Genomic DNA, 57,671 nt, shown 5'->3' with positions numbered 1-57,671 from the left:
TAAACATAAATGTTACGACTTCAGAAGGAACAGATGCATATATTAGGTATTGGAAATATCTTGACAAAGAAGAAAAAGATTCCATTATATTTTATTCGCCAATATCAAAAGATTCAAATCAACATAAATTAATATTAGTTGATTTAAATTTAAATACTAAATACTTTTTTAATGTTATTGTACAAAAGGAAGAGCAAAAAAAAATCAGTAAAACGTATCACTTTAAAACATCAGTAAAAACACCTTGGGTTCCTTACTTTAAAAATTTAGATAGTATGGCAAATGTTGGTTTTGAAGGATATTTACATTTTCATTCTAGACAAGTACCAGGCTATCTTTTTATTATTAATGGCAACGGAGAATTAGTGTCTTATCAAAGAAATAATCAAAATTTTAAGGTTTCCAAATGGACAAAAAATGAAACAATGTTGGGTATTCTTAGTAATGATACGCTACATTTTACAAATGGAAATAAAATAATTGAATATGATAAATTTGGAAATATCTTATTTGAAGCAGAAACTGGTAAAAATGGAATTGATAAATTATTTCATCATGAAGTTGATTTAGATGAAAATGGAAACATTATTACATTGGTTTATGATGAAAGAATAATTGATTTATCTTCTGTAGGCGGCATAAAAAAAGACACTGTAAAAGGAGATGGAATTATGGTTTTAAATCATAATGGGGAAAAAGTTTGGGAATGGTCAGTCTTTGACGTAATGAACCCATTAGAAGATAAAAAAATATTAAAAAGTAAAAAAGATTGGTTGCATGCCAACTCTTTATCAAAAGACAAACAAGGAAACTATATCATCTCATTTAGAAACATTAGTCAGATATGGAAAATTAATGGACAGACGGGAGAATTAATATGGAAGTTAGGTGGCTTGAATAGTGATTTTGAAATGCCTGAAAATACAGTATTTTCTGGGCAACACAATATTAGGTTTAACGAAAATGGAGAATTAGTTTTGTTAGATAACGGAAATTTGAGATTTAAACCAGGGCATATTCAAAGTTCAGGAAATTTAAAAATTTCAGATATTAATAAAACCACACATTCTAGATTATTAACACTTTCATTGGATACCATAAAAATGAAAGTGCACCCATTAAAAATTGTCAATTTTCCACATAAATATTTTACACATTCGCAAGGAAGTGCAGAATATATTAATGATAGTTTAGTGATTTTCTGTAGCACAAATACGAAAAGATTAGTTTTTACAAATAGTGAAGGGAGTTTGTTAGGTATTATTCCGCTAGAATATTCAACATATAGGACTCAATATATTAAAATGCTATATGATACAAGTTTTGCAAATTAATAGTATTATGAATAAGTTAATTCTATAAATAAATGATAAAAACAAAAGGTAGTAAACAAAATGAAGATATAACATTGTTATTCTTGTTTTTATCATTTCTAAAAATTGGAGCAACTTCTTTTGGTGGATTTATGGCTTTAATTTCTGTAGTTCAAAAAGAATTGATTGAAAAAAGAGGCATACTTAAAGATCAGGTAATTTTAGACGGAATTTCATTAGCTTCTGTTTTACCTGGCCCAATGGCTTTTAATGTAATTATTTATATAGGTTATTATTTAAAAGGAATTAAAGGAGCACTTGTTAGTATGTTAGGTATTTTACTTCCGTCTTTTGTTATTATGTTATTGCTCTCTTTTATATATCTTGAATATGGCCAGCTACCTGCTTTAACTAACTTTTTTAAAGGTGTTTTACCTGCGGTATCAGCTATAATTGTTGCAGTTGCGGCTAATATGGCGAAAAAACATATAAAAGATTTCATACAAGTAATCATTTGTATTTTAGCAATAGGAACAATACTTTTTATTAAATCTGTATTTATAACAATTATTATAATTATTGTAAGTGGATTTTTAGGGTTTGTACTTTTTAAGAATTCTTTCAAAACGGAAGCTATCTCAGTTGTAAAACATTCAAAATATGCAAAACAATTAATTCCAAGTTTATTAGTAGTAGCTATTGTGATGTTTGTAGTATTGATTTTACCTTCATTAACCTCTGGAGAAACTTCTAAAATTACTACTATTCAAAAAGAATTAATGACAACTTTTTCAAGTATTAGTGTTACGCTGTTTGGAGGAGGTTATGTAATTATTCCTACAATGCAAGAAATAATTGTATCAGGACTTCATTGGTTAACAGAAAAAGAATTTGCAGATGCCATAGCTATGGGGCAATTAACTCCTGGACCTATTTTTATCAGTGCAACATTTATAGGTTTTAAGGTTGGTGGTATTATTGGTGCTGTAACAGCTACTCTAGCAATTTTTATTCCACCAGGTTTAGTTATGATTTTATTTTCTGAATTTTTCAATAAAATTAGAAATTCAAAAGTTATCAAAGCTGCTTTTAAGGGTTTGAGACCGGCAGTAATAGGGATGATATTTGCAGCAGCCTACACCATTGGAATTAGCATATCTTTTTCTTGGTTTGCGGTTGTAGTCTTTTTAGGTGTATTAATAGCGTCTCTTAAATTTAAAATAGATGTAGTTTATTTAATTCCATTGTCCGGAATAGCAGGATTAATATTTTTTAATTATTTTTAGATGAAAACAATAAAATCAATACAAATTATTGGTACACAAAGATCTGGGTCAAATTTATTAAGGGTAATTCTTAATCAACTTAGTGAAGTTGATGCACCTCATCCACCTCATATATTAGAAAGATTCTTTCCGTTGTTACCAAAGTATGGTGACTTGAATATTGAGGGAAATTTTGATAATTTAATAGATGATATCTGCAAATTGGTTGAATTAAATCCAGTACCATGGGAAGGATTTCAATTAAATAGAACTAAGATAAAATCATATTGCAAATCCAACTCATTAATTGAGATTTTTAAAGTAATCTATGAGTTAAAGGCAAGTTTTTCTAAGGCTACTTATTGGTGTTGCAAAAGTATGTCGAACATACATTATGCTGATAAAATAGAAGAATCAGGGATAAAACCTCTATACATTTATTTATATCGTGATGGAAGAGATGTTGCACTTTCTTTTAGAAAGGCAATTGTAGGAGAAAAACACATGTACCATTTAGCAAAAAAATGGAAAGAGGAACAAGATTTATGTGTTCAATTGAAAGAAAAATTAGGAAATAGTAGAGTTTTCCTAATTAGTTATGAAGAACTTTTGAATGACTCTGAGGGGGTTTTAAAGCGACTATGTAACTTTTTAAAAGTGCCTTATAATAATTCCATGTTAACCTACTATAGTTCAAATGAATCTAATATTACAGCAGATTCTGGCAAAATGTGGGAAAATTTATCACAACCTATTATAAAAAACAATTTTAATAAGTTTTCAAAAGAATTGAGTGATGACCAAATTAAAATATTTGAACATGTTGCAGGGTCGACTCTTTTAAGATTGAATTACAATAGATATTTAGCAGAAGTAGGAGATAATTTTTATTCAGAAGATGAAATTGAAAAATTCAATGTTGAAAATAAATTATTAAAACAGATAGCCGCTTCAAATTTAAGCGAAAAAGATCGTGAAAAAAGAAAAGGTCAATCCAATTTAGTAAAAGAAATTATTGAAAGATAAAAATATAAGGAAATTTATTAATTCTAATAATATAATATTCAAAAATGATTAAATCTACAATAGAGAATAATAAAAGAAACACTTTAATTCCAATAATTATTATTGCAGGCTTATTTTTTATATTCGGTTTTGTTACTTGGATTAATGGTGCATTAATTCCATTTATGAAAACCATTAATGAATTAACTGATGCTCAATCCTACTTAGTAGCATCAGCGTCATATATTTCTTTTGTAGTAATGGCATTGCCAGCTTCTTACATTTTAAATAAAATAGGCTATAGAAAAGGGATGTCTTTGGGACTATTTATAATGGCTATTGGAGCTTTGGTTTTTATACCAGCAGCAGAAGCAAGAACTTATTGGGTATTTTTAACGGGAATCTTTATACAAGGTGTAGGAATGACGATATTACAAACTGCAGCCAATCCATATATTACTATTTTAGGACCGATTGAAAGCGGTGCAAAGCGTATAGCTATTATGGGAATAGCCAATAAAACTGCAGGTGCTTTGGGATCTTTAATTTTTGGAGCGTTATTACTTTCAGGCATAGATGAAGTCAAAGAAAAGTTAGGAACAGTTTCTCTTGAGGAGAAAGCTGTACTGTTAGATACCATGGCAGATAGTGTTTTTACTCCATATTTAGTGATGGCAATAGTGTTATTTGTATTGGCACTATTAATTAGAAAAGCACCTCTTCCGCACGTAGAAGCAGCCCCAGTAGATGAAAAGAACGTTGGAAAAACAGCAAAGACCAATATCTTTCAGTTTCCACATTTATGGTTGGGCGTTTTAACACTATTTGTTTACGTAGGAGCAGAAGTTATAGCAGGTGATACCATAATTGCTTATGGTATTTCATTAGGTTTTCCAGCTACTGATGCAAAATTCTTTACAACACTTACCCTTTTAGCTATGGTAGCTACTTATGCATTGGGTGTGTTTTTAATTCCAAAGTATTTAAAACAAGGAACAGCACTTAGAATTAGTGCAGCCTTAGGAATTATATTTAGCATATGTATTTTATCAACAACTGGATTTACCTCCATTTTATTTGTAGCTGCCTTGGGTATCGCCAATGCTTTGGTTTGGCCTGCAGTATGGCCTTTAACATTAGAAGGATTAGGTAAATTCACAAAAACAGCTTCAGCCTTATTAATTATGGCAATTTCTGGAGGCGCTATCATACCACCCTTATATGGAAGGTTAGTAGATGCAAATAAGCATGAATTGATTGCAAATGGAATTAATGAATCTGATGCCTTGGCAACTGCTGCAACAAGCAGTTACTGGATTTTAATTCCGTGTTATGCATTCATTCTGTTTTTTGCCATTTGGGGGCATAAATACAAAAGTTGGTTAAGAAAATAAAAAAACTAGAAAAAAGAATTGAAAACTTAAAGAAAAATACAATGTTAAAAAGTAATATTGACAAAGCCACAGGATTTGAAAAGCGATTTGAGAATATAGATACGGTAGTTTTTGAAGACTCAATTTCAGCATCTAAAGCTGTTGCAAAAGAAATAGCAGCGCTAATTAGGGTGAAACAAGCTCAAAAACAGCCTTGTATATTAGGGCTTGCAACAGGGTCTTCACCTAAGAGTTTATATGCAGAGCTTGTGCGTTTGCATAAAGAAGAAGGATTGAGTTTTAAAAATGTAATCACTTTTAATTTAGATGAATACTATCCTATGGATCCTAATTCAGTAAATAGCTATGTGCGTTTTATGAAAGAATTATTGCTGGATAAGGTAGATATACTAAAAGAAAATTATCACATTCCTGATGGAACATTGACCAAAGCGGAAATTGCAGAATATTGTAACGACTATGAAGCCAAAATAGAAGCATTAGGTGGACTTGATTTGCAAATTTTAGGAATTGGAGGTAATGGACATATCGGATTTAATGAATCTGGTTCATTACAAAATTCAAAAACTCGATTGGTTGCTTTAGATCATATCACAAGAGTAGCTGCCAGTAAAGATTTTTTAGGATTGGGAAATACCCCAAGAACAGCAATTACATTAGGAGTTAAAAAAATAATGGAAGCCAAGCGAGTTATTTTAATGGCTTGGGGGGAAGGAAAATCAAATATAGTTAGAACATCAGTTGAAGGAGAAGTTACCAATCAAGTGCCAGCTTCTTTTTTACAAGAACACAATAATGCTGTTTTTATTTTAGACAAAGAAGCCTCTTCAAAATTAACAAGAATCAATACACCTTGGCTGGTAGAGCAAATTGAGTGGACAGATAAAATGATACGAAAAGCTGTTTTAGGTTTAGCACAACATTTAAAGAAACCAATTTTAATGCTTACCGATGCAGATTATATTGAAAACGGTATGAGTGATTTGTTAGCTGATTCTGGTCCGGCATACGATATCAATATTCTAATATTTAACAAATTACAAAATACCATTACAGGTTGGCCAGGGGGTAAACCAAATGCAGACGATAGTAAAAGACCAGAAAGAGCCATTCCAGCAAAAAAGAAGGTACTTATTTTTAGTCCTCATCCTGACGATGATATCATAAGTATGGGAGGTACTTTTATTCGTTTACAACAACAAGGACACGAAGTTCACGTGGCATATCAAACTTCAGGAAATATAGCAGTTGCGGATAGTGAAGCACTAAGGTTTGCAAGTTTTGTTTGTGATTACAATGATAAGTTTGGAATAAAAAGTGTAGAGGCTGAGAATATCTATAAAAAAGCAATTAAGTTTTTAAAGAATAAAAAAGATAGTGAAATTGATATTTCGGAGGTTCGTTATATCAAAGGATTGATTCGTAAAGGTGAGGCTAGGTCAACTTCACATTTTGTAGGACTGCCAGATAGTCAAATCCATTTTATGGAACTACCTTTTTACGAAACAGGAACCATTGAAAAAAAGCCTTTAGGTGAAGAAGATGTTCAATTAACAATGAATCTTATTGAGAAAATAAAACCACATCAAATTTATGCGGCAGGTGATTTAGCCGATCCACATGGCACTCATAAAGTTTGTTTAGACGCTATTTTTGAAGCAGTTAAAATATTAAAACCAAAACCATTTATGAAGGATTGTTGGGTTTGGTTGTACAGAGGTGCATGGCAAGAATGGGAAATTGATGAAATTGAAATGGCAGTCCCATTAAGCCCGGACCAGGTATTAGAAAAACGACATGGTATTTTTATTCACCAATCGCAAAAAGATGGTGTCGTTTTTCAAGGAACCGACAGTCGAGAATTTTGGCAAAGAGCTGAAGTTAGAAACAGCGAAACGGCAGCTTTATATGACCAGTTAGGAATGGCAAGTTATGCAGCTATGGAGGCTTTTGTGAGATGGAAGTTTTAATTAATAAATAAAATTAAGAGCATGTTTTTAATTGCAGATAGTGGTTCAACAAAATGTGATTGGGTGTTGTTCAAAAGTAACGAAAAGGAACCAATCAGATTTAGAACAAAGGGATTAAATCCTTCAATCTTAAAAAGAGAGGCGCTTCAACAAATAATTTCTGAAAATGAAACTCTTTTAAGTTTTTCTAATGAAATTACCTCAATTTATTTTTTTGGCGCTGGTTGCAATACTCAAAACAGTATTCAATTAATTGAAGATATTTTATCTACTTTTTTTACAAATGCAACATTTATTGTAAAAGAAGACACTATGGCTGCTATTTGGGCTACTACAAATAAACCTGCTGTGTTGTGTATTTTAGGAACGGGCTCTAATTGTTGTTTTTATGATGGTAAAAATATACAGTCAAAAACACCTTCAATGGGCTATTTATTAATGGATGAAGCAAGCGGTAATTACTATGGAAAAGAGCTTTTAAAAAGTTACTATTACAATCAAATGCCAAATGAATTAAAAGTTGCGTTTGAAAATGATTTTCTTTTAAATGTAAATGATGTGATTAACAATTTATATCAATCTGAAACACCTAATAAATATTTAGCTGAATTTGCTGTGTTCTTGTTTAAATATAAAGAACATGATTTAATGGACAGGATTATTCGAGAAGGTATTGCTAAATTTATAGATAACCAGCTCTTACAATTTAGAGAAGAATTGAAAACTTTGCCTTTGTATTTTGTAGGTTCTATTGCTTATTACGCACAAGACTATATTAATTCAGCATTAAAGGAAAAAGGAATTAAGGTTTCAGGTTTTATAAAAAGACCTATTGAGAATGTAATTCTCAAAATAAAAGCAGAAAATATTTTAGTCTAAGTTTCATAAATATTTACGCAATTAGATTAGAATAGAAAATAATTAATGTTAAGAAAAAAGGAGTATTGGCCAATATTATTTTTCAAATAGCTATTAGCTATGATGACCTTTTATTAAAAAAAAGACAAATGGGTATTAGTAAACAAAATATCTTATTTGACGCAAAAAAATAATTAAATAAAAAATTAAAATATAATGAGAGTAACAATTTTTATTCTATCCTGTTTGTTAACTGTTTCCTGTTCGAATAAATATAGCGTAGCAGAAAATTCTAGTCAAGATTATTTAATAATCCCGCAACCATTATCAATGGAAATTTTAACTGGAAAATTTTTAATAGATGCTAATACTAAAGTTGCAGGTGACAATTATTTAGAAAAAGAAGGGCAATTTTTAGCCGATATTTTAAGTGCAGATTCAGGACAAAATGTACCATTTTCTTCGGAAGTTAATAATGGAAATATCATTCTTAAATTAGATTCTACAATTGAAAATGAAGAAGGTTATGAATTAACTGTAAAATACAATAAAATTGTAATATCGGGTAAGACCTCTAAAGGTGTTTTTTATGGAATACAAACCTTAAGACAATTGATTCCTATTGCAATGAAGAAGGATGATGTTACATTAAATGGATTAACAATTCCTGCGGTAACTATTAAGGACAATCCAAGATATCAATATAGAGGAATGCATTTAGATGTTGCTCGCCATTTTTTTTCAGTAGACTTTGTTAAAAAGTACATTGATTTAATAGCAATGCACAAAATGAATACCTTTCATTGGCATTTAACAGAAGATCAAGGTTGGAGAATTGAAATAAAAAAATACCCAAAATTAACTGAGGTTGGAGCTTGGAGAAATGGAACAATAATTGGGCACCATCCAGGTACAGGTAATGATGAAAAAGAATATGGGGGTTTTTATACACAAGAAGAAATTAAAGATATTGTAAAATACGCATCAGAAAGGCACGTAAATGTAATTCCTGAAATTGAATTACCTGGGCACGGTGGGGCGGCAATTGCAGCATATCCTTTTTTAAGTTGTTTTCCTGAAGAACCTACAAAAATTTTTAACGACATGGGTTCTAAACAAGGAAAAGAAATTCAAGCCAATGGTACCCCGAAAATTGTTGTGGAAACTTGGGGAGTAATGGATGATGTGTTTTGTGCTGGAAAAGAGGAAACATTTAAATTTTTAGAAGATGTTTTGGCTGAAGTTATTCCATTATTTCCATCACAATATATCCATATTGGAGGGGATGAATGTCCAAAAGGGAATTGGAAAAGATGTGACCAGTGTCAAAAAAGAATGGAAAGCTTGGGCTTAAAGGATGAACTCGAACTACAAAGCTATTTTATTAATCGTATTGAAAAATATGTAAATGCCAATGGTAAAAAAATTATTGGTTGGGATGAGGTTCTAGAAGGAGGGCTAGCACCTAATGCGGCAATAATGTCTTGGAGGGGAACAAAAGGGGGAATAGAGGCAGCAAAGCAACATCACGATGTTGTTATGACGCCTGAACATACTGTTTATTTTGATTATTATCAAAATAAAGACAAAAACAATGAACCATTAGCAATTGGAGGATTGACAACTGTTGAAGATGTTTATAGCTATGAACCAACTCCAATAGAATTAACAAATGAAGAACAAAAGTACATTTTAGGAGCCCAAGCAAATGTTTGGAGCGAATATATGGAAACTACAGATTATGTTGAATATATGATTTTGCCAAGAATGACTGCCTTGTCCGAAGTAGTTTGGTCTTCTAAAGAATCTAGAAATTGGCAAGATTTTAGTAAACGTTTAAAATATTTTACGAAAAGGTATGATGCTATGGGTTTAAATTACGCTAAACACACATTTAAAAATTAATATTTACTAAATGTACTGTATAAATTAATACTTGTCTTAAGCGATTAGCATTCACCTTGAAATTAGTTTTATTGATTTTATTTTTCAATATATAGTTTAGGAAGCAAGGAAACAATCCCCTTGATGAAGAAATAAAATCCTTAACACTTGAAGCTATTGTTAAGTAAATATGAAATATAAAAATAACAAATGACAAAGAAAGTATTAATATCATCGTTACTTATTTTTATTTTAGGTTTAAACTTAAAGGTTGTTTCACAGGAAAAAACTTTAGTCGAAACAATTGTAACATTTAAAGTAAGAGGGTTTCATCTTGATTTACGTATTCAAGTAATGACTCCGGAAGCATTAAAAAGCTTTACCAAAGAACTGGCTGGTTTTGGCATTAACGCATTGGTACTTGAATGGGAAGCTACTTATCCCTTCGAAAAACAAGCAACAATATCAAATGAACTTTCTTATACAAGAGAAGAGGTGAAATCATTTATTGATTATTGTCAACAGATTGGAATTGAAGTAATTCCGCTTCAGCAATGTTTTGGACATGTGGAATATATTCTTAGAAATGAACGGTATAGTCAATTAAAGGAAGACAAGAAGGATATATCGCAACTTTGCCCTCTCAAAATTGAGGAAAATAGAAATCTTTTTACAGATTTATTTACGGATATGGCATTGATGCACAACTCTGATTATATTCACATTGGAGGTGATGAAACTTATTTACTTGGTCATTGTTCAGAATGCTCACTAAAAGCGGCTAATGAAGGCAAATCAAAATTATTTGTTGATTATATGAAAATGATGTGTGAAATTGTGGTTAAATTAGGGAAAAAACCTATTATGTGGGCCGATATCCTTTTGAAGTATCCTGAGGCAGTTGATGAATTGCCTAAGGAAACCATTTTCATCGATTGGAACTATGGATGGAAAACAAACCACTTTGGCGATATAGAAAATCTTCAGCAAAAAGGATTTACCTTTTGGGGAGCACCCGCTATCAGAAGCCATCCAGATAATTGGTACATTACCTATTGGGAGAAGCATTTTAATAATCAACGAGACTTTATACCTTATGCCAGAAAGGCTGAATATGAGGGATTGATAATGACTTCTTGGTCTACTTCTGGCCTGTATGGGTTCACATGGGATGTAGGTAATAAGGTAATAGATATGGAACAAATAAGAAATACATATCCATTGTCTGGTTTTCGCATACTGGTCGCATCTTATTCCGAGGCATTAAAAAATGAAGAACCTATAAACCCGAAAAACTTTGTAATTAATTATGGTATTGAAAGATTTGGTTTTATAAAAAGAGATGGAGAAAAATTATGGCAGGCTCTTTCCTCTTCTCCTGAACTAATATTCAATGGCAAACCTGAAGTCAGTAATTCGATAGCTGAAATGAGGTCAAATTCAAATCTGGCTCGTGAATTATTGTATAGTTTAAAGCCCTTAAAGAATAAAAAAGAATTTGAACACTATAAGTTAATGGCAGATTTTCGGAATCATTATTTAGCCTTTAGGGAACTTGAATCTTTCTATAATTCAGATCAATTTACAGTCAATCATTCAAAAAAATTGATTGAAGAACTGAAAGAGTTGTTGGTCCAATCTAAAGAATTAGATCAGCGTTTTTTTGAATTGAACAAAGGATTTTTGTATGACTCTGAGATAGATGACCAAAACAGGATTAGGAATCTTGGATTAAATATATTGTACAATCGATTAACTAAATTAAAGGGTTGACTTTTAATTTATGTAAATTAATTATAAAAACCATTTTTTATTTGAGGTAAATGAGTAGGATGAAAAATTATAATGTAAAATGTATTGAAAAAGACACATTGACAATAACTGGCAATGGAGTCAATTCCATATGGAATAAAGCGGAGGTTTTAACTGATTTTGTGTCTCCTTGGGATAAAAAAGAGCCAGAAAAAATAGAATTCCGGGCTATATGGGATACTAAAAATCTATTTTTTTGTTTTACCGTTTATGATAAGATGGTTCACATAGATGAAAAAGATGATAGTGTTGACAGCATTGGAAATTCTGACAGGGTAGAACTTTTTTTCAGAACTGATAAATCACTTAATCCTTATTATTGTTTAGAAATTGATCCTGTCCCAAGAATTATGGATTTTATGGCATATCCAAATAAAAATTTTAATTTCAACTGGAGCTGGCCAAAAAATGACCTTATTGTTAAATCTCAAATAAGCTGTAATAATTTCACGGTTGAAATAGCAATTAGTATAGCATCATTAAGAAATTTAAATCTGATAAATGGTAATAAAATTGAAGCTGGGATTTTTCGTGCAAAATATAATGAACAAGAAAATTCAATTTATGAACCTACTTGGATATCCTGGGTCAATCTAAATACTGAAACCCCTAACTTTCACACTCCTAGTTCTTTTGGTGTGTTAAATTTAATGGAACAGTAAAAAGAATTTAAATAACAATTTAACAAAAAATCAACACAAAAATAAATTGAAAAGTTAAGAAATCAAAAATAATATATCCAACTAAACTTTCATAAAATGATAATAGAGCGACTAAAATTTATATTTAATCAGTTTGAGCATTCTTCTGAATTTCTGTCATATGAGGTGTTAGCATCTGGGCATATTAATGATACTTATTTAATAAGAACTACCCAAAAACCATATTTTGTGTTACAACGTGTTAATCATTCCGTATTTAAAGATGTTCCTGGTCTTATTACGAATAAGGTAAATGTCAGCAAGCATTTGCAAAAAAAATTGGCATATTTACCTGAAAGTGAACTAAAACGACGTGTACTTTCATTTGTGAAAATAAAAAAAGGAGAATCATATTATTTCGAGCATGATGGAAATTATTGGAATATGATGGTTTTTATAGCTGATAGCACGACATTTGAAACGGTAAAAAACGAAGAGATTGCTTATGAAGGCGGAAAATTATTCGGGTATTTTTTAAATCTCACAAGCGATTTTGATGCGGCTAAATTAACGGAGGTTATTCCAAAATTTCATGATATGTCTTTTCGCTTTTCGCAATTTGAGGATGCTTTAAAAGTCGCTACAGCTGGAAGATTAAAACAAGGCAAGAAATATATAGCTCAAGTAGGGAGTTTAAGGGAAGAAATGCATATTCTGCAACGATTAAAAGAATCTGGTGAAATAAAATTAAGGGTAACTCATAACGATACCAAAATATCAAACGCATTGTTTGATTTAAACAATAAAGGACTATGTGTAATTGATACAGATACCGTAATGCCGGGAATTGTTCATTATGATTTTGGGGATGCCATACGAACCATTTGTAATACGGCTGCCGAAGATGAAAAAAATCTTGAACTCGTAAATTTTAATCAGGTTTATTATAAAGCTTATGTTAAAGGATTCCTGGAAGAGATGAAATCAGCACTTTCTCCAATAGAAATAAAACACCTTCCTCTTGGCGCAAAAACAATGATATTTATTATGGCAATTCGCTTTTTAACAGATTTTTTAAATGGAGATATTTATTATAAAATAGATTATCCGGAGCACAATTTGGATCGTGCCAAAAATCAATTTAAACTTATAGAAAGCCTTTCCGAAAAATTTGAATAGATGGAAATAAGCAATTCTTCATTTTAAGATTTATCTAATTAAATGCATAAATATTATCAGAAAAAGAATGTTTATGTTTAATCTATTTAATGCAATAAATTTGAAAAATATTTTGCTTGAAGCCAAGCTTTTATGAAGTGCCGGCTTTGACACTTCTGAGGTGACTTTCTTTAAAGAAGCGAACCTTAATCCCTATAAAAAATTAATAAATTTATTAAATAACAAGGAATGAAAAGTAGTAATGAGCAATTAAAATTAATTCGTTGGGGAATTATTGGATGTGGAAGTGTTACGGAAATTAAAAGCGGGCCACCCTATTATAAAGTAGATGGATTTGAGCTTGCTGCAGTAATGAGGCGTGACGAGATTAAAGTTATAGATTATGCGAATAGACATGGGGTAAAAAAATATTATACCAATGCAGTTGACTTAATTGAGGATCCTGAAATTGATGCTATTTATATTGCCACGCCTCCTGATAGTCATAAATATTATGGTCTTAAAGTCGCAGCAGCAGGAAAACCATGTTGTATCGAAAAACCTTTAGCACCTTGCTATAAAGATAGTATGGAAATTCATGAAGCATTTGAAAAGAGCGGGGTGCCTTTGTTTGTTGCCTATTACAGACGATCACTTCCTAGATTTAAGCAAGTTAAAGATTGGATTGATAATGGGAATATTGGTGAGATTAGGCATATAGATTGGCATTTGAGTAAGCCGGCAAATAGTTTGGATGTGTCTAAAAATTATAATTGGAGAACAGACAAATTAATTGCTGATGGAGGTTATTTTGATGATTTGGCAAGTCACGGATTAGATTTATTTGTATTTCTGCTAGGTAATGTAAAAACGGCGCATGGTATAAGTTTAAATCAGCAAGGATTGTATTCTTCAAAAGATGCAATTAGTGCTTGCTGGCTTCATGAGAATGGTGTTACTGGTGCGGGGAGTTGGAATTTCGGAAGCAATATAAGAGAAGACAAGGTCGAAATTTACGGCAGTAAAGGCAAAATAGAATTTTCGGTTTTTGACGAAGCTCCATTAGTCTTAAACAGCAGTATTCAGCAACAAAATGTTTTAATCGAAAATCCTAGAAACATTCAATTTTATCACGTGAAAAACATAAGAGACCAACTTTATGAGAATAAAGCACATCCATCAACCGGACTTTCTGCAACTCATACCAGTTGGGTAATGGATAAAATTTTAAGTAAAATATAGCCTAGTTAACTTGAGTTCGATATAAAAAAGTTAAAAATATTTATAAAATAAGTGATAGTTTTTATATTTAATATTCTGAAAACAAACATATAACTAAAAATTATCTCTATGATTTCTACAACCAAAATTTCAGAAATTTTCTTTATTATTGACGAATTCTGCAAAGAATTTGAAAAAGTGAAGCCTAGAACACATTCTTAAATCCGATAATGGTCTAAAACGAATAAATCGTTCATTTAAATTGTTGGATATTTCAAATCAAATTGTGCCAGGCATATCGGTTAGAATTGTGCTACTTTAGAAAGATCAAGTATAACTACCGTGTCGCTTATTTTAAGCGACATGGCTTTTACTAACAGATTCAATTGGAACTCCGTTCGTTAAAGTTACTCTTGTTGCAAAAGTATGACGTGCTAAATGGAATGTTAGGTTTTTTGTGATTCCACATAAGTCGGCTATTTCTTTTAAATAGGAATTCATTTTTTGATTACTTAAAACTGGGAGTAATTTTTCGCTATTTATTACTTCTTTATGATTTGAATATTTCTCAATTACAGCTGTTACTCTTGGTAAAATGGGAATGTTTCTTATTGTATTGGTTTTAATCCACTGACCTCCATCTATGCCGAGAACAATGCTTGATTTAGAAAGTTTTTTTACGTCTGTGTAAGCTAAACCAGTAAAACAACTAAATATAAATATGTCTCTAACTTGATTTAAACGAGGAATTTCAAATTCCTTCTCAACCATAGTTTGAATTTCTTCTTCTGATAAAAATTCTTTATCTACTGTTTTTAACCTTGACTTCCAATTAAAGAATGGGTCTTTGCTAATCCAATCATTTGCATATGCAATACGAATTACTTTTTTAAAATTAGTGATATATTTAATTGTTGTATTGTGAGCACAGTTTCGTTCTGTTTTTAAATAATATTCTAAACCGTTTATGAATTTATGGTCCACATCTTTAGCAGGAATATCATTTACCTTATACTCAAATTTTATAAATTCTTCTACATGGCTTTTGCAGTTCTATAGCGTAAAGCTATTCCTGCCGCATAATCTTTGCCAATTAGTCTTTCAATTTGATTATTATGGTTTTGAAAAATTGCTAGCAACATTTTATGATTTTCATTTTTTCCTAGATAGGTATCTCGAATATCTAATGAAGTAAATCGCTTATCATTTTCAATAAACTTCTGATGAATCTTATTGATTTTATTTGAAATTAAATCTATGTATTGATTTATTTCTTGGGCTTCTTTAGAAAAACCAAGAACTCTATTTGCGTCCTGATTCCATTTATCTAAACTAATTTTTCGTTGAATACTAAACTCAGCTCTCTTACTATTTACCGTAATTCTTAAATAAATATTCGTTTGATTATTACGGTCTATTTTGGTCTTTTTGATATAAAATAGTAGTGAAATTGAGTTTTTCATAGTTTTTAGCAACTTTAATAGTATAAATATTCAAAAATTATATTAAAAGATATTATAAAAATTTTCTGAACCCTCTTATTTTACTGTGCTACAGAGCTATTCGGTGTCACTTTTTATTTTGTATTTACTGACACCGAATTAGCTCCTTTTTATTTGGTTTTTAATGGTTTTAAATAAACTTTAGGAAAAATAAAAACCCTATAAACATAGTGTTTATAGGGTTTTGTTATTTTTTGGTTGATTTCTCGCAGAGAGGAAGGGATTCGAACCCTCGATACGTTGCCGTATACACACTTTCCAGGCGTGCGCCTTCGACCACTCGGCCACCTCTCTAAAATTAATTATTTAAATACAGATCTATTAATCCGGCAGGAGATTCAACAATAATTCTCATATTATCTCTATCTACTTTTTTAATAAAATCATCTATCATTGGAATCAAAATTTCAGTACCGTTAGAATTTATTTCAAACAAAGGTTGTGCCGAAGAATCATTAATTCCGGTAATTACCCCAACATATCCGTGATTCACATCTTCAATGTCAAAACCGATAATTTCGTGGAAATAAAATTTATTCCCTGTTAATTTTGGAAGAAATTCAATAGGTAAATACAATCCCGAACCCATAATAGCATCAGCATCATCTTCACTAGCAACATCTTCAAACCTAATACGTAATTGGTTCCCTTTTTGAAGCAAACTTTCTTCAATAAAAAATGGAACCAGATCATTGCCTAACGCAACGAATACTGATTCCAAATTTTGATAAATTTCAGGTTCGTCTGTATCTAACTTAGCTACAACTTCACCTCTAAAACTATGTTTTCTAACGATTTTGCCTAAATAAAAACAATCTTCTTTACGCATTATCAGAAAAAATTAACCTTCTTCGCTTGCAGCGTTTTGAGCATCATCAATAGATTCTGGCCCTTTTTCTTCAACTGGCTCTGCATTTGCAGCAGCTACAGCGGCTTTTGCATCGGCTTCAGCCTTAATTGCAGCTTCTTCCACTTCATGTGCAGCAGCAGCTCTTTCTTCATTTACTTTAACTTCAGCTTCAAAAGCTTTCGTTTTAGCATCTTCTTCAACTTTTGCTAAACTATCAACTTTTGCAGAAATTTTACCAGCTTTTTCATCTGACCAAGCTTGGAATTTCTCTTCTGCTTGCTCTTCAGTTAATGCACCTTTTTTAACTCCACCTGCTAAGTGATTTTTAAGCATTACACCTTTGTAAGATAAAATTGCTTTTGCAGTATCTGTAGGTTGTGCTCCGTTTTGTAACCATTTTACAGCTCCATCAATATCTACGTCAATTGCTGCAGGGTTTACGTTAGGATTATAAGTCCCAATTTTTTCTAAGTATTTACCATCTCTTTTTGAGCGTGCATCTGCTGCAACGATCCAATAAAATGGTTTTCCTTTTTTACCGTGTCTTTGTAATCTAATTTTTACTGGCATTCTTTTTTAATTTTTAAGGTTCTCGACCTTGGTTATAAATTTTAAGTTTGCAAATATAGTGAGTAATCTTTAAATAACACACTCTATTACAGTATATTTTATTTTAAAAATTGAAGTTCAAAAGTTCAGATTCTTCACTATCGTTCAGAATGACATTTCAACTTTTGATTTTGAACTTTTCTGCTTCCAACTAAACCAGTCCTGTAAATCCTAAAAAAGCTAATGACAACAAACCTGCTACTAATAAATTAATTGGAACTCCTTTCATTCCTTTAGGTATATTTGCCAATTCTAAAGATTCTCTAATACTTGCAAAAACAATTAATGCCAACCCAAAACCAATTGAGTTTGAAACTGCAAAAAATACAGCTTTCATTAAACTTCCACCTTCTAGTCCTAATGCTAAAATTGCTACACCCAAAACGGCACAGTTAGTAGTAATTAATGGTAAAAACACTCCAAGTGCCTGATATAACGGCGGACTCACTTTTTTTAGAATAATTTCAACCATTTGCACCAAAGCAGCAATCACCAATATAAAAGTAATGGTTCTTAAATAGTCTAAACCTGCTGGAACTAATATATATTGATATAATAAATAAGTAGCCATGGTAGCAATTGTCATTACAAATAGTACTGCTCCAGACATACCAACCGAAGTTGATACTTTACTTGAAACGCCTAAAAACGGACAAATTCCTAAAAACTGAGAAAGTACAATGTTGTTTACAAAAACAGCTGCAATAAGTATAATTATATAATCCATTTTTATGTAGTTTTAATTGAAATTTTGTTAAAAAATACGGTTAAATAAGCAAGTGCGATAAAAGCACCCGGAGGTAAAATAAATAGAATGAATGTATTTGCATCTTCTGGCACAAATTTAAACTCGAAGATACTTCCACTTCCTAAAATTTCCCTTGTTGCTCCTAAAATAGTTAGTGCAACTACAAAACCTAATCCCATTCCTAATGCATCTAATATAGATGACATTATATTGTTTTTTGAAGCATATGCTTCTGCTCTTCCTAAGATTAAACAGTTTACCACAATTAAAGGAATAAAGATTCCTAATTGCTCATATAAAAATGGGATAAATGCTTCTAAAACCATTTCTACAATAGTTACAAATGATGCAATAATGATGATAAATGCAGGAATACGCACTTTACTTGGTATTTGAGATTTTACCAATGAAACTACAATATTACTCATTAACAATACAAACATTGTTGCTACTCCCATTCCTAATCCGTTAAATGCAGATGAAGTTACTCCCAGTGTTGGACACATACCTAACAACATTACAAATACAGGATTTTCCTTTATTATACCTTTTAAGAAATTTTGGGTTTGATTTACTTTTTCAGCCATAATTCTTAATTTTTAAGTTCCATTAATGAACCATTATTTTTCATAAACTCGTCGTACGCCATTTGAACTGCTTCCCCAAATGCACGTGAAGTAATAGTTGCACCGGTTAAAGCATCAACTTCACCTCCATCTTTAGTTACTTTTAAATTAAATGTTGATGGATTTTTTTCTCTAAACTGAGCTAAAAACTTTTCATCTTTCATTTTTGTTCCTAAACCAGGAGTCTCTTTTTGTTCTAATACAACAATGTTTTGAACGATTCCGTCTGGTGTAAAACCAACCATCAATTTAATTAATCCACTAAAACCTTTCTCAGTTGATCCGATTATAGCAGCACCAACAAATTTGTTCCTTTCAAAAGCAGGAAACACCTCAACACTGTCTTTTGCAAGTGGAGATTTTATCATTTGAACATCTTCCACTGGATTATTATCAAAAGTCGGTAACACCAATTTTAAGGCATTTACTTTACGTTCAATTTTACCTTTTTCAATTGGCCCAACAGTTAGTTCATTTACATATCCTAACGAAAAACCTGAAATTATAGTAATCACAAATAGTGATACCACCATATTTATAAATGTATCTTTCTTCTTACTCATAATTACACAATTTTAGATTTGATTTTAGAGCCAAATCTTCTTGGTTTAAAATAGGTGTTGATTAATGGTACAAACGCATTCATAATTAAAATAGCGAATGAAACTCCTTCTGGATAAGCTCCAAATAATCTAATAACCACAGTAATTACAGCAATACCAATGGCGAAAATTATCATTCCTTTTTTTGTCATTGGGCTTGTTACTAAATCAGTTGCCATAAAGAAAGCTCCTAATAAAGCACCACCAGATAAAATATGAATTAATGGACTCGCATAACTTTCTGGATCAATTACCCAAAAAATTCCAGTCATAACAGCCATTGTTACTAACATTGTAACAGGAATATGCCAAGTGATTACTTTTCTATACAACAAGTAAATCCCACCTAAAAGTAACGCTAAACCAGACATTTCACCAATTGACCCTCCTGATAAGCCTAAAAATAGTTCTAGGTTTGAAGGAAGATTGGCGGTAATATTAGTCATTGTATCTCCAAACATTAATCCTTCTTTGATCATCCCTAAAGGTGTTGCTCCAGTTACAGCATCTGCCATTGTTGTATTATTTTCAACAGCTGTAGGCCACATAGTCATTTGTACCGGAAATGAGACCAATAAAAATACACGACCAACTAAGGCTGGATTAAAAATGTTAAAACCGAGACCGCCAAAAGATAATTTAGCAACTCCAATAGCTACTAAACTTCCCACAATAATCATCCAAATTGGCAATCCTGAAGGTAAATTAAACGCTAATAAAATTCCAGTAATTAAGGCTGAACCATCACCAATTGTTACATCAGTTTTCATCAAAAATTTCTGAATTAAATATTCAAACAACAAACAAGAGATTACTGCAACGGCAGTAACTATAAATGCTCCAATACCAAATACATATAGTGAAACTAAAAATGCTGGAATTAAAGCGATCACAACATCGTACATCAGTTTTTTTGATGTTCTATCTGAATGCACATGAGGTGAGGCCGATATAATAATAGGTTGACTCATTTTAATTTTTAGAGGTTTCTAATTTTTTAACAATATTTTTTCCGAAACGGATATAATCCAATAAAGGACGGTGAGAAGGACATACATAACTACACGAACCACATTCAATGCAAGTCATAATATCTTCTGCAGAAGCCTTATCGTACATTCCTTTTTCTGATAAGTTCATTAATAAATGAGGTTCTAATCCCATAGGGCATACAAAAACACACTGACCACAACGAATACAATTTTTTGCTTCTCCTCTACTTGCCTCTTCTTCATCAATCACTAAAATTCCTGAAGTTCCTTTGGTTACTGGAACATCGGTATTTTTAATGGCTTTCCCCATCATTGGTCCTCCATTCACTAATTTTCTTGTTCCTTCAGGTAATCCGCCAACTTCAGCAATTAAATCTTTTATTGGAGTTCCTATTTTTACCCAAAAGTTAGAAGGGTTTTGTAATTTTTTACCTGTTACAGTAACAACACGTTCAATTAATGGTTTATCATATTGAATGGCCTGATAAATAGCAAAAATGGTTCCTACATTATGCACAATTACACCAACATCTAAAGGCAATCCGTTTTTTGGGACTTCTCTACCTAAAATTGCTCTTACCAATTGCTTTTCTCCACCTTGAGGATATTTAACTTGTAAAGCAGCAACTTGAATTCCATCTTCTTTTTTTATAACTTTTTTGAAAAGGCTAATGGCGTCTTTTTTATTATTTTCAATTCCAATAACTACTTTTTTCAAATGTAAAGCCTTCATTAAAATTTTAATTCCAACAACAATTTCTTCAGCCTTTTCCAACATTAATCTATGATCGGCTGTTAAATATGGCTCACATTCTACACCGTTAATAATAAGATAATCTAATGTTGTTCCTTCTCTAACATTCAGTTTTACTTGCGATGGAAATGTTGCCCCACCTAAACCAACTATTCCACAATCTGTAATTCGTTGTAAAATCTCTTTTGGTTCTAATTCAATATCAGTTTTTAAAGGATTCTCAACTTCTTCAAAATTTGAAGGATCTTTAGCATCAGTTCTAATAACAATACACTGCTTTTTATAACCACTGCTATCTATAATTAAATCTAATTTAGTTACAGTTCCTGCAACAGGAGAGTGAATATTTGAAGAAACAAATCCGCCTGATTTTGCGATAATTTGCCCTTTTACAACCTTATCTTTTCTATCAACAACAATTTCAGCAGGAATTCCAATATGTTGTGCAATAGGCACATTCACTACCTTAGGCACTGCCATTCTTTTTATCCCTTTTTCAGCTGTGATTTTATTTTCTGGAGGATGAATTCCTCCTTTTGGAAATGTTTTAAGCATCCGTTTTGATATTTTTTGATTCAGCAATTACTTCTTCCTTTATAACCGCTACATTTTCAACTACTTTTTTCTCAACAACTTTTTTTACTTTTTTAGGAGGAAAATTAGTTTCTATAATAGAATGTGTTGGACAAATATCTACACATTTTCTACAAAGCGTACATAAAACCGGATCTATATATGCTAAATTATTTACCATTATAACTGCATCTTTAGGACAAATATCTTCACATTTAGAGCAACCTATACAAGCCACTGAACACGATTTTTTTGCAATCCCTCCTTTATCTTCATTTAAACAACCAACAAATACTTTTAGGTCGCGTTTATTTCTAGGTCTCATTTCAATTATGTCTCTCGGACATTCTTCAACGCAAGCGCCACATGAAGTACAATTATCAGTAATTATTAAAGGCAAACCTGTTGTTTCATCCATATACATGGCATCAAACTTACATACCTTTACACAATCACCATCGCCCAAACAACCATATTGGCAATCGGTTTCACCACTATAAACCATTGCTGAAATAGCACAAGTTCTTGGCCCTTGATATTCTGTAGTTTTTGGTCTAACCTCACAACTTCCCTGACAACGCAAAACTGCCACAGTTGGATCTCTTTCCACAACTTCTTTCCCCAATATTGCAGCTACTTCTTTCATAACATCATTTCCTCCTACCGGACAAAATAAACTTGAAATATCTTCGGTATTCACCAACTTCTCAGCAAAAGATTTACAACCTGGAGAACCACAACCTGCACAATTTGCTCCAGGTAATAATTCATCAACTTCAGCAATTAATGGATTTTCATACACATAAAACTTTTTAGAAACTATGTACAACACCACTGCTGCAACAACCCCTAAAGAAACCAACAGCAATACACTATATAAAACTGAATCTGTCATTTTTAATTATTTTTTAATATTGAAATTCTAAATGCTTTTTGAAAAGTATCTTTTAAAACAAAAAGCATGAAATAATATGGAATTAGTATAAAAAGCGATACCAACCCAGCAATCCATTCTTTAAAAAAATTAGTAGTAACTATAAGTGTAAGTATTATTAAAATAAAAGGAAAAACATAAGCCCAAAAAACAGCCTTTAAACCTAAACTTTTTTCTAAAACTATATCAACTGTTTCATTAAGTCGAAAAGTATGATGTGCATCAAGAATTTCAATTTCCTTATCATTAGATTCAGATACTCCACAAGCAGATTGAGCTTTGCAACCTTCACAATTAATATTTCCTTTAAGTGAAACCGTTACTAATCCATTAGCAATATTAGAAATATAACCTTCATGTTTTATTCCTTCTTTACTAACAGCTTTGTAGCTTTCGAGATCCAGTTTCTCCATATCATAATTCTTCATTAAACGGAATGGTAAAATTAACACTTATAAAAAGTTTAAAAACTGACGAATGTTAGTGTTTTATCAAAAAAACCGATTGATTCAATATTTAACATAATTATTACCGTCTGTTAAAAGTTAAAAATCAATTCATTTTATTAATGAATATTTAAAATAATAGGATTGTTAATAAAAAAGGCGAATTATAGAATATAGATTTTTTTTAAATTCATACTTTTAAAAACTCATTATTTATAGGAAAATACAATTCATGTTTTTAATTTTTGACACAGAAACCACAGGTTTACCAAAAAAATGGAATGCTCCAATTACCGATACCGATAATTGGCCTAGATGTGTCCAAATTGCCTGGCAATTACATAATGAATATGGTGAATTAATAGAACAACAGGATTATTTAATTAAACCTGAAGGTTACAATATTCCCTACGATGCCGAACAAATACATGGAATCTCTACAGAACTTGCAGAAGCAAAAGGTGAAGATTTAAATACTGTATTAGCATTATTTAATGAAGCGCTTTCAAAAACAAAATTTGTTGTTGGTCAAAATGTGAAATTTGACTTGAATATTATGGGTTGTGAATATTTCAGAAAAGAAATAAACACAACTTTAAATGGGTTACCTGTTTTAGATACTTGTACAGAAGTTACTGCAACAATGTGTCAAATACCCGGAGGTAGAGGTGGGAAATTTAAATTGCCAACCTTAACAGAATTACATGAAAATTTATTTCACTCTCCTTTTTCTGAAGCTCATAATGCTACTGCCGATGTTGAGGCAACAACTCGTTGTTTTTTAGAATTAATACGAAGACGGATTTTTACAAAAGAACAATTAGACGTTCCTTCTGATTATTTTACACACTTTGATGCTAAAAATCCTGCAGTAGTAAATGTTATTGGTTTAAAACATTTAAATTTAAAGAAAGAAAGCAAAAAATTAAAAGAAAAATCAGAACTAAAAAGTAATTTAGTTGAAACTACTACAGATAGTATTTCAGCTTTAGAAGAAGCACAGTTCGCACATTTACATTGCCACTCTCAGTTTTCTGTTTTGCAATCTACTTCAAGTATTAGCAACCTAATAAATGCAGCTGTTAAAAATAAAATGCCTGCGGTTGCTTTAACTGACACTGGTAATATGATGGGTGCTTTTTACTTTGTTAGAGAAGCATTAGGGCATAATGCCTCTGTTGAAAAGTTTAATAAAAACTTAGGCGATGGTTTAGAACCTAAACTCCCAATTACACCAATTTTAGGTTGTGAATTTAATGTTTGTGAAGATCACTTAGACCGTTCGCACAAAGATAATGGTTACCAAATTGTGATATTAGCAAAAAATAAGAATGGTTATCACAACTTAGCTAAAATGTCATCTCTTTCCCATACTGATGGCTTTTATTATGTTCCAAGAATTGATAAGAAAATAATTGAAGAACATAAAGAAGACCTAATTGTTTTATCTGGAAATCTTTACGGAGAAATACCTAGTAAGATATTAAACATTGGAGAAAAACAAGCTGAAGAAGCTCTAATTTGGTGGAAAGAACAATTTGGCGATGATTTCTATTTGGAAATGATGCGCCATAACCAAGAAAACGAAAATCATGTAAATGATGTATTGATTGGGTTTTCAAAAAAACATGCTATAAAACTAATTGCTACAAATAATACTTTTTATACAAGAGAGGAAGAAGCTGAAGCTCATGATATTTTGTTGTGTGTAAAAGATGGGGAAAAAATAGCAACTCCTAAAGGTCGAGGAAGAGGGTTTAGATACGGATTGCCAAATAACGAATACTATTTTAAATCTCAAGAACAAATGAAAAATTTGTTCTTGGATATTCCCGAAGCAATTTCAAATATTCAGGATATTGTAGATAAAATTGAAATTTACACATTAGAACGAGATGTTTTACTTCCAAAGTTTGACATCCCACAACAATTTGTAGACCCTCAAGATGCAATAGATGGAGGGGTACGAGGTGAAAACGCCTATTTAAAATATTTAACTTTTGAAGGTGCTAAAAAAAGATATGGTGAGGTTTTAAATAAAGAAACTCAAGAACGATTAGATTTTGAACTTTCAATTATTGAAAAAACAGGATACCCAGGTTACTTTCTAATTGTTTGGGATTTTATTTTAGAAGCCCGTAAAATGGGCGTTTCGGTTGGTCCCGGACGGGGTTCAGCAGCAGGCTCCGCTGCAGCGTATTGTTTATGGATTACAAACATAGATCCTATAAAATACGATTTACTTTTTGAGCGTTTCTTAAATCCGGATCGTGTATCCTTACCCGATATTGATATTGATTTTGATGATGAAGGTCGTCAAAAAGTGATTGATTTTGTAATTGAAAAATATGGCGCAAGTCAGGTTGCTCAAATTATTACTTATGGAACTATGGCAGCTAAATCTTCCATTAGAGATACCGCAAGAGCATTAGATCTACCGCTATTTGAAGCCGATAGAATTGCGAAGTTGATTCCTGGATTAAAACTTCAAAATATTTTTGGTGAAGACGCTAAAAGCAAAGCAAAAGTTAAAGGTTTAAGAGCTGAAGAGCTTGAAAACGTTCAGGAATTAATACGAATTTCAGAAGGAGATGATTTAGGAGCGCAAACAATTAATCAGGCTAGAGCATTGGAAGGCTCGGTTAGAAATACTGGAACTCATGCGTGTGGAGTAATTATTACACCAGAAAAAATCACCAATTTAATTCCGGTTGCTACTGCAAAAGATAGTGACATGTATGTTACGCAGTTTGATAATAATGTGGTTGAAAATGCTGGTTTACTAAAAATGGATTTTTTAGGCTTAAAAACATTAACCCTAATAAAAGATTCAGTTAAAATTATAAAAGCCAAGCACGGAATTGAATTAATTCCAGATGATTTTCCTTTAGATGATGAAAAAACATATGAACTTTTTCAAAAAGGAGAAACTGTTGGAGTATTTCAATATGAATCTCCCGGAATGCAAAAGCATATGAAATCGCTTAAACCTACAGAGTTTGCCGATTTAATTGCAATGAATGCCTTGTACCGTCCAGGTCCAATGGAATATATACCATTGTTTATTATGCGTAAACATGGTGAAGAGGCTATTGAGTACGATTTACCAGAAATGGAAGAGTACCTTAAAGAAACTTACGGAGTTACAGTATATCAGGAGCAAGTGATGTTACTTTCGCAAAAACTAGCAGGTTTTACAAAAGGTGAAGCTGATATGTTGCGTAAAGCGATGGGTAAAAAAATATTTGCGCTGCTTGAAAAACTAAAACCACAGTTTATTGAAGGTGGAAAAGCAAATAAGCATCCCGAAGAAGTTTTAGAAAAAATCTGGAAGGATTGGGAAGCATTTGCAGCCTATGCTTTTAATAAGTCGCACTCAACTTGTTATGCATACATAGCGTACCAAACAGCCTATTTAAAAGCCCATTATCCTGCTGAGTATATGGCTTCGGTTCTTTCAAATAATATGAATGACATTAAGCAAGTTACATTTTTTATGGAAGAATGTAAACGTGCAGGAATTCCAGTTTTAGGGCCTGATGTAAATGAATCTTATTACAAATTTGCGGTAAATAAAGAAGGTGCAATTCGATTTGGAATGGGAGCAATTAAAGGTGTTGGAGCCTCTGCAGTAGAAGCAATTGTTGAGGAACGTAAAAACAACGGCCCATACACTTCTATATTTGACCTTACAAAACGAGTAGATTTAAGAGCTGCTAACAAAAGAGCTTTTGATGGATTGGTAATGGCAGGCGGTTTAGATTCATTTAAAAATGTGCATCGCGCCCAATATTATCAATTAGATGAAAAAGGAGTAACTTTTATTGAAAGAGCAATTCGTTACGGTAATAAATACCAAGAAAATAAAAATTCTGCCCAAGTTTCATTATTTGGTGAAGCTTCTGAAATTCAATTTCCAGAGCCAGAAATACCTTATGCTGAAAAATGGGGAATGATGGAAGAATTATCAAAAGAAAAAGAACTGGTTGGAATTTACATTTCAGGTCACCCTCTAGACGAATTCAAAAATGAAATCAAGTATTTTTGTAGCTCGTCTGTTTCAATATTTAAAGAAGATTTATCTAAATATGTTGGTTCTAATATTTCTTTGGCAGGGATATTAACTGATGTACAACATCGGGTTTCACAAAACGGAAATGAATGGGCATCTTTTATTGTTCAAGATTTTGAAGACAGTCATGAATTTAGAATTTTTAAAGAAGACTATCTAAATTTCAAACCTTTTTTATCAGAAAATGCGTTCCGTCATATAAAAGTAAATATAAGTCCTGGCTGGAGAAATAAAGATGGAAAAATTGGTGAGCCAAGAGTTAAATTTACAGATTTCCAAATTTTACAAGATGTGCTAGAAAAGCTGAGTAAAAAAATAACCCTTCATTTGGATATTAATAAAATAAATAATAGTAAGATTAACGAAATAAATTCGTTATTAAAAGCGAACGAAGGAACTGTTCCATTAGATTTTGTGGTATATGATAGAAGCAATCAGCTAAAATTAAATTTACGCAGTAGATCTGTTAAAGTAAAAGTTACAAATGAATTTTTAAAAGTTCTAAAAGATCAGGAATTAAGTTTTAAACTTAATTAAATAGTGTAAATATTATATGAAAAAAATTCTTTATTTATTTTTATTAATTTATTCCATAAGTTATAGTCAAACAAATTCCAGCTACATACAAGCAGATTATTTTTATGGTAATATTTTACGTCAAAGTCCAGATGCAGCTGTCCTTTTGCAAGGGCATCCAACAGGAATTTATTTAAGTTATAATAAAAAAACTTTTGGAGAAGAAAATTGGCAAGAACATTATAACTACCCAGATTTTGGATATTCAATTGGTTATCAGGATTACAAATCAGATATATTGGGGAAGTTATACGCTGTTTATGGTCATTATAATTTCTATTTTACAAATCACGCTTCAAAGAATCAATTAATTTTTAGAACTGGAATCGGATTGGCCTACAATACAAATCCGTATGATAAAGAAACAAATAATAAAAATACTGCTTTTGGAACTCATTTAAATTCGAGCACGTATTTTAAATTGTATTTTCAACGAGAAAAACTACTTGACAATTTAGGTGTGAATGCTGGTTTAACATTTATTCATGCTTCAAATTCTAATATTAAATCGCCAAATTCGGGTATGAATGTTTGGGCTTTAACTTTAGGGCTAAATTACGATTTAGAAGCTGAAAACACAATTAGTAACTACATACCTTCTTCAGAAAGTAAGCATTTTACAGAACCAATTAAATATAATTTTGTAGTTAGAACAGGAATAAATGAGTCGGAAATTATTGGCAGCGGTATTAAACCTTTTTACGTGATTTCTGCATATGCAGACAAACGATTAAATAGAAAATCTGCAATTCAATTAGGTGCAGAGTTATTTATTTCGCCAATTTTAAAAGAATTTTACAACTTAAACATAACAATTCCTCATACCAATTTAAAAGAAACTTCCGATTTTTCGAGAGTTGGAATTTTTGTTGGACATGAATTGTTTATCAATAAACTATCAATTGAAACACAAATAGGTTACTATGCCAAATATCCTTTTGAATATCATGGCAGACTGTATGAAACTTTAGGATTAAAGAGGTATATAAATGATAAATGGTTCGCTTCAATACGATTAAAAGCGCACGCAGCAGATGCAGAAACAGTTGAATTTGGTGTAGGTATAAGACTTTAATAAATTGGATATGAAACGAGCATGCTAAAAAGATTATTCCCCAAGAAAATGACAAATAGCGAACAGCATGTGACCATAAAAAAGAATAACTTAGACACATGAAAACTAACTTTTTTGTCTTTTTAATATTAATCACATTTACAGGTTTTTCACAATCTGAAAGTGTAAAATACAATAATATTCAGACAGATTTCTTTTTTGGACGTCCAATTGAACACGATAAAAAACTAAAAGAAGCTATTGAAGGAAACTCATATGGAGTTTTATTAAGTATTAATAATATTAGCACTAGAAACTCTAATTTCAACAAACTTTACAACTATCCAGAAAGAGGTTTTTCATTCCTATACCAAAATTTCAACTCGAGTATTTTAGGCGAAGTTTATGCCGGATACAGACATTATATTTATAATTTAAGAAATAAACCTAGAAATCAATTAAAGCTTTTTACTGGTTTTGGTTTAGGCTATGTAAACAAAATTTACGACCCAATTACAAATCCTAAAAATGAAGCTATTGGCTCTCATTTATTGGCTTCAGCATATTTGAAATTACAATTTTTTCAATTACTAAAAAAAGAAAGAATTAGTTTAAATACAGGTATCAGTTTAATTCACTTTTCTAATATGAGTTTAAACAATCCTAATTTGGGAATTAACACAGTGAATATAAATTTAGGTGTGAATTATTTATTTGAACGAGTAAAAACGGTACCTTTTGAAGGTGAAGATTCTATAAAAGAACTAGATAAAAAACTATATTTCAATTTAGTTTTAAGAGGTGGATATAATGAATCTTTGATTATTGATAGTGGGTTATTTCCATTTTATACTGTAACATTTTACGGAAGTAAAACTCTTAACAACTATTCAAAATTCACTTTTGGGACTGATTATTTTAAATCAGATTTTTTGAAAAATCATATTATAAACACCAATATTGAGAAAGGCACAAATCATAATGACAATGATTTTACCAGAGTTGGAATATTTATTGGTCACGAATTAATTCAAAACAACTTTTCTTTTATTTCTCAAATCGGTTATAATATTTATTACCCATTTCCATACGTTAGTAGGGTTTATGAACGTTTTGGTTTAAAGTATAAATTAAATGAACATATATTTTCTGAAGTTACAATGAAAATTAATCTTTTTAGAGCGGAAGCGTTAGAGTTTGGTTTAGGTTATCGATTTTAGATTTAATAATTATATATGAAACGAGCATGTTAAAAAGTTTATCACCTAATAAAATGATTAATAGCGAACCTGCCTGCGGCAGGAAGGCAACATGTGAACGTTTAAAACAAAATAGACACATGAAAAAAATAGTTTACCTAATTTGTTTGATTAGCTTAATTAGTTGCAATAGTGAAGATGCTGGGGATTGTTTTCAGACCGCTGGAGATATAATTCAACAAGAAATTGATGTTCCAATTTTTTCTAGAATTTTAGTTCAGAAAAAAGTTGAACTCATTATTAGTGAAGGTCCTGTTCAAAAAGTGATTGTTGAAACTGGCAAAAATCTAATGCCTGATATTGAAATACAAGTAATAGATAATCAGATAATTTTAGAAAATCATAATACTTGTAATATTGTTAGAGATTACGGATTGACCAAGGTGTATATTACCTCCCCTAATATTACTGAAATAAGAAATGCTTCGGAGCTTAATGTAACGTCAAACGGAATACTAACTTTCCCTTCGTTATATTTAAGATCTACAGGTGAAAAAGCTAAGTTTTTAGGGGTTGGAGATTGGCATTTAACTATTGAAAATGAAAATGTTGTTATTTGGAGCAATGGAATTTCTACATTTTTTATAAATGGAACTACAACAAATTTAAATATTAGTTTTACCGATGGAGATACTCGTTTTGAAGGTGAAAATTTTATTGCTCAAAATGTTAAAGTTAGTCAGGTAAGTTCTAATGATATTTTAATAAATCCAATCCAAAGTTTAAAGGGTTCCATTCATTCAGTTGGAAATGTAATTTCATTTAACACACCTCCAATTGTTGAAGTTGATGTGCAAAGTAAAGGCGAATTAATTTTTAAGTAGTTAGCTCTCTAAATAAACTTTCTAAATTTTTATTTTTTGAATTCAATTTTAAGGTTTTTAACCCATTTTCTTGCGCGAAATCAAAAACGATTGACCTCATATCTTCGGTTGTATTAAAAACTAGTTCCCAATTGGTATCATGGATATTATTAGCCGATTTTAAATACGGAATTGTTTCAACAAATTGCTTTTCAATTTTAAAATCGAATTCAACTTCTATAACTTGTTCTTGATTTTTCTGAAGCTCTTTTAAACTTTTATCTGCAACTATTTTACCCTTATTAATTAAAATTACACGATCACAAATGGCCTCTACTTCTTGCATGATATGTGTTGAAAAAAGTACAGTTTTATCTTTCCCAATCTCTTTAATTAAATTTCTAATTTCTAATAATTGGTTTGGATCTAAACCTGTAGTTGGTTCATCTAAAATTAAAACTTCTGGATTGTGTAATAAAGCAGCTGCTAAGCCAACTCTTTGTCTATAACCTTTTGAAAGTTGATTGATTTTTTTATGTGCTTCAGGCGTTAATCCAACTTTAGAAATTATATTTTCAACCTTATCTTTTGAAACCTTATGAATGCTTGCATTAAATAGCAAATACTCTCTAACATACATTTCCAAATACAGAGGGTTGTGCTCAGGCAAATAACCAATATTCTTTTGAGCTTCTAATTTATGTGATTTTAAATCAAAATTATTTACTAAAACCTCGCCTTCAGAAGCAGCTATAAATCCGGTAATAATTTTCATCATTGTAGATTTTCCCGCACCATTTGGACCTAAAAATCCAACTATTTCACCTTTATGTATTGAAAAGTTAACGGCATCAAGCGCTTTTTGTTCTCCATAAAACTTCGTTATATTTTTTACTTCAATAGACATTTAACAAAAATACATTTTAATTACAATTAGTTGTTACAAAATAACGTTGTAAACGTCATATAATTTTAAGAACTTTGAAAAATATAATTATGGGTTGTTTTAGAGTATTACTTTGTATCATTTTTCCACCGTTAGCAGTTATTGATAAAGGCTGTGGATCTATTATAATTGTATTTATTCTAACTTGTTTAGGTTGGATACCAGGAGTAATAGCAGCTTTAATTATTAATAACAATCCTAAAAACTAATGCAGAAAGTTAAATTAATTGATTTAGGCTTAAAAGATTATAAAGAAACCTGGGATTATCAAGAAGTGCTTTTTCAAGACACCATAAATATTAAAATTGATAACAGACGAAATAATTTAACTACAGAAACACCAAATTATTTTGTGTTTGTTGAACATCCTCACGTTTATACTTTAGGGAAAAGTGGTGATATGAGTAATTTGCTCTTAAATGAAGAGCAACTTACCAATAAAGGTGCTACTTTCTATAAAATAAACCGTGGTGGAGATATTACGTATCACGGACCGGGGCAAATTGTTGGATACCCAATATTAGATTTGGATAATTTTTTTACGGATATTCATAAATATTTACGCTTTTTAGAAGAGATAATTATAAATACATTAGCTGAATACGGAATAAAATCGGAACGAAGTGAAGGAGAAACTGGAGTTTGGTTAGATGTTGGAACACCTTTTGCTCGTAAAATTTGTGCTTTGGGAGTTAGAACCAGCCGTTGGGTAACAATGCACGGTTTTGCACTAAACACCAATACTAATTTAGGTTATTTTGACAATATTATTCCCTGCGGAATTAAAGGCAAAGCTGTTACTTCTTTAGAAGCAGAATTGGGTAAAAAAGTTGATTTAGAAGAAGTAAAAACTAAAATTTTAAAACACTTTAAAGAGTTGTTTGAAGTTGAATTTGTATAAATAGTGTCATTCCTGCCTTCACTGGAATAATAATAATATTAGCAAAAGACCTTTTTAATGGTCATATTACAATTTCATACTTGATGAACAGATTGCCGCAGTTTTTTTATCAAAAACTTCGCAATGACAGAGAACTTTTGACTTTTGACTTTTGACTTTTGACAAAAACTAATCTTCCTCGTTAAAATAGACTTTATAGTATTTCATTTTCTTTTCTTCATCATATCCTTTTTCCAAAAATTCACTTGCTGCATCTGGAGCGTCTATATCTAACTTTATTTGAATATTGGTATCCAATTTTATTTCAGTTTTAATCTTTTGCTTTTGTTTCTTTAAAACAATGTCTGAGATTGCAAATTGATTTCTAACCAACACATCATTTATTTCTTCAAATTGTTTTTTATAATTATCGAATAATGGTTTAAAGTCTTCATTTTCTTCAAAAACTTCATCCTTAAAATCGTGAATATTTACATCTTCATTTTCTTTAAAAAAGTCGACTGTTTTAGCTAAAAACTTACTTTTTTCCTGAACTCCATAATCTTCTTTTATAACCTCTTCAGAAAAATCTTTACACATTTCAATGTAATTTTGTGTATGCTGATTACTATCATCGGCATATTTTACATTTAAAAAGTTTTTAATCCAGTATTGGGCATCATAATTATTGGTATCAACACTTAAAACCACTCTACCTTCGGCATCAGTTGAATTGATAATTAAGCAACCTTTATCTAATTTTTTAGTACTAATTCCTTGTTGTACAAAAACATCTAACACATCTTTTTCCATAAAAGTTTGAAAAAAGTTTATTTTGTTTTCAATTTTAAAAATACCAAGTGCCTGTGTTACAACATCCTTATATTCAACATCTTCAAAAAGGGCAACAATAACATCACCTGTTTTTATTTGTGCAGAATTAGATTGTTCGAACAAATGATTTACAATGTGCTTAGAGATATCAATAAATGATGATTCGTCATTAAATATTTCGGTCGAATAATTATTTATTTCATTCAGCTCTATATTTGCATGATGGTTAAAACGAAAACTTTCAGCTACATTCCCAAAAGGCTTTAATAAAAAAGGTTTCATTAGTTCATAACTTTCTTCATCAAAAGTGATAGCACTTTCTGAAAAAATATTAGTAGCACTATTAAATTTGTTTCCTACTTTATGAATTATAAACTTTGAAATTGAAACTCTATTTCTTTTAATCATTTTTTACATTTTTTATCGAACGCAAATGTAAAATTTTAATGACAATTTTTAAGAAATTACAAATCTAATTTTAGCTGTTCTGGTAACAATCGAAAAGATTTTCTGTGATAATTAGTAATTCCAAATTCTCTAATAGCATCTCTATGTTGCTTTGTTGGATATCCTTTGTTCTTTTTCCAACAATAATTTGGGAATTCTAAATCAATTTTTCGCATAAATTCATCTCTATATGTTTTTGCTAAAACCGATGCCGCAGCAATACTCATAAATTTGGCATCTCCTTTTATAATTGTAGTATGAGGAATGCTTTTATAGGATTTAAATTTATTTCCATCAACAATAATATGTTCTGGTACAATTGCCAACTTACCAATAGATTTATGCATTGCTAAAATTGAAGATTGCAATATATTTATTTCATCTATTTTTAGTTCATCCACAAATGCTACTCCAAATGCCAAAGCGTTTTCTTCAATATATGGTCTTAACAGTTCTCTTTGTTTTTCAGTTAATTGTTTAGAATCGTTTAATAACGGATGCTCAAAATTCTTAGGAAGAATAACTGCTGCCGCAACAACTGGACCAGCTAAACAACCTCTACCAGCTTCATCTGTACCGGCTTCCAGTTGGTTTTTTAAGAAATGTTTTTTGAGTCCCATTTGTTATATTTGAACAACAAAATTAATAAAACTTATCATTGCAATTTACTATTATTATTTTCGTTCAAATATTTTACCTTTGCCACTTAAAGTTTTATATGAAAAAAGTATTATTAGTTTTATTTTTAGGGTTTTATTTTTTAAATGCCAGCGCTCAATTAAAACGAGAAGGAGGAGGAGTAGTAGTAGGAGGTAATAATAACTCTATGACAAACCAGTCCTCAGATTCTAACAAAAGCGTAAAAATTAAACTAAGTGCCAAAACTAACTATACTGATTTTAAAATTATTAGCTCCGATAATGATACTACTATAGTTGACACCACATTAACTTTAAAAAAAGATTTTAGATTTAATTATCTACGTAAAGATAACTTTGGTCTATTGCCTTTTCATAATCAGGGGCAAACTTTTAACAGATTGCATTATAATTTTGAAAATAATTCTCTTTTTCCTTTAATGGGAATGGATGCAAAGCAGTATAACTATTATTCGGTTGAAGATGTTAAATACTATTATGTGCCAACTCCAACAACAGAATTAATGTATAGAACTGGTTTAGAACAAGGGCAGGTTTTAGATGCATTTTTAACAATGAATACTTCTAAACAATTTAATTTTTCATTAGCATATAAAGGCCTAAGATCGTTAGGGAAATACAGAGAATCTTTAAGCAGTCATGGTAATTTTAGAACAACTTTTAATTATCATTCTAAAAACAAGGTTTATTATGCCAAAGGTCATTTTGCTTCATATGATTTATTTAATAATGAGAATGGTGGATTACCAGAAATATCAATAGGTTATTTTGAAAGTAATGATCCAAATTACATAGACAGAGGACGTTTAGATGTGAATTTATCAGACACAGAAAATATGCTGGAAGGAAAACGCTATTATTTAGATCAATCTCTTATCTTATTTTCTAAAAAAAACAAACTTACAAAAGGCTATATTAAAAAAGTAAATATTATTAAGCAGTTTAAATTAGACTCTATAAATGCCGCAATTTTATTAGCTAAATATAATGACTCAATTATTGCAAGTGATTCAATTAACTCACAAATAGCTGAAAAGAAATTCACTTCAATTAAAAAAGACTCAATAGATACTAAATCAATAAAAAAAGATTCTATTTCAATTTCAAAACAAAACGATTCAATTATTGTAAGTGATTCAATTATTTCAAAAATAACCCAAAAGGAAATCGCTTCAATTAAAAAACCAAGGGTTAAAAAAGATACAGTAAATATTAAATCAATAAAAAAGGATTCTATAATTGCACCAAAATTGATTTCAGATTCTATTCCAATTGCAAGTATTAAGAAAGGTCCTATTTTAGGACCAAAAAAGAAGAAAGGCCCTCCAATTGACAAAAGCATAGAAAAAAATACTTCAAAAGACTCAGTGAAAGTCACTATTTCAACACTTGATTCTATAAAAGGGATTAAGGATAATTTTGAACTGAAAATCGGACATAAATTTATGTACGAAACAAAGCATTATCGATTTAAAAACAGTTCTGGTAGTGCTATTTTTGGTGATACTTATGATTCAAATGTAACGGATCACACAGCTTATCAACAAATGGACAACCAACTTTATTTAGAGGTTAATACTCCATTTATTGGAACTTTAAGAGCTAAGGCCAATTATTATAAATACAATTACCACTATAACAGTATTTTATATTTAGATTCTTTTACCATTTCAGATAAATTAAAAGGAAATGCTCTTTCGGCTGGTGCTGATTGGAAAGCCACTATTGGAAAGTTGGCCATAAAGGCAGATGCAACTTCAATTGTTTCTGGAGACTTAGCGGGTAACTCTTTAAAAGCTTCAATTTCTTATAAAAAAGACAGTGTTTATAGTTTAAAAGGGTATGGCGAAATCACTTCAAAATCGCCTAATTTTAACAAAATTTTATTTCAAAGTGGATTCAAAGATTACAATTGGCAAAATAATTTTGATAATGAAGAAATTAAAACTGCTGGAGTAGAGTTTGCATTAAATAAGTGGGGAAGCATAAAAGCTTCTTATAATTTAATTGATAATTTCACTTATTTTGATACCATTTCTCGTCCGCAACAAGCAAAAGAAACACTAAACTACGTTAAAGTAAAAGCAAATCAATATTTCACTTTTAGAAATTTTACATTAGATAATACTGTAATGTACCAAAATGTATTAGAAGGTGAATCCTTTTTTCGTGTACCTCAAATTATAACAAGAAATACACTGTATTATTCAAATTATGTATTCAAAGGAAAACCTTTGTATCTGCAAACTGGAGTTACGTTTAAATATTTTACTGCATTTAAATCTAATGCATACAATCCATTATTAAGCGAGTTTGTTTTACAGAACGATACTGAAATTGGTAACTTCCCTATATTAGATTTCTTTTTTAATATGCAGGTTCAAAGAACTCGAATATTTTTTAAAGTCGAAAATTTTGGGGCTAGTTTTACAGGGAGAAACTATTATTCTGCACCCAATTACCCATATAGAGATTTAACAGTTCGATTTGGTTTGGTTTGGAACTTCTTTATTTAGAAGATAACTGTTTTATTTTGATATTTAAGGCTGCAAAAAACAGGGTCATAAAAGGACTTAACCAATTAAATATTGCGTAAATAAAATACTCTCCCACTCCAACTCCTAATACTGTAGATTGATAGGCTCCACAAGTGTTCCAAGGAATTAATACTGAAGTTACAGTACCTGAATCTTCTAAACTTCTACTTAAATTTTCAGGCGCTAAACCTTTATCTTCAAAAGCCTTTTTAAACATTTTCCCTGGAATTACAATTGCCAAATATTGATCAGATGCAATAGTATTTAATCCTAAACAACTTATAACAGTGCTGGCAAATAATCCAAATACAGAAGAAGCAACTTTTAACAAAGCACTTGTAATTCTAGCTAATGCCCCAATTGCATCCATTATTCCTCCAAATACCATCGCACAAATAATAAGAAATATGGTCCATAACATTCCTTTCATTCCTCCTGCACTAAAAAGTTCATTCAATTTTTCATTATCAGTAACAATCTCAGTATCAATAAAAATTGAATTTATAATAGCTTTAAAATTTGATGAAGAAAGAGTACTTAATATTTCCGATTGAAAAATAAACGCAAAAACAGCGGCTAATAACACACCAACCCCCAAAGCGATTAACGGTTTTGTTTTAGTTACAATTAAAACAATAACTGCCAAAGGAACTATAAATAAATAAAGGGAAATGTTAAACGTACTATCAATTGTATTTAATAAACCGGTAACATTTGCATTTCCAGTTGTATCAATATTTAAACTTATAATACTAAAAACAATTAAAGTTATAATTATTGTTGGAACAGTGGTTAAAGTCATATACCTAATATGCGTAAATAAGTCGGTTCCTGCCATTGCTGGAGCCAAATTAGTAGTATCACTCAATGGTGACATTTTATCTCCAAAATAAGCCCCTGAGATTACTGCACCAGCTATCATTCCAGAAGGAATTCCGAGAGCTGTACCAATTCCAACCAATGCAATACCAACGGTTGCTGAAGTTGTCCAGGAACTCCCTGTTGCAATAGAAATAATTGCGGCAATAATAACTGAAGCAGGTAAAAATATTGAAGGATTTAAAACTTGAAGTCCATAATAAACCATTGCTGGAATTATTCCACTTACCAACCAGGATCCTGCAAGCGCTCCAACTAAAAACAAAATCATAATTGGAACAAATACACTTTTTAAATTTTCAATAATTTCAGCAACCATTGTTTTAATGTTTACTTTGTTAAAAAAGCCTACAGTTGCGGCAACCAATCCTCCCAATAATAATATAAACTGATTAGAATATTCCCCAAGTAACTCACCACCGGCATAAAAAATGTTATATGCCAGCATAAACATTAGAATAATAACAGGAATTAACGCCTCCCAAATATTTAACTCTATATTATCAATTATTTTTTGATTTTCGATTTCTATTTGTGATAAGTTATTTTTTTCTTGCATTCTCTAATTTTAGGATTGTAATAATACGCAAATTTGAAAGTTTTTACAACTAAAAAGCCCCAATCAACTAATTGATTGGGGCTAAGTATAAAAAATGAACGCTAATTTACAATACTCCTACTTGCTTCATACACTTTCTCATTGCTCTATAAGTTCGTTCAATATCATTGTCTAATCCTATTGAAAATCGAATAATCCCATCTGAAAGACCCATTTCTGCTTGTTCCTCTTCAGGTATTTCAGAAGAAGTACTTGTGCCTGGTGCGCTAAACAAGGTTTTATAAAAACCTAAACTAACTGCTAAGTAACCCAAATTTTCATTTTGCATTAACTCCATTAGCTCATTTGCTTTTTCAAGGGTACCAACATCAATTGTTAAAATTCCTCCAAACCCATATTCCTGATTATACATAGCTTTAAAAAGTTGATGATCACTATGGCTTTTTAGACCAGGATATACTACTTTTAATCCATCATCTTCAAAATTTTCAGCTAGATACAACGCATTTTCACTGTGCTTTTTCATTCTAATATGAAGTGTTCTAAGATTTTTTAAAATACTCGCTGCTCTTAAACTATCCATCACTGGACCTAATAACATTGCGGCTCCATCATTCACATTTCTTAAGCTATCAATAAATTCTTGAGTTCCACATACAACACCTCCAACCGTATCATTAGTTCCATTAATAAATTTAGTTAAACTATGTATAGTTATATCCGCACCTAATTTTTGTGGTGAAATTAAAAGTGGTGAAAATGTATTATCTACCACTAATAATACATTGTGTTTTTTTGCAATTTTAGACAATTCTGCAATATTAGCGATTTCTAACAATGGATTGCTAATTGCCTCACAATAAATCATTTTTGTTTTTGGCGTTATTGCATCTTCCACTGCTTTTAAAGAAGTGATATCTACAAAAGAAGCAGTTATATTAAACTTTGGAGCAAAGTTTTTTAAGAAAGCATAACTCCCTCCATAAATAGTTCTACTTGATACAATATGATCTTCAGCCCCACAAACTTGCATGAAAACCGAAGTTATTGCTCCCATTCCTGATGCAGCTACATTAGCCGTTTCAGTAAATTCCATTGCAGCCAAAGCTTCACTTAAATATAAATTACTTGGACTTGTATGACGTGAATATAAATAGCAACCTTCTGCATGACCTTCAAAAGTATCTAGCATTGTTTTTGCATGTAAAAATGTATAGGTTGCAGAATCTGATATTGAAGGATTTACACCTCCAAATTCGCCAAAATATTGTAAATCTTGAATGTTGTTTGCTGGTTTATTGCTCATAATAAAATAATTTATCTTATAAAATTACTAAACATCCATTTAATAAACTGAATTAATTAATAAATTTAGATTTATTTACTACTTATTAGTATAATAATAGATTTAACTTCTATTAAAATAAAATAATTTATATATTTTTAGAGAAATTTTCTAATAATGATAGCAATAGATTTAACAGATAAAAAAATATTAACTATTCTTCAAAAGAATTCCAAGGCAAACATTAAGGAGATTGCTTTAAAAATTGGCTTAACCCAAACACCAACTTATGAACGCATAAAAAGGTTAGAAAAATCTGGTATTATTGAAAAGTATATTGCTGTTTTAAATAAGGAAAAAATTGGTTTTACCCTAGAGGTTTTTTGTCAGGTTACTTTATTGGTTCACTCCAAAGAATTGATAACCAAATTTGAAAAAGCAGTTAATAATATGGATGAAATTTTTCAGTGCTTTCACGTGGCAGGAAATTATGATTATTTGCTGAAAGTTATTGTTAAAGATATGAATAGCTACCAGTACTTTTTAAAAAATAAATTATCAGTTTTAGATTCTGTTGGAAATGTTCAAAGTACTTTTGTAATGAGTTCTACCAAGGAAGAAACTATTTATAATTTGACATAAAAAAAGTCCAAATTTTTCAATTTGGACTTTACAATTCAATCTTGATTTTAACTATTATTTTTTTGCTACGAGTTTAACTTGCAAATCAAATTCATCATTTACAAATTTATCTTTTAAATTGTCAAAAAATGATTTTGACATATATTTTACATTAAAATCAGCTCTATTAATTTGAAAATTTTCACTCTCAAATACAACTGAATCTTCAGTTTGAGAAACCTCAGCAGAAAAAGATATTTCTTTTGTAATTCCTTTAATTGTCATATCTCCAGTAACAATTACAAGCCCTTCTTCCTCTTCTCCATTTTCAGCAACATCAGTAATTTTAAATGTAGATGTTGTAAACGTAACAACATCAAAAAAGTCAGCTGATTTTAAATGACCTTCTAATTTAGCGCTACCATCTGCATCTTTAATTGAAGACATCTCTACTGTAAAAGAACCTCCAACTAAATTTTCACCATCCATTTCTAAAGTACCTGTTTGCAACATAATTGTACCGTTATGAGAACCTGTTGGCTTGTATCCTTTCCAAGTTATTGTTGAACTTGAAACATCAACATTTAAAGAATTTTTTCCAAATTTTATTGGGTTTGTAAAAGACATTGTTATCAATGCAATTGCCAAAATAAGTATTCCTGATTTTTTCATTTTAAATAATAATTAATTGTTAGTATTTACAATAGTACACTTTTAATACAAATACTTACAATTTTTACAAACGATTTAATAAATCATTAACAAATAAAGATGTTTATTTAGTAGCACTTAAATCAAATGAAATTTCAAATTCATCATTAATAAATTTATCTTTCAAATCGTTGAAAAACTTTTGAGATTTAAATTTAATATCAAACTCAGTTCTATCAATTTTAAAAGTAGTCCCTGAAAGTTTAATACCGGAATCCGTATTTGTAATTGTTACAGGAAATTGAATTGGCTTAGTAATTGCTTTTATAGTTAAATTTCCTTTTAATGTTTCTCCTTCTATCTCAGTTATTTCAAATGTTGAAGTTGAATTATTTTCAACATCAAAAAAGTCTCCACTTTTTAAATGCGCAACTAATTTGGCATTATACTCATCATCTGCTGGAATGTCCAACACTGTAATTGTATTCATATCAAATACAACTTTTCCGCCTGTTAATTTCCCATCTTTAACTTTTAATACTCCCTCTTTAATAGCAACAGTACCATTATGAGTTCCTGTAGGCTTAAAACCTTTCCAATTTAAAGTTGAAGATTCAGAATTTACACTATAACTTGCATCAGCTATAACTTGAGCTTTCTCAGTTACTACTTCAACTTTTTCTTCTTTTGCTTTCTCTTTACAAGAAATAAATAGTACACTAAATACTAATGCAATAACACTTAATTTTTTCATTTTTATAGTAGTTTATAATTTAATAGCAATTATACAAAATAATAGTTTAATCTTATTCAATTATGTTTCGCCCTTAAATTCTGTACTTTTCTATATTTTATTTAAAACTATTTGTTCTACATTTTTTTCTACAATCATTTTATAAAATCCTTTTATTTCAGCATAATACTTAGCTGGGTAAATTGCCTTCTTAATTTGTAAACTAGAATAAACGCTAATCATATTTCCATTAATTGAAGTGCCAAATTTATACACTCCATAATTATCTGGTAAACCAATAGCTAATTTTTCAGGCAAGGATTCTACCGAATAACCTTCAGGTATTCTTATACTAACTCTGTAATTATATAACAATGGCGATCCAAAATCAATAGGAAATTCCCTTTTCTCTAATTTAAAAGGATTTTCTGTTGTTGAGTTAAATAGCAAAGGATTTAAATACATTTTATTTCCCACAACTTCAGTTAATTCCTCTGATGAAAATTTAAGTACTTCTATTATGGGCTTACCAATTTCAATTTTATTATTTATTTTATAATCAAAAATTTCTATACCTAATTTTTCCTCTTCTAACTTAGTTAGCACTTCTTCTTCATCTTCAATTTTTAAATAAGTATTTCTATAATTTAATGCTTTTAAATTTGTGTATTTTGTTTGTTCAGCGCCCTCAATTAAACCTTCTTCATTTATAGATACGGATAAAAGGGACATTAATTCTGCAGGCTTGCTTGGCATTAAATCAACCCAAGTTGAACTACCATTCTCTCTAATTAACCTTCCCTGCCAATTTAATGCTCGTAATGGCAAAACATTTGGAGTACTATATTGTTCTGTAGCATCTAAAAGTATAACACTATTCTCAGTTTCAATACCTGCAATTACATAATTAAATCCATCTGAAGTTGGAAAAAGAGGAATTCCATGATCTCTTGTACTTACTAAAATAGGATTTGCTTCAACCCCAACTTCTCGAAGCATTGCTACTAAAGATAAATTTATTTCCGCAACATTACCTACTCCATCTTTATAAGCTTTTCGTACACCATCTTGAGTATATTTACTATTATATTTGTTCCATTTAATTTTACTTTTAACAAATTGAAAAACTCGACCAATTTTCTCTGTTAAAGTTGAATCTAAACTTGTTGCTGCTAATAAATCTTCTTTAAAATAAGATTTCTTATCCAATTGACTGCCAAAATTATCACTATTGTTAATAGTTTTTGTTACATCTTCCCAACTTGTATTATATATTTTTGGAACTCCATTTTTAGGTCTATATGCAGATATTTCAAATTTCAATGAAGTTATATAATTCTCAATGTTATTTGTATAAGGTTCTTCAATTATTGCAGGAACATCATTTACAATACACTTTGTTGTATTAGAGATAAAATCAATTTTACTTTGACTGAAAGTAGTTTTAGTAACTCCCATTCTCCCCCCACCACTTCTTTCTTTGCTATTTATTGTAATTGAAGAATGCTTCGTGCTTTTATTAATATTTATTGGAAAATGACCTTTAGTTTGATTTTTAAAAACGAAAAACTCAGGTATTTCAACTTCAGAAACTAAATTTTTTATTGGTATTTTATCCTGAAAAACCATATCATCAATACGCCAAATAAATGGTGATCTAATTGTGTATTCCCACTCAATAACACAACCCTCTTTTAAATTTGGCATTGTGAATTTTTTATGACTCCAATATTTGTTAATATTTTCAAAAAAAAACTCTGAATTTTTAAGTTTAGTTTTTTCTATTTTATTATTTTCTAAATTATAAGTGACTGCTTTTATACTTACCTTTTCTTCATCACTATCTGCATATAGTTTAATTTTCTTTGTTGCCCAGTCATAACCTTGTTTGTTATATATTTTAATACGCTCATGAACTTTTGTATTCAAAACCCAACCATCACTATATGAATAATAAGTTCTTCTGTTTCTATATAAAATGGCTGTATTTGCAGAAGAATCCAGTGGATAAAACTTCTCTTCCAATTCTTCTTTGGAAACTTTACCAAATTTATAATCCTGTGCGTTACAAATATTTATAGTAAACAGAATAACAATTGTGATTAAAATATTTTTCATAGCAAATTATTTAACTAAAATTATTTTTGAATTATCAAATTTTCTAATTTTTTTTCTAAAATCTCTATAGGCTGTATAATCTTCTTTTGGATATCTTCCTTCTTCAATTTGAAGTTTTCTTTTATATATATAATTGTAGTCATCAATTTTTTCGATTTCAATTGAATATTTTCCAAATTTTGAATTTAACTCAACATCTTCAGGCATATATTCTAACTTTAATGACTTTGGAAGTTTAATTTGAACCTCATCTATATCTAAAAAACCACTTGATATTTGTAATGGTAATATTCGATTTCTTATCCGTTTCGGAACACTTAAATTTCTGTTAAAAGCATTTATTACAATTAATAGTTGATTTCCACTAAATGTCGCATAATTAGAAGCGTTGAACTCCAATAATTCTTCAAATTTAAATTCTCTTTTATTATTTAAAACTTCAATTTTTGAAAATTCAATATTGTTAATATTAGAAAAATATTTTTTAAATAGTAGATCTAAGTTTTTTTGACTTTCGCCATCATATCTAAACAAGTGATTGTCGTATTGAGTTCCCGAGGCATCAATTGAAACTTTTGCAGTTATTTCACCTAATTCATTAACCTCATACGTTCCCTTTGTCAACTGACAATTCTCTTCCGTTTTATAAATTTTGGTATGTTTTATAATCCCTCCTTCTGGGGTTACCACCAAGACATCTCTATCAGCTGTAAAACTACCAATATGTCCAAAAGGCATTTTTTGATTTGTACACTCTAACCATAAATCACCTTTATCTGTTGGGAGGTTTAATATAATGTGGTTTCCTTGCATTGAAAAGAAATCTTTCTCAACATTTTTATTTTCTTCACCAGCCCAAATCACTGAATAATGAGATTTAACACCAACAGCATCTAATAAAGTTTTAGTATAATTTGTTAGCCCTTTACAATCTCCATACCCCAATTGATGAACTTCATTCGCATTAATAGGAATCCAACCCCCAATACCTTCCTGAACACTTATATACCTTGTCTTATTTTGAACATATTCATAAATAATTTTTGCCTTTTCAATTGGATCAATAACACCTTTTACCAATTCAATAATCTGTAATTTAACATTCTCATCTATTTTATCATTCCCGTTTTTTAAATATTCGTACCTCCATTTTCCAAATTCTTTCCAGTTATTAGCTTCTCCATTAACACCTTCCAAGCTATACTTATTAAGGCCAACAAATAATTTTGGTGTAAACTTTTCTAATTCTGGACTATAAGGTTCATATTTAATTGCTTCTTGATTTGATATTTCATAACCTAAATTGTAGTCTGAATTATTTATCGAGATATTGTATCCTTCAAAAGATTTTTCTTTAATTCTTAATTTTAAACCTTGGTTTGAATTTACAGAATAACTACTATGAATTACAGATGTAGAATACCTGTCAATGGGATTCCAAGAAGGTATAAACCCTGTATTTGAAGTTTTAATTTCATACTTGTAATATACTGTATAAGGGTATGTTATTGCGGTATGCTCATAATGAATTAATCTACCATCATTATGTAAAGAAATTCCATCATAGGCACTATAATCTTTAAATTCACTTTTTTTTATTTTCTTGATTTCTTCTCCATTTGCGTCATAAATATATGCCTTAACACCGTTTATTGATCTTTTGTTATCATAATGAACAGTAATATTTGCAAAATTATCAGCCAACTTATTAAATATAGTAATGGCCGTTTCATAATTAATAATCATCTCTCTTTGAGATTTTATATCAATTGAAACATTTTCGACCCTTATTACAGAATTTGCATTTTTTTTTAATTCTTCTGGAATTTCGGTAACACTAAAATTATTTTCTTGGGAATAGATAAATAAGGTAAAAAAAAGGGTTAAAAAGAATGGGGTAATTCTTAAAATTTTCATAGAACTCAATTTTCTTTAAAAATACAGAATTCATTTAAATCAAAACATGACAATTATCATGAAGCTAATATTAATCCCTAATCTTTGAATCAATTATAATTGTAACCGGGCCATCATTTACAAGTGCAACTTTCATATCAGCACCAAATTCACCTGTTCCAACTTTTTTATTTAATTCCATTTCAAACTGAGAAACAAATTGTTTATAAAGTGGTATTGCAACTTCAGGTTTTGCCGCTTTTATATAAGATGGGCGATTCCCTTTTTTTGTACTTGCCTGGAGTGTAAACTGACTAACAACAATGGCCTCTCCATTTTCATCAATTAATGATGTATTCATAACACCATTTTCATCATTAAAAATCCTGAGATTTGCCACCTTTTTAGTTAGCCATTCAATATCTTCATTTGTATCTTCATTAACAATACCAAGTAAAATAAGCAACCCGTTTTTAATTTCACTAACAACTATTCCTTCAATTGTTACTGACGCTTCTAATACCCTTTGGATAACTACTTTCATAATACATGTTGGATTGTTAAACTGTTTAAGTGTTAAATTGTTGTTAGTTATTAATTTTTAGTTCTTAGTCTTCCTTTTAGTTTCCACTTTCCAACTTTCCAACTTTCGACTTTTTGACTTTTTGACTTTTTGACTTTTTGACTTTTTGACTTTTTGACTTTAATCTTAACTATAAATATCCGTTCTATAATGCTCTTCATCTCCTTCAACCATTTGTAAATAACTGTTGTATCTGGAATATGCGATTTCACCAGTTTCTAAAGCCTCTTTAATGGCGCAATTTGGTTCGTTTATATGCAAACAATTACTATACTTACATTTCGATTTCAGCTTAAAAAATTCAGGAAAATAATCTGTAATTTCTTCAGGTTTAAAATCTACAACTCCAAACCCCTTTATTCCTGGAGTATCAATAATAAAGCCTCCAAAACTTAGTTGAAACATCTCGGCAAATGTAGTAGTATGCATTCCCTGCCTATGCTGTTTAGATACTTCTTTTGTTTTTAAATTTAAGTTTGGTTCAATAGCATTAATTAAGGTTGACTTTCCAACACCAGAATGCCCTGAAAACATAGTTGTTTTATCTTTCATTAACGCCTTTACTTTATCTATTCCAATGTTTTTGGTAGCAGAAATGGCAATACATTTATAACCAATTTCTGAATAGGTAGCATCTAACATTGCAAGTTTCTCTAACTCATCATCTGTATAAATATCTAATTTATTAAAAAGTAAAACCGTTTTTATATTATAGGCTTCTGCAGTTGCTAAAAACCGATCTATAAAACCAGTAAATGTTGGAGGGTTATTAATGGTAACTAATAAAAAAGCTATGTCTATATTTGATGCAATTATATGTGTTTGTTTAGAAAGTTTTACAGATTTTCGAATGATATAGTTCTTCCTTTCAAAAATTTGATTAATAACACCCGTCTCTTTACCATCTTCATATTCAAAGTTAACATGGTCACCAACAGCAACGGGATTGGTACTTTTTATACCTTTAAGCCTAAATTTTCCTTTTAACCTACAATCAATACTAGCACCTTCAATAGTAAATACTGTATACCAACTTCCTGTAGATTTTGTTACAACTCCTTTCATAAGAACAAATATAGTTTAAAGTATTAAACTAAATAACCATTTATTTTAGTTTAAAAGGCTCATTTATTAATATATTTAAACTAAATATTAAAAATATAATTTATACTTTTAACTTAACCACAAGCGTAATTAAATTGAAAAAAATGCGTAAAAAAATACTAAATAGAAAAAAAATAAATCCGTCTACTCAAATTTTTACTGGTGTAAAATATTCAGACGATCTTAATATGCAGCTTTTCATTTATAATGAAAATGAATATGTTGAAAATTCAAAATTTTACGAAAAAGATTTCAACGGTTTTAACAATGATGAAAAACAATATTGGCTTAATACACATGCAATACATGATACTGAACAAATTACTAGTATTTGTAAAAAAGCTAAAATACATGATTTAGTTATTCAAGATATTTTAGATGTAAATCAACGTCCAAAATTTCAAGAATATGAAGATTATTGGTTTTTTTCAATGAAATCAATATTGCCTTCAGATAGTACTGAAATTGAATCTGAGCAATTAAGTTTTATTTTGGGTAAAAACTATTTAATTTCTTTTCAAGAAAAAAAATCAGATCATTTTGAACATGTGAGACATAGAATTAGAGAAAAAATTGGCATCTTAAGAGAAAGAGGTACAGATTATTTACTCTTTTTATTATTGGAGTCTATATTGGATAATTATTTTAAAACTATTGAAAATATTGAAGATATTGTTGAAAATTTTGTGCTTATTGATATTAATGAAGATCCGTCTCCTACCCTTTTAAACACCATCGAAAATTATAAAAGACAGCTGCATTCTATTAAAAAAACGATTCTTCCAATTAGAGATTTTGTTTCAAAAGTTGAACGTGAAAAGTTTAGCCTTATTCAACAAAAACATATAAAATACTTTTTTGAACTAAAAGATATCTGTTTGACACTTTTAGATAATTGTGATAAAATAGAAGCAAGACTTGAAAGCGATATAAATTTGTTCTTTTCTATACAAGGACATAGAATGAATCAGGTTATGAAAACCCTTACTGTAGTTTCAACAATTTTTATTCCACTAACCTTTTTAGCAGGAATTTATGGGATGAATTTTAGCAATATGCCCGAACTTACTTGGAAATATGGTTATTTTGGCATTTGGGCAATAATTTTAATAGTTTTTATTATTATGATTCTCTATTTCAAAAGGAAAAAATGGTTCTAAAAAGAACACTTTAACACCATTTTATTTCGCATAAAAAAACTTCAAAATAATTGTAAATATTAACTAATTTTGACCTAACTTAATGTATTAAGCATTAGGTGATAAAATTAATATATTACGCATATTATTAATAAAAAAAATGAAAGATATAGAAAATATTGAATTAACTTATTTAACTCTAGATGACTATCAAGAGCTTAAAGCAGCTATGATTGATTCATACACAACAATGCCAAATTCTTTTTGGAGAGAGCACCAAATAGCATCTTTAATTGATCGGTTTCCAGAAGGGCAAGTTGTAATAAAAATTAATGATCAAATTGCAGGTTGTGCATTGTCAATTATCGTAGATTATAATAGTTTTGATGACCACCACTCCTATCAAGAAATAACAGGTAATTATACATTTAGCACTCATACGCCAGACGGAGATGTACTTTATGGAATTGATGTTTTTATAAAACCACAATATAGAGGTTTGCGCTTAGGGAGAAGATTGTACGATTATAGAAAAGAATTATGTGAACAGTTAAATTTAAGAGGTGTTGCTTTTGGGGGAAGAATTCCAAATTATCATAAATATTCGGATAAGTTATCGCCCAAAGAATATATTGCAAAAGTTAGAAGAAAAGAAATTCATGATCCTGTATTAAATTTTCAGGTTTCCAATGATTTTCACCCAACTAAAGTATTAAAAAATTACTTAGAAGGAGACGAAGCTTCTAATGATTATGCCGTTCTTTTAGAATGGGATAATATTTACTACGAGAAAAAAACTAAGAAAGCTTCTGTTATTAAAAAAGTTGTTCGTTTAGGTTTAATTCAATGGCAAATGAGACCTTATAAAGATTTAGAGGAATTAATGACACAGGTAGAGTTTTTTGTTGATGCTGTTTCTGGTTATCGATCAGACTTTGCACTATTCCCAGAATTCTTTAATGCGCCATTAATGGCAAAAAACAACCATTTAACTGAATCTGAAGCAATTAGAGAACTCGCAAAACATACCGAAGAAATAGTGAAGCAATTCTCTCAACTCTCAATATCCTACAATATAAATATCATTTCTGGAAGTATGCCAGAAATGCAAAACGGTAAATTATATAATGTTGGATATTTATGTAGAAGAGATGGAACTGTTGAAAGATATGAAAAATTACATGTAACTCCAGATGAAGCCCGTGTTTGGGGACTTCAAAAAGGACATGAACTAAAAAGTTTTGATACGGATTGCGGAAAAATTGGAATTTTAATTTGTTACGATTCTGAATTTCCAGAATTAAGTAGGATTTTAGCCGATGAAGGAATGGACATTTTATTTGTGCCTTTTTTAACTGATACACAAAACGGCTATTCAAGAGTTAGAAACTGTTCGCAAGCCCGAGCAATAGAGAATGAATGTTATGTTGCAATTGCAGGTAGTGTAGGAAATTTACCAAAAGTCCAAAATATGGATATCCAATATGCGCAATCTATGGTATTTACACCTTGTGATTTTGCATTTCCTGCAAATGGTATAAAAGCAGAAGCAACACCAAATTCAGAAATGATTTTAATTGCCGATGTTGATATCGATTTATTGAGACAATTACATCAGTTTGGTAGTGTTAGAAACTTAAAAGACAGACGTAAAGATTTATATGAAGTTAAAAAGCTTTAATCAATTCTTTTCTAAGTTTACACTCTGATAAATTAATTAATAGCACCAAATATTATGGATGAGCTAAACAAAATGATTCAGGATTTTAATAGTTGGGAGTCTAAGGATTTAATATTAAAATTTTCTCAATTCTTTCTTTGGGCGCTATTAATTTTGGTAATTTCTTGGTTTATAAGGCGAAATATTACTAAAGGAATTAATGACAATTCTATGCGATATCGAATTAAAAAATTAGTTCGAATGGCAAGTTATGTTTTAATTTTTTTATTAATTCTTATAATATTTACAGGCAGCTTCCAATATTTTACTGTTTCAATTGGTTTAATAAGTGCAGCTTTAGCATTTGCATTACAAGAAGTTGTGCTAAGTATAGCAGGCTGGTTTTCTATTTTTAGCTCCAACACTTACAAACCAGGTGATCGAATTAAAATAAATAATATAACTGGAGATGTAATTGACATAGGTATTACAAAAACAACACTTATGGAAATTGGTGATTGGGTTTCAAGTGACAATTATAACGGTCGTATTGTAAAAATTAGTAATTCCTTTGTATTTAAAGGTGCCGTTCATAATTACTCTACGGATTTCCCTTTTGTTTGGGACGAAATAAATCTACCAATAAAATACGAATCAGATATCGCCCTAGCTAATGAAATAATAGTAAAAACTGCTAATAAATACCTTTCAGACTATTCGAATTACGCAAAAGATCATTGGAAAACAATGGTAAATAAATATTTAATTGAAAATGCAATTACCGAATGTACGCTTACTTTAAAATTAACCGATAATTGGATAGAATTTAATCTAAGATATGTTGTTGATTATAAAAAAAGAAGGATCACAAAAAATAAACTTTTTAGAGAAATTTTAAATGAGATTAATAATACTAATAATAAGGTTATGCTAGCATCAGCTACTTTTGAAGTAGTAGGATTGCCTGACTTAAAAGTTGATTTAAATACTAAAAACCCATAGAAATTAGGTTTAAAAAGTAAAAGCATCTTAAAATCAGTTGATTAAAAGATGCTTTTGTTGACCTACAAGGACTCGAACCTTGACTGACGATACCAAAAACCGGAGTGCTACCATTACACCATAGGTCATTTTGAGCGTGCAAATTTAAAGTAAAGTTTTAATTCAGCAAACATTTTTAGCATTTTTTTTAAATTTTTACATTTAACAACACTTTAATACTTATTACAACTTCATAGCGTTCTAAAACTCAATAATTAAGTTAAATTTTATTAAATTCGCCTCGTACAAAACATAATCTATGAATTCATTCAATTTTACGAAATGGAATACCATCCTTGGATGGGCAACTTTTGCGATTGCTTTAATTACTTACACCTTAACATTAGAACCTACAGTTAGTTATTGGGATTGTGGTGAATACATATCTACAGCAGTAAAACTAGAAGTTGGGCATCCGCCAGGAGCACCATTATTTCAAATGTTAGGTGCATTTTTCGCAATGTTTACTACAGATGTTACCGAAATTGCCAAAATGGTAAACTTTATGTCCGCTTTAGCGAGTGCTTTTACCATTTTATTTATGTTTTGGACCATTACAATTTTAGGAAGAAAATTAGTAAAAAAAACTTCAGAATTTTCTGTTAGTACAAATATCGCAATTTTAGGAAGTGGTGTTGTTGGAGCGTTAGCCTATACGTTTTCAGATAGCTTTTGGTTTAGTGCAGTTGAAGGCGAAGTGTATGCAATGTCCTCATTTTTAATGGCATTACTATTTTGGCTTGGATTACGTTGGGAAACAGAAATGGATAAACCTAAAGGAAATAAATGGTTATTATTAATAAGTTTTGTTGTTGGATTGTCTTTTGGTGTTCACATTTTATCCTTGTTGGTAATCCCATCAATTGTATTTCTTTACATCTATAAAAAATACAAAAACTTAAATATTAAACAATTTATAATTGCCAATATAGTTTCAATATTGGTACTTGTTTTTGTTTTTAAAATGCTATTTCCATTCACTTTAAAATTCTTTAGTTCGTTAGAATTATTCTTTGTAAATTCTATTGGATTGCCATTTAATTCAGGTACTATTATTGCTGGAATATTATTAATAGCGGCCTTTTATTTTGGACTGAATTACACTCATAAAAAAAATAAAGTTGAAGCTAATACTTTAGTTCTTTCTGTATTATTTATTATGATTGGGTTTTCATCTTGGTTAATGCTTCCAATAAGAGCAAATGCCAACACTACTATTAATGAAAATAATCCTTCAAGTGCAAGAGAATTATTAGCATATTACGATCGTGAACAATATGGTGATGCAAATGTATTTTATGATACGTATTACTCCGTTGTTTATGATAGACAAACGGATGCGAGCAAACCTACAAAAGATGACAAGCCAAAGTACGAGAAGGACGAAAAACTTGGGAAATATGTAATTGTAAATAATTACAAAGATGCATTGCCAAATTATAGTGGAAAGCACAAAGGTTTTATACCAAGAATGGTAAATCCAGATGGCTCAGTTGTTAAAAACTACAAAGCAATTGCCGGCATTCCAGAAAACAGCAAAAGAAGACCCACTTTTATTGAAAACATTAAGTTTATGGTCGATTTTCAGTTTGGTTATATGTACGGTCGTTACTTCATGTGGAATTTTGTTGGTAGACAAAATGATGAGCAAGGAAATTTAGATTTACAAAATGGGAACTGGTTAAGTGGCATAAAATTTATTGATGAAATACGTTTGGGACCACAATCAAATTTACCTTCAGATGTTAAAAATAATAAGGGTAGAAATACTTATTTCTTTTTTCCTTTAATCTTAGGAATTATAGGTTTCTTATTTCATCTTAAAAAAGATAAAAACGATTTTTATGTGCTACTATTATTTTTTGCTTTCACAGGCTTAGCAATTATATTTTATACAAATCCAAAACCATTTGAACCTCGTGAACGCGATTACGCCGTGGTAGGTTCTTTTTACATATTTGCTATTTGGATTGGATTTGGAGTTTTGGCAATTTTTGAAAAACTAAAAAAATTCGCAAATAAAAAAACGGTTGCTATTGCCGTTTCCTCGGTTGCACTTTTAGCGGTTCCTGTATTGATGGGATTTCAAAATTGGGACGATCACGATAGGTCTAACAGATATACTTCTCATTTAAATGCAAAAGCATATTTAGATTCTTGTGATGAAAACGCCATTTTATTTACAATTGGTGATAATGATACTTTTCCGTTATGGTATATGCAAGAGGTGGAAAATCACAGAACCGATATAAAACTAATTAACACAAGTCTTTTCCAAACCGATTGGTATATAGACCAAATGAAAAGGAAAACTTATAAAGCAGATCCTATTCCATCTCAATTAACACATGATAAATACAAATGGGGGACTTTAGATGTCGCTTACTATTTTGAAGAGCTTTTTCCTCAATTAAAAGATTCTGTTGTTGATATCGATTACTTTATGAAATGGATTGAAAGTGATAGAGATATTACACAATATGATTTAGACGATGATGGTATTTTTGAAAAAGTATTACCAACAAATAAAATTAGAATTCCTGTTAATAAAGAAGCCGTTTTAAAAAATGGAATCGTTGCCCAAAAAGATGCAGATTTAATAGTTCCATATATTGATATTGAATTTGGAAATAACCTTACTAAAAACAGAATATTAATGCTGGATATTTTGGCAAATAATAATTGGGAAAAACCTATTTATTTTACTGGTGGAGCACAAGCCGATGAAGAATATATTTGGTTAAAAGATTATTTACAGCTGGATGGTATGACCTATAAATTTGTTCCTATTTTAACGCCAGATGATGGTAATTTCTTTGAAATGGGACGAATAAATACCGATATTATGTACAAAAATGTTAAAAACTGGGATTGGAGAAACATAACAGATGACAACATTTATTTAGATACTGAAACAAGAAAAAATTCAGTTACTTACCGAAATAATATGGAGCGTTTAGCTAGTACCTTAATGGCTGAAAATAAACTTGATAAAGCTGAAGAGATTTTAGACATTTCAATAGAAAAAATGCCTGTAAACAAGTTTGGACATTACAGTATGTTAATTTCTTATGTAAATTTATATTACAAACTAAACAAAAAAGAAAAAGCAAGAAAATTAGCCTCAGAATTAAAAACTGTTTTTCAAGAAAACTTAGTTTATTATAGTCAATATGATGAAGCAAATATTAATGGTGTTTTTGATCAAATTGAAAGAACTTTTTTAATGTACGACCAAATAATTAAAACATCCATTCGATTAGATGATGACGAAGAATATACCACCAAGTTGAAAAATGAATATGTAATGTTTTTAAAGCTTTTTGATTTTCTAATTGAAGACGAATAAATGAAACGAGCATACTAAAAACGTTATCACATAAGGTAATGATTATTAGCGAACAACATGTGACAATTAAAAAACAATAAATATAATCACATGAAACCGTATTTTATAAAAACTCCAATCTTTATTAAATTTATTTTTAATAAATGGGTTTGGAGTTTTTCTAAAAAAGAAAAAAATATTTATTTAACTTTTGACGATGGTCCAACAGCTGATATTACTGAGTGGACATTAAATGAACTTAATAAATACAATGCAAAAGCTACTTTTTTTTGCATTGGAAAAAACATTGAAGAACTTCCAGAATTATTTCAACATATTTCAACCCAAGGGCACTCAATTGGAAACCATACAAATAACCATTTAAATGGCTCCAAGACTTCTTGGAATGATTATCTATTAAACTTTGAAAAAGCTGAAAAACATTTTGATAACATAGATACAAAATTATTTCGTCCTCCTTACGGAAAACTTAAAATTTCTCAAGCCAAAAAAATACGGAAAAAAGGCTACAAAATTATTATGTGGGATATTCTAAGTGCCGATTTTGACACAGCAATTTCAAATAAAAAATGTTTAGAAAATGTTATTAAAAACGCACAAAACGGAAGTATTATAGTATTTCATGATAGCCTAAAGGCAAGTGAAAAACTAAAATATGTATTACCTAAAATATTAGAATATTATAACGCTGAAGGATTTACTTTTAAAAGTATTAACTAACTATTTAAACGTATTGTTGTACAAGACTAATTAATGTATTTGCATCTTGATCTCCCGATTGTCTCCATTTCATTTCACCATCTTTATAAATAATAAAAGTTGGATTACCCTTAATTCTCAAGGCATTAGCTAATGTTTCGTTCTTCTCTATATCAATTTTTATAACTTTAGCTCTATCACCTAAGGCTGCTGCTACATCACGTAAAATACTATGAGCGCTATCAAATTTATCTTCTTCCCATTCAGTATAAAAATCGATTAAAACAGGAATATCTGAGCCGATTAATTCTCCAAATTTTGCCATATCAATTATGTTTTTTTTGACTAAAACTTCAAAAAACTATAGTTTGTATTAATACAAATGTAACATTTTAAATTAAAAAATCGCTACTTACTTCTTTTTCAATGTAATTACAGAAATTTCTGGCCAAATACCTACTCTACCAGGAAAACCTAAAAACCCAAAACCTCTATTTAATTTTTATATTTTCCAAACTATTTACGAACCCTAACCCAAAGCAAACTTACCTATAAATACCCTCCTACCCCGAAAAAACTTAGTTTCATTAATTTTAGATAAAAAGTATTATCCTGTTTTAAAAACTCTAAAAAATATCTTCTCCAATAGGAATTACCAAAGCTATTATTTTTTGAGTAAGTGTTAATATTACCAATCCAAAAGCAAATAAAACTTGTTGCACTATTCCTTTAGAATCTCCAATATTATTTATACGGTAAATAAAATTAATTAAAATAACAAGAGAAACTAACCAATAACCTATAAATACAATTTTATTTTTAGTAATTGTTCTTATACTTTGAAACTCATAAAAACCTATAAAAAGGACAATAACTATAAAAATTAACCTTCTCATTATAAAACAAATCTAAATTTATTTTATGATTATAAAATAAATGAAGTATAAAATTAAGATGGTTTTAACTATTATTAGTTTTTATTAAATGTTTGCAAATGATCTCAAATTGAAAATAATTAAATATAAAAAAGTATCATAATATACTTTTAAACCAATATTTTTATTTGAAACTACATTCCAATAGCAACAAAATTAAAGGATTTAATAAAAACATCTCTTGCAGCAGTAACATTACCTACATAAAACTCTATAGAATCTAATGGATCTAACCATAATAATACGTGCATTGCAGTACTATTATAATCTGCTTTTTTTCCTGTTGTAATTAATAGTTTAGATGAATCTTCAACTTTTGAAATACTTGTAGAAAAATCGTTTTTTAAAACTCCAAATACAAATACATCTTCATCAAGATTTGGCCTATAACTAAAACTCAATGCTATATGAAAATATCTACCAACCGCACCTTGATAAGTTAAACGACTGTTTGCTCCATCACTCGCAGTTAACCCAAACATATCATTTACAAATACAGTTCCTGAGGGTGGATTTATTTTTACCATACTATCCGTACCTAAAGCATTTCCAGTAGATTTTGAAGGAATATTTACTTGAAACCCCGCAGTAGTTGTATTAAAATAACTAATTTCCCCCATAGGGATCATAAGTCTTCCAGAGGCCGTTATGGTACCTGTAAAATTTTTATTCCCTCCAACAGCTTGTGGAGTTGATAAATCTACAAAACTACCGGATGAAGTATCAACAACTGTCCAAACAGTCCCATTGAAATAATTTAATTGATTTGTAGTAGTGTTATAAATTAACAAACCTGTTGCTGGTGTTACAATAATACCATCCCTTTCCGTCGTGGTCATCCTTGGGGGTAGAAACCCCTTTTTACCATCTGAAGGTAATGAGCTTACATCCACATCTAGCATTGCAGAGGTTTCTGGAGATGTAGTTCCAATACCCACCTGAGAAAAAACAATATTACATGATAATAATAAAATTAATATAAAACCGAGGTTGATAATTTTAGTTTTCATAAAAAATATTTAATACAAAAGTAATTATCTAATTATGTAACTTTAGTGACATATATCATTAAACCTTATTGATAAAATACTCACCTTTAACGAAATAAAAACAATGTAAAATATTAATTAAACTAAATATAAAACAATTGATTAATCTTAGAACGAATTAAAAATGAATAACCTCATGAAGACAT

Annotated in this window: 50 protein-coding genes and 2 tRNA genes (2 of these 52 running past the window's edge); 25 read left to right on the top strand and 27 right to left on the bottom strand. The window is 30.0% G+C overall.

What is annotated here, in order from left to right:
• The 11 genes from CHB63_RS13995 to CHB63_RS13940 all read left to right on the top strand — a co-directional run.
• A protein-coding gene (locus tag CHB63_RS13995) for an aryl-sulfate sulfotransferase (protein ID WP_217898420.1) crosses the window boundary here: on the top strand, nucleotides 1-1,334 show its 3' portion. It extends 31 nt beyond the left edge of the window; the window shows 1,334 of its 1,365 coding nt (coding positions 32-1,365); the start codon falls outside the window, past its left edge; its stop codon occupies nucleotides 1,332-1,334.
• 32 nt (nucleotides 1,335-1,366) lie between these two features.
• A complete protein-coding gene (gene chrA / locus CHB63_RS13990) occupies nucleotides 1,367-2,599 on the top strand; it encodes a chromate efflux transporter (RefSeq protein ID WP_089379109.1) in 1,233 nt (410 codons plus the stop codon).
• Complete coding sequence (locus CHB63_RS13985) at nucleotides 2,600-3,604, top strand: sulfotransferase family protein (protein ID WP_089379108.1); 1,005 nt, start codon at nucleotides 2,600-2,602, stop codon at nucleotides 3,602-3,604.
• 44 nt (nucleotides 3,605-3,648) lie between these two features.
• Nucleotides 3,649-4,977, top strand: coding sequence for a sugar MFS transporter (locus CHB63_RS13980; protein ID WP_089379107.1), 1,329 nt, complete (start codon nucleotides 3,649-3,651; stop codon nucleotides 4,975-4,977).
• Between the two features lie 41 nt (nucleotides 4,978-5,018).
• Complete coding sequence (locus tag CHB63_RS13975) at nucleotides 5,019-6,947, top strand: glucosamine-6-phosphate deaminase (RefSeq protein ID WP_089379307.1); 1,929 nt, start codon at nucleotides 5,019-5,021, stop codon at nucleotides 6,945-6,947.
• Between the two features lie 21 nt (nucleotides 6,948-6,968).
• Entirely contained in the window at nucleotides 6,969-7,826 is an 858-nt protein-coding gene (locus CHB63_RS13970; protein ID WP_089379106.1) for an N-acetylglucosamine kinase, read from the top strand.
• A 195-nt stretch (nucleotides 7,827-8,021) separates the two neighbouring features.
• Nucleotides 8,022-9,710: a beta-N-acetylhexosaminidase gene (locus tag CHB63_RS13965; protein ID WP_089379105.1), complete on the top strand. Its 1,689-nt coding sequence runs from the start codon at nucleotides 8,022-8,024 to the stop codon at nucleotides 9,708-9,710.
• A gap of 189 nt (nucleotides 9,711-9,899) precedes the next feature.
• Complete coding sequence (locus tag CHB63_RS13955) at nucleotides 9,900-11,462, top strand: family 20 glycosylhydrolase (protein ID WP_089379103.1); 1,563 nt, start codon at nucleotides 9,900-9,902, stop codon at nucleotides 11,460-11,462.
• 59 nt (nucleotides 11,463-11,521) lie between these two features.
• On the top strand, nucleotides 11,522-12,163 hold the full coding sequence (locus CHB63_RS13950) for a carbohydrate-binding family 9-like protein (RefSeq protein ID WP_089379102.1): 642 nt from the start codon (nucleotides 11,522-11,524) through the stop codon (nucleotides 12,161-12,163).
• Between the two features lie 96 nt (nucleotides 12,164-12,259).
• Nucleotides 12,260-13,321, top strand: coding sequence for a phosphotransferase enzyme family protein (locus tag CHB63_RS13945; protein WP_089379101.1), 1,062 nt, complete (start codon nucleotides 12,260-12,262; stop codon nucleotides 13,319-13,321).
• A 228-nt stretch (nucleotides 13,322-13,549) separates the two neighbouring features.
• Nucleotides 13,550-14,542, top strand: a complete 993-nt coding sequence (locus tag CHB63_RS13940; protein WP_089379100.1) for a Gfo/Idh/MocA family protein — start codon at nucleotides 13,550-13,552, stop codon at nucleotides 14,540-14,542.
• 333 nt (nucleotides 14,543-14,875) lie between these two features.
• Here CHB63_RS13940 and CHB63_RS17350 read toward each other — a convergent pair whose 3' ends face one another.
• From CHB63_RS17350 to CHB63_RS13885, 12 genes are all read right to left on the bottom strand, one after another.
• Entirely contained in the window at nucleotides 14,876-15,520 is a 645-nt protein-coding gene (locus CHB63_RS17350; RefSeq protein ID WP_245857026.1) for a site-specific integrase, read from the bottom strand.
• Nucleotides 15,521-15,555: 35 nt separating this feature from the next.
• Entirely contained in the window at nucleotides 15,556-15,984 is a 429-nt protein-coding gene (locus CHB63_RS17345; protein ID WP_245856997.1) for an Arm DNA-binding domain-containing protein, read from the bottom strand.
• A 248-nt stretch (nucleotides 15,985-16,232) separates the two neighbouring features.
• Nucleotides 16,233-16,317: transfer RNA gene (locus tag CHB63_RS13930), tRNA-Ser, on the bottom strand.
• Nucleotides 16,318-16,321: 4 nt separating this feature from the next.
• The gene (gene rimM, locus CHB63_RS13925) at nucleotides 16,322-16,852 is read right to left on the bottom strand and encodes a ribosome maturation factor RimM (protein WP_089379099.1); all 531 of its coding nucleotides are present in this window, start codon (nucleotides 16,850-16,852) and stop codon (nucleotides 16,322-16,324) included.
• Between the two features lie 12 nt (nucleotides 16,853-16,864).
• The gene (locus CHB63_RS13920) at nucleotides 16,865-17,443 is read right to left on the bottom strand and encodes a 30S ribosomal protein S16 (protein ID WP_089379098.1); all 579 of its coding nucleotides are present in this window, start codon (nucleotides 17,441-17,443) and stop codon (nucleotides 16,865-16,867) included.
• Between the two features lie 190 nt (nucleotides 17,444-17,633).
• Entirely contained in the window at nucleotides 17,634-18,209 is a 576-nt protein-coding gene (locus tag CHB63_RS13915) for an electron transport complex protein RnfA (RefSeq protein WP_089379097.1), read from the bottom strand.
• Between the two features lie 2 nt (nucleotides 18,210-18,211).
• The gene (locus CHB63_RS13910) at nucleotides 18,212-18,817 is read right to left on the bottom strand and encodes an RnfABCDGE type electron transport complex subunit E (RefSeq protein WP_089379096.1); all 606 of its coding nucleotides are present in this window, start codon (nucleotides 18,815-18,817) and stop codon (nucleotides 18,212-18,214) included.
• Nucleotides 18,818-18,822: 5 nt separating this feature from the next.
• The gene (locus tag CHB63_RS13905) at nucleotides 18,823-19,419 is read right to left on the bottom strand and encodes an RnfABCDGE type electron transport complex subunit G (protein ID WP_089379095.1); all 597 of its coding nucleotides are present in this window, start codon (nucleotides 19,417-19,419) and stop codon (nucleotides 18,823-18,825) included.
• A 2-nt stretch (nucleotides 19,420-19,421) separates the two neighbouring features.
• A complete protein-coding gene (locus CHB63_RS13900; protein ID WP_089379094.1) occupies nucleotides 19,422-20,429 on the bottom strand; it encodes an RnfABCDGE type electron transport complex subunit D in 1,008 nt (335 codons plus the stop codon).
• Nucleotide 20,430: 1 nt separating this feature from the next.
• A complete protein-coding gene (gene rsxC / locus CHB63_RS13895) occupies nucleotides 20,431-21,759 on the bottom strand; it encodes an electron transport complex subunit RsxC (protein ID WP_089379093.1) in 1,329 nt (442 codons plus the stop codon).
• Nucleotides 21,752-22,672: a Fe-S cluster domain-containing protein gene (locus tag CHB63_RS13890; RefSeq protein ID WP_089379092.1), complete on the bottom strand. Its 921-nt coding sequence runs from the start codon at nucleotides 22,670-22,672 to the stop codon at nucleotides 21,752-21,754. The genes rsxC and CHB63_RS13890 overlap by 8 nt, the downstream gene beginning before the upstream one ends.
• Before the next feature lie 2 nt (nucleotides 22,673-22,674).
• Nucleotides 22,675-23,139, bottom strand: a complete 465-nt coding sequence (locus tag CHB63_RS13885; protein WP_089379091.1) for a SoxR reducing system RseC family protein — start codon at nucleotides 23,137-23,139, stop codon at nucleotides 22,675-22,677.
• A 250-nt stretch (nucleotides 23,140-23,389) separates the two neighbouring features.
• Between CHB63_RS13885 and dnaE the strand changes: the two genes are divergently transcribed.
• The 4 genes from dnaE to CHB63_RS13865 all read left to right on the top strand — a co-directional run bounded on the left by dnaE (nucleotide 23,390) and on the right by CHB63_RS13865 (nucleotide 30,942).
• Nucleotides 23,390-27,766: a DNA polymerase III subunit alpha gene (dnaE, locus tag CHB63_RS13880; RefSeq protein ID WP_089379090.1), complete on the top strand. Its 4,377-nt coding sequence runs from the start codon at nucleotides 23,390-23,392 to the stop codon at nucleotides 27,764-27,766.
• A 16-nt stretch (nucleotides 27,767-27,782) separates the two neighbouring features.
• Nucleotides 27,783-28,880: an acyloxyacyl hydrolase gene (locus tag CHB63_RS13875; protein ID WP_089379089.1), complete on the top strand. Its 1,098-nt coding sequence runs from the start codon at nucleotides 27,783-27,785 to the stop codon at nucleotides 28,878-28,880.
• A gap of 98 nt (nucleotides 28,881-28,978) precedes the next feature.
• Complete coding sequence (locus CHB63_RS13870) at nucleotides 28,979-30,079, top strand: acyloxyacyl hydrolase (protein ID WP_089379088.1); 1,101 nt, start codon at nucleotides 28,979-28,981, stop codon at nucleotides 30,077-30,079.
• 119 nt (nucleotides 30,080-30,198) lie between these two features.
• Entirely contained in the window at nucleotides 30,199-30,942 is a 744-nt protein-coding gene (locus CHB63_RS13865) for a head GIN domain-containing protein (protein WP_245856995.1), read from the top strand.
• On the opposite strand, the gene gldA is transcribed toward CHB63_RS13865, so the two are convergent.
• On the bottom strand, nucleotides 30,935-31,828 hold the full coding sequence (gene gldA / locus CHB63_RS13860) for a gliding motility-associated ABC transporter ATP-binding subunit GldA (RefSeq protein WP_089379087.1): 894 nt from the start codon (nucleotides 31,826-31,828) through the stop codon (nucleotides 30,935-30,937). The two genes, CHB63_RS13865 and gldA, sit on opposite strands and share 8 nt — an antisense overlap.
• An 89-nt stretch (nucleotides 31,829-31,917) precedes the next feature.
• Between gldA and CHB63_RS13855 the strand changes: the two genes are divergently transcribed.
• Together CHB63_RS13855 and lipB are read left to right on the top strand one after the other, a co-directional pair.
• On the top strand, nucleotides 31,918-32,076 hold the full coding sequence (locus CHB63_RS13855; RefSeq protein WP_089379086.1) for a YqaE/Pmp3 family membrane protein: 159 nt from the start codon (nucleotides 31,918-31,920) through the stop codon (nucleotides 32,074-32,076).
• Entirely contained in the window at nucleotides 32,076-32,768 is a 693-nt protein-coding gene (lipB, locus tag CHB63_RS13850; RefSeq protein WP_089379085.1) for a lipoyl(octanoyl) transferase LipB, read from the top strand. Before CHB63_RS13855 ends, lipB begins: the two co-directional genes overlap by 1 nt.
• 168 nt (nucleotides 32,769-32,936) lie before the next feature.
• Here the strand turns inward: lipB and CHB63_RS13845 are convergent, their stop codons facing one another.
• Together CHB63_RS13845 and CHB63_RS13840 are read right to left on the bottom strand one after the other, a co-directional pair.
• On the bottom strand, nucleotides 32,937-33,989 hold the full coding sequence (locus CHB63_RS13845) for a nucleoid-associated protein (RefSeq protein WP_089379084.1): 1,053 nt from the start codon (nucleotides 33,987-33,989) through the stop codon (nucleotides 32,937-32,939).
• Between the two features lie 56 nt (nucleotides 33,990-34,045).
• On the bottom strand, nucleotides 34,046-34,648 hold the full coding sequence (locus CHB63_RS13840; RefSeq protein WP_089379083.1) for a ribonuclease HII: 603 nt from the start codon (nucleotides 34,646-34,648) through the stop codon (nucleotides 34,046-34,048).
• 98 nt (nucleotides 34,649-34,746) lie between these two features.
• On the opposite strand from CHB63_RS13840, the gene CHB63_RS13835 reads away from it, so the two are divergent.
• Nucleotides 34,747-37,203, top strand: coding sequence for a putative porin (locus CHB63_RS13835; RefSeq protein WP_089379082.1), 2,457 nt, complete (start codon nucleotides 34,747-34,749; stop codon nucleotides 37,201-37,203).
• On the opposite strand, the gene nhaC is transcribed toward CHB63_RS13835, so the two are convergent.
• Nucleotides 37,196-38,662: a Na+/H+ antiporter NhaC gene (gene nhaC / locus CHB63_RS13830; RefSeq protein ID WP_089379081.1), complete on the bottom strand. Its 1,467-nt coding sequence runs from the start codon at nucleotides 38,660-38,662 to the stop codon at nucleotides 37,196-37,198. The two genes, CHB63_RS13835 and nhaC, sit on opposite strands and share 8 nt — an antisense overlap.
• Nucleotides 38,663-38,768: 106 nt before the next feature.
• Nucleotides 38,769-39,968, bottom strand: coding sequence for an aminotransferase class I/II-fold pyridoxal phosphate-dependent enzyme (locus tag CHB63_RS13825; protein WP_089379080.1), 1,200 nt, complete (start codon nucleotides 39,966-39,968; stop codon nucleotides 38,769-38,771).
• A 156-nt stretch (nucleotides 39,969-40,124) separates the two neighbouring features.
• On the opposite strand from CHB63_RS13825, the gene CHB63_RS13820 reads away from it, so the two are divergent.
• Nucleotides 40,125-40,589, top strand: coding sequence for an Lrp/AsnC family transcriptional regulator (locus CHB63_RS13820; protein WP_176420380.1), 465 nt, complete (start codon nucleotides 40,125-40,127; stop codon nucleotides 40,587-40,589).
• A 54-nt stretch (nucleotides 40,590-40,643) separates the two neighbouring features.
• Here the strand turns inward: CHB63_RS13820 and CHB63_RS13815 are convergent, their stop codons facing one another.
• From CHB63_RS13815 to rsgA, 6 genes are all read right to left on the bottom strand, one after another.
• A complete protein-coding gene (locus tag CHB63_RS13815; RefSeq protein ID WP_089379079.1) occupies nucleotides 40,644-41,240 on the bottom strand; it encodes a YceI family protein in 597 nt (198 codons plus the stop codon).
• A 103-nt stretch (nucleotides 41,241-41,343) separates the two neighbouring features.
• The gene (locus CHB63_RS13810; RefSeq protein WP_089379078.1) at nucleotides 41,344-41,973 is read right to left on the bottom strand and encodes a YceI family protein; all 630 of its coding nucleotides are present in this window, start codon (nucleotides 41,971-41,973) and stop codon (nucleotides 41,344-41,346) included.
• A 90-nt stretch (nucleotides 41,974-42,063) separates the two neighbouring features.
• Nucleotides 42,064-44,070 carry a DUF3857 domain-containing protein gene (locus tag CHB63_RS13805; protein WP_089379077.1) on the bottom strand — a complete coding sequence of 669 codons (2,007 nt, stop codon included), beginning with the start codon at nucleotides 44,068-44,070 and terminating at the stop codon, nucleotides 42,064-42,066.
• A 6-nt stretch (nucleotides 44,071-44,076) separates the two neighbouring features.
• Nucleotides 44,077-45,987 (bottom strand): DUF3857 domain-containing protein, encoded by a 1,911-nt coding sequence (locus CHB63_RS13800; protein ID WP_089379076.1) that lies wholly within the window; start codon nucleotides 45,985-45,987, stop codon nucleotides 44,077-44,079.
• A 70-nt stretch (nucleotides 45,988-46,057) separates the two neighbouring features.
• Nucleotides 46,058-46,510 carry a D-aminoacyl-tRNA deacylase gene (gene dtd / locus CHB63_RS13795; protein WP_089379075.1) on the bottom strand — a complete coding sequence of 151 codons (453 nt, stop codon included), beginning with the start codon at nucleotides 46,508-46,510 and terminating at the stop codon, nucleotides 46,058-46,060.
• Nucleotides 46,511-46,675: 165 nt separating this feature from the next.
• The gene (gene rsgA, locus CHB63_RS13790) at nucleotides 46,676-47,614 is read right to left on the bottom strand and encodes a ribosome small subunit-dependent GTPase A (RefSeq protein WP_089379074.1); all 939 of its coding nucleotides are present in this window, start codon (nucleotides 47,612-47,614) and stop codon (nucleotides 46,676-46,678) included.
• A 143-nt stretch (nucleotides 47,615-47,757) separates the two neighbouring features.
• On the opposite strand from rsgA, the gene corA reads away from it, so the two are divergent.
• The 3 genes from corA (at nucleotide 47,758) to CHB63_RS13775 (ending at nucleotide 51,454) form a co-directional block, all read left to right on the top strand.
• Nucleotides 47,758-48,813, top strand: coding sequence for a magnesium/cobalt transporter CorA (gene corA, locus CHB63_RS13785; protein ID WP_089379073.1), 1,056 nt, complete (start codon nucleotides 47,758-47,760; stop codon nucleotides 48,811-48,813).
• 139 nt (nucleotides 48,814-48,952) lie between these two features.
• Nucleotides 48,953-50,473, top strand: a complete 1,521-nt coding sequence (locus CHB63_RS13780) for a carbon-nitrogen hydrolase family protein (RefSeq protein ID WP_089379072.1) — start codon at nucleotides 48,953-48,955, stop codon at nucleotides 50,471-50,473.
• Nucleotides 50,474-50,527: 54 nt separating this feature from the next.
• Nucleotides 50,528-51,454 carry a mechanosensitive ion channel family protein gene (locus CHB63_RS13775; protein WP_245856991.1) on the top strand — a complete coding sequence of 309 codons (927 nt, stop codon included), beginning with the start codon at nucleotides 50,528-50,530 and terminating at the stop codon, nucleotides 51,452-51,454.
• Between the two features lie 57 nt (nucleotides 51,455-51,511).
• Here the strand turns inward: CHB63_RS13775 and CHB63_RS13770 are convergent.
• Nucleotides 51,512-51,582, bottom strand: a tRNA-Gln gene (locus CHB63_RS13770).
• A gap of 170 nt (nucleotides 51,583-51,752) precedes the next feature.
• Here CHB63_RS13770 and CHB63_RS13765 point away from each other — a divergent pair.
• Together CHB63_RS13765 and CHB63_RS13760 are read left to right on the top strand one after the other, a co-directional pair.
• Entirely contained in the window at nucleotides 51,753-54,842 is a 3,090-nt protein-coding gene (locus CHB63_RS13765; protein WP_089379071.1) for a glycosyltransferase family 117 protein, read from the top strand.
• 90 nt (nucleotides 54,843-54,932) lie between these two features.
• On the top strand, nucleotides 54,933-55,562 hold the full coding sequence (locus CHB63_RS13760; RefSeq protein WP_089379070.1) for a polysaccharide deacetylase family protein: 630 nt from the start codon (nucleotides 54,933-54,935) through the stop codon (nucleotides 55,560-55,562).
• Between the two features lie 4 nt (nucleotides 55,563-55,566).
• On the opposite strand, the gene CHB63_RS13755 is transcribed toward CHB63_RS13760, so the two are convergent.
• From CHB63_RS13755 to CHB63_RS13745, 3 genes are all read right to left on the bottom strand, one after another.
• Nucleotides 55,567-55,866 (bottom strand): thioredoxin family protein, encoded by a 300-nt coding sequence (locus tag CHB63_RS13755; protein WP_089379069.1) that lies wholly within the window; start codon nucleotides 55,864-55,866, stop codon nucleotides 55,567-55,569.
• A 301-nt stretch (nucleotides 55,867-56,167) separates the two neighbouring features.
• Nucleotides 56,168-56,437: a hypothetical protein gene (locus CHB63_RS13750; protein WP_089379068.1), complete on the bottom strand. Its 270-nt coding sequence runs from the start codon at nucleotides 56,435-56,437 to the stop codon at nucleotides 56,168-56,170.
• A gap of 173 nt (nucleotides 56,438-56,610) precedes the next feature.
• Nucleotides 56,611-57,486, bottom strand: coding sequence for a hypothetical protein (locus CHB63_RS13745; RefSeq protein WP_089379067.1), 876 nt, complete (start codon nucleotides 57,484-57,486; stop codon nucleotides 56,611-56,613).
• Between the two features lie 175 nt (nucleotides 57,487-57,661).
• On the opposite strand from CHB63_RS13745, the gene CHB63_RS13740 reads away from it, so the two are divergent.
• Nucleotides 57,662-57,671, top strand: partial view of a T9SS type A sorting domain-containing protein gene (locus tag CHB63_RS13740; RefSeq protein WP_176420379.1) — the 5' end (the start) only. 698 nt of this gene lie beyond the right edge of the window; only the first 10 of its 708 coding nucleotides appear in the window; its start codon is at nucleotides 57,662-57,664; its stop codon lies off the right edge, out of view.

Origin of the sequence: Lutibacter flavus, assembly GCF_900188355.1 — a bacterium.
GTDB lineage: Bacteria > Bacteroidota > Bacteroidia > Flavobacteriales > Flavobacteriaceae > Lutibacter > Lutibacter flavus.
This window is presented reverse-complemented; position numbering and strand designations above follow the sequence as displayed.

What these genes read in the sequence shown, in the direction of transcription:
- chrA (WP_089379109.1), top strand. Translation starts at nt 1,367, where the DNA reads ATGATAAAAACAAAAGGTAGTAAACAAAATGAAGATATAACATTGTTA.
- CHB63_RS13985 (WP_089379108.1), top strand. Translation starts at nt 2,600, where the DNA reads ATGAAAACAATAAAATCAATACAAATTATTGGTACACAAAGATCTGGG.
- CHB63_RS13980 (WP_089379107.1), top strand. Translation starts at nt 3,649, where the DNA reads ATGATTAAATCTACAATAGAGAATAATAAAAGAAACACTTTAATTCCA.
- CHB63_RS13975 (WP_089379307.1), top strand. Translation starts at nt 5,019, where the DNA reads ATGTTAAAAAGTAATATTGACAAAGCCACAGGATTTGAAAAGCGATTT.
- CHB63_RS13970 (WP_089379106.1), top strand. Translation starts at nt 6,969, where the DNA reads ATGTTTTTAATTGCAGATAGTGGTTCAACAAAATGTGATTGGGTGTTG.
- CHB63_RS13965 (WP_089379105.1), top strand. Translation starts at nt 8,022, where the DNA reads ATGAGAGTAACAATTTTTATTCTATCCTGTTTGTTAACTGTTTCCTGT.
- CHB63_RS13955 (WP_089379103.1), top strand. Translation starts at nt 9,900, where the DNA reads ATGACAAAGAAAGTATTAATATCATCGTTACTTATTTTTATTTTAGGT.
- CHB63_RS13950 (WP_089379102.1), top strand. Translation starts at nt 11,522, where the DNA reads ATGAAAAATTATAATGTAAAATGTATTGAAAAAGACACATTGACAATA.
- CHB63_RS13945 (WP_089379101.1), top strand. Translation starts at nt 12,260, where the DNA reads ATGATAATAGAGCGACTAAAATTTATATTTAATCAGTTTGAGCATTCT.
- CHB63_RS13940 (WP_089379100.1), top strand. Translation starts at nt 13,550, where the DNA reads ATGAAAAGTAGTAATGAGCAATTAAAATTAATTCGTTGGGGAATTATT.
- CHB63_RS17345 (WP_245856997.1), bottom strand. Translation starts at nt 15,984, where the DNA reads ATGAAAAACTCAATTTCACTACTATTTTATATCAAAAAGACCAAAATA.
- rimM (WP_089379099.1), bottom strand. Translation starts at nt 16,852, where the DNA reads ATGCGTAAAGAAGATTGTTTTTATTTAGGCAAAATCGTTAGAAAACAT.
- CHB63_RS13920 (WP_089379098.1), bottom strand. Translation starts at nt 17,443, where the DNA reads ATGCCAGTAAAAATTAGATTACAAAGACACGGTAAAAAAGGAAAACCA.
- CHB63_RS13915 (WP_089379097.1), bottom strand. Translation starts at nt 18,209, where the DNA reads ATGGATTATATAATTATACTTATTGCAGCTGTTTTTGTAAACAACATT.
- CHB63_RS13910 (WP_089379096.1), bottom strand. Translation starts at nt 18,817, where the DNA reads ATGGCTGAAAAAGTAAATCAAACCCAAAATTTCTTAAAAGGTATAATA.
- CHB63_RS13905 (WP_089379095.1), bottom strand. Translation starts at nt 19,419, where the DNA reads ATGAGTAAGAAGAAAGATACATTTATAAATATGGTGGTATCACTATTT.
- CHB63_RS13900 (WP_089379094.1), bottom strand. Translation starts at nt 20,429, where the DNA reads ATGAGTCAACCTATTATTATATCGGCCTCACCTCATGTGCATTCAGAT.
- rsxC (WP_089379093.1), bottom strand. Translation starts at nt 21,759, where the DNA reads ATGCTTAAAACATTTCCAAAAGGAGGAATTCATCCTCCAGAAAATAAA.
- CHB63_RS13890 (WP_089379092.1), bottom strand. Translation starts at nt 22,672, where the DNA reads ATGACAGATTCAGTTTTATATAGTGTATTGCTGTTGGTTTCTTTAGGG.
- CHB63_RS13885 (WP_089379091.1), bottom strand. Translation starts at nt 23,139, where the DNA reads ATGAAGAATTATGATATGGAGAAACTGGATCTCGAAAGCTACAAAGCT.
- dnaE (WP_089379090.1), top strand. Translation starts at nt 23,390, where the DNA reads ATGTTTTTAATTTTTGACACAGAAACCACAGGTTTACCAAAAAAATGG.
- CHB63_RS13875 (WP_089379089.1), top strand. Translation starts at nt 27,783, where the DNA reads ATGAAAAAAATTCTTTATTTATTTTTATTAATTTATTCCATAAGTTAT.
- CHB63_RS13870 (WP_089379088.1), top strand. Translation starts at nt 28,979, where the DNA reads ATGAAAACTAACTTTTTTGTCTTTTTAATATTAATCACATTTACAGGT.
- CHB63_RS13865 (WP_245856995.1), top strand. Translation starts at nt 30,199, where the DNA reads ATGAAAAAAATAGTTTACCTAATTTGTTTGATTAGCTTAATTAGTTGC.
- gldA (WP_089379087.1), bottom strand. Translation starts at nt 31,828, where the DNA reads ATGTCTATTGAAGTAAAAAATATAACGAAGTTTTATGGAGAACAAAAA.
- CHB63_RS13855 (WP_089379086.1), top strand. Translation starts at nt 31,918, where the DNA reads ATGGGTTGTTTTAGAGTATTACTTTGTATCATTTTTCCACCGTTAGCA.
- lipB (WP_089379085.1), top strand. Translation starts at nt 32,076, where the DNA reads ATGCAGAAAGTTAAATTAATTGATTTAGGCTTAAAAGATTATAAAGAA.
- CHB63_RS13845 (WP_089379084.1), bottom strand. Translation starts at nt 33,989, where the DNA reads ATGATTAAAAGAAATAGAGTTTCAATTTCAAAGTTTATAATTCATAAA.
- CHB63_RS13840 (WP_089379083.1), bottom strand. Translation starts at nt 34,648, where the DNA reads ATGGGACTCAAAAAACATTTCTTAAAAAACCAACTGGAAGCCGGTACA.
- CHB63_RS13835 (WP_089379082.1), top strand. Translation starts at nt 34,747, where the DNA reads ATGAAAAAAGTATTATTAGTTTTATTTTTAGGGTTTTATTTTTTAAAT.
- nhaC (WP_089379081.1), bottom strand. Translation starts at nt 38,662, where the DNA reads ATGCAAGAAAAAAATAACTTATCACAAATAGAAATCGAAAATCAAAAA.
- CHB63_RS13825 (WP_089379080.1), bottom strand. Translation starts at nt 39,968, where the DNA reads ATGAGCAATAAACCAGCAAACAACATTCAAGATTTACAATATTTTGGC.
- CHB63_RS13820 (WP_176420380.1), top strand. Translation starts at nt 40,125, where the DNA reads ATGATAGCAATAGATTTAACAGATAAAAAAATATTAACTATTCTTCAA.
- CHB63_RS13815 (WP_089379079.1), bottom strand. Translation starts at nt 41,240, where the DNA reads ATGAAAAAATCAGGAATACTTATTTTGGCAATTGCATTGATAACAATG.
- CHB63_RS13810 (WP_089379078.1), bottom strand. Translation starts at nt 41,973, where the DNA reads ATGAAAAAATTAAGTGTTATTGCATTAGTATTTAGTGTACTATTTATT.
- CHB63_RS13805 (WP_089379077.1), bottom strand. Translation starts at nt 44,070, where the DNA reads ATGAAAAATATTTTAATCACAATTGTTATTCTGTTTACTATAAATATT.
- CHB63_RS13800 (WP_089379076.1), bottom strand. Translation starts at nt 45,987, where the DNA reads ATGAAAATTTTAAGAATTACCCCATTCTTTTTAACCCTTTTTTTTACC.
- dtd (WP_089379075.1), bottom strand. Translation starts at nt 46,510, where the DNA reads ATGAAAGTAGTTATCCAAAGGGTATTAGAAGCGTCAGTAACAATTGAA.
- rsgA (WP_089379074.1), bottom strand. Translation starts at nt 47,614, where the DNA reads ATGAAAGGAGTTGTAACAAAATCTACAGGAAGTTGGTATACAGTATTT.
- corA (WP_089379073.1), top strand. Translation starts at nt 47,758, where the DNA reads ATGCGTAAAAAAATACTAAATAGAAAAAAAATAAATCCGTCTACTCAA.
- CHB63_RS13780 (WP_089379072.1), top strand. Translation starts at nt 48,953, where the DNA reads ATGAAAGATATAGAAAATATTGAATTAACTTATTTAACTCTAGATGAC.
- CHB63_RS13775 (WP_245856991.1), top strand. Translation starts at nt 50,528, where the DNA reads ATGGATGAGCTAAACAAAATGATTCAGGATTTTAATAGTTGGGAGTCT.
- CHB63_RS13765 (WP_089379071.1), top strand. Translation starts at nt 51,753, where the DNA reads ATGAATTCATTCAATTTTACGAAATGGAATACCATCCTTGGATGGGCA.
- CHB63_RS13760 (WP_089379070.1), top strand. Translation starts at nt 54,933, where the DNA reads ATGAAACCGTATTTTATAAAAACTCCAATCTTTATTAAATTTATTTTT.
- CHB63_RS13755 (WP_089379069.1), bottom strand. Translation starts at nt 55,866, where the DNA reads ATGGCAAAATTTGGAGAATTAATCGGCTCAGATATTCCTGTTTTAATC.
- CHB63_RS13750 (WP_089379068.1), bottom strand. Translation starts at nt 56,437, where the DNA reads ATGAGAAGGTTAATTTTTATAGTTATTGTCCTTTTTATAGGTTTTTAT.
- CHB63_RS13745 (WP_089379067.1), bottom strand. Translation starts at nt 57,486, where the DNA reads ATGAAAACTAAAATTATCAACCTCGGTTTTATATTAATTTTATTATTA.